The 57671-nt window shown below is 38.0% G+C and carries 45 protein-coding genes, 6 tRNA genes, 1 other RNA gene and 1 pseudogene (1 of these 53 running past the window's edge); 16 read left to right on the top strand and 37 right to left on the bottom strand.

Going from position 1 to position 57671, the window contains the following annotated elements; genetic code table 11:
- The 6 genes from gltA to G7Y56_RS00235 form a co-directional block, all read right to left on the bottom strand.
- Positions 1-1468, bottom strand: the 5' portion of a protein-coding gene (gltA, locus tag G7Y56_RS00260) for an NADPH-dependent glutamate synthase (protein ID WP_165040143.1). Its footprint begins 5 nt before the window's first position; only the first 1468 of its 1473 coding nucleotides appear in the window; the start codon lies at positions 1466-1468; the stop codon falls past the left edge of the window.
- 163 nt (positions 1469-1631) lie between these two features.
- Positions 1632-2414 (bottom strand): sulfide/dihydroorotate dehydrogenase-like FAD/NAD-binding protein, encoded by a 783-nt coding sequence (locus tag G7Y56_RS00255; RefSeq protein WP_165040141.1) that lies wholly within the window; start codon positions 2412-2414, stop codon positions 1632-1634.
- Entirely contained in the window at positions 2415-3338 is a 924-nt protein-coding gene (locus G7Y56_RS00250; protein ID WP_165020318.1) for a YeiH family protein, read from the bottom strand.
- A gap of 7 nt (positions 3339-3345) precedes the next feature.
- Positions 3346-3765 carry an rRNA maturation RNase YbeY gene (ybeY, locus tag G7Y56_RS00245; RefSeq protein WP_165040139.1) on the bottom strand — a complete coding sequence of 140 codons (420 nt, stop codon included), beginning with the start codon at positions 3763-3765 and terminating at the stop codon, positions 3346-3348.
- A 140-nt stretch (positions 3766-3905) separates the two neighbouring features.
- A complete protein-coding gene (locus G7Y56_RS00240; RefSeq protein WP_165040136.1) occupies positions 3906-5129 on the bottom strand; it encodes an isocitrate dehydrogenase (NADP(+)) in 1224 nt (407 codons plus the stop codon).
- A 30-nt stretch (positions 5130-5159) separates the two neighbouring features.
- The gene (locus G7Y56_RS00235; protein ID WP_165040134.1) at positions 5160-6026 is read right to left on the bottom strand and encodes an alpha/beta hydrolase; all 867 of its coding nucleotides are present in this window, start codon (positions 6024-6026) and stop codon (positions 5160-5162) included.
- A gap of 159 nt (positions 6027-6185) precedes the next feature.
- Between G7Y56_RS00235 and trpS the strand changes: the two genes are divergently transcribed.
- Positions 6186-7175, top strand: coding sequence for a tryptophan--tRNA ligase (gene trpS / locus G7Y56_RS00230; RefSeq protein WP_165040132.1), 990 nt, complete (start codon positions 6186-6188; stop codon positions 7173-7175).
- A gap of 55 nt (positions 7176-7230) precedes the next feature.
- On the opposite strand, the gene G7Y56_RS00225 is transcribed toward trpS, so the two are convergent.
- From G7Y56_RS00225 to G7Y56_RS00145, 17 genes are all read right to left on the bottom strand, one after another.
- Positions 7231-7584, bottom strand: a complete 354-nt coding sequence (locus G7Y56_RS00225; RefSeq protein WP_221412100.1) for a TM2 domain-containing protein — start codon at positions 7582-7584, stop codon at positions 7231-7233.
- Positions 7585-7704: 120 nt separating this feature from the next.
- A complete protein-coding gene (rpoC, locus tag G7Y56_RS00220; RefSeq protein WP_165040130.1) occupies positions 7705-11988 on the bottom strand; it encodes a DNA-directed RNA polymerase subunit beta' in 4284 nt (1427 codons plus the stop codon).
- A 114-nt stretch (positions 11989-12102) separates the two neighbouring features.
- Positions 12103-15915, bottom strand: a complete 3813-nt coding sequence (gene rpoB, locus G7Y56_RS00215; RefSeq protein WP_165020311.1) for a DNA-directed RNA polymerase subunit beta — start codon at positions 15913-15915, stop codon at positions 12103-12105.
- Positions 15916-16017: 102 nt separating this feature from the next.
- Positions 16018-16389, bottom strand: coding sequence for a 50S ribosomal protein L7/L12 (rplL, locus tag G7Y56_RS00210; RefSeq protein ID WP_165040127.1), 372 nt, complete (start codon positions 16387-16389; stop codon positions 16018-16020).
- 41 nt (positions 16390-16430) lie between these two features.
- Positions 16431-16943, bottom strand: a complete 513-nt coding sequence (rplJ, locus tag G7Y56_RS00205; RefSeq protein ID WP_165040125.1) for a 50S ribosomal protein L10 — start codon at positions 16941-16943, stop codon at positions 16431-16433.
- A 19-nt stretch (positions 16944-16962) separates the two neighbouring features.
- Positions 16963-17658 carry a 50S ribosomal protein L1 gene (gene rplA / locus G7Y56_RS00200; RefSeq protein ID WP_165020308.1) on the bottom strand — a complete coding sequence of 232 codons (696 nt, stop codon included), beginning with the start codon at positions 17656-17658 and terminating at the stop codon, positions 16963-16965.
- A gap of 18 nt (positions 17659-17676) precedes the next feature.
- Positions 17677-18120 carry a 50S ribosomal protein L11 gene (gene rplK, locus G7Y56_RS00195; protein WP_165020307.1) on the bottom strand — a complete coding sequence of 148 codons (444 nt, stop codon included), beginning with the start codon at positions 18118-18120 and terminating at the stop codon, positions 17677-17679.
- Between the two features lie 61 nt (positions 18121-18181).
- Complete coding sequence (gene nusG, locus G7Y56_RS00190) at positions 18182-18727, bottom strand: transcription termination/antitermination protein NusG (RefSeq protein WP_165020306.1); 546 nt, start codon at positions 18725-18727, stop codon at positions 18182-18184.
- A gap of 14 nt (positions 18728-18741) precedes the next feature.
- Positions 18742-18930: a preprotein translocase subunit SecE gene (secE, locus tag G7Y56_RS00185; RefSeq protein WP_165020305.1), complete on the bottom strand. Its 189-nt coding sequence runs from the start codon at positions 18928-18930 to the stop codon at positions 18742-18744.
- A gap of 22 nt (positions 18931-18952) precedes the next feature.
- Positions 18953-19025 (bottom strand) — tRNA-Trp (locus G7Y56_RS00180).
- A 51-nt stretch (positions 19026-19076) separates the two neighbouring features.
- The gene (gene tuf, locus G7Y56_RS00175; protein ID WP_165020304.1) at positions 19077-20264 is read right to left on the bottom strand and encodes an elongation factor Tu; all 1188 of its coding nucleotides are present in this window, start codon (positions 20262-20264) and stop codon (positions 19077-19079) included.
- Between the two features lie 60 nt (positions 20265-20324).
- Positions 20325-20397 (bottom strand) — tRNA-Thr (locus tag G7Y56_RS00170).
- Between the two features lie 142 nt (positions 20398-20539).
- Positions 20540-20613: transfer RNA gene (locus G7Y56_RS00165), tRNA-Thr, on the bottom strand.
- A gap of 170 nt (positions 20614-20783) precedes the next feature.
- Entirely contained in the window at positions 20784-21083 is a 300-nt protein-coding gene (hpf, locus tag G7Y56_RS00160; protein ID WP_165040122.1) for a ribosome hibernation-promoting factor, HPF/YfiA family, read from the bottom strand.
- Between the two features lie 20 nt (positions 21084-21103).
- Positions 21104-21991 carry a tyrosine-type recombinase/integrase gene (locus tag G7Y56_RS00155; RefSeq protein ID WP_165040120.1) on the bottom strand — a complete coding sequence of 296 codons (888 nt, stop codon included), beginning with the start codon at positions 21989-21991 and terminating at the stop codon, positions 21104-21106.
- 63 nt (positions 21992-22054) lie between these two features.
- Positions 22055-22246, bottom strand: a complete 192-nt coding sequence (gene rpsU, locus G7Y56_RS00150) for a 30S ribosomal protein S21 (RefSeq protein ID WP_165020301.1) — start codon at positions 22244-22246, stop codon at positions 22055-22057.
- 257 nt (positions 22247-22503) lie between these two features.
- Positions 22504-22959 carry a GNAT family N-acetyltransferase gene (locus G7Y56_RS00145; RefSeq protein ID WP_255498591.1) on the bottom strand — a complete coding sequence of 152 codons (456 nt, stop codon included), beginning with the start codon at positions 22957-22959 and terminating at the stop codon, positions 22504-22506.
- 125 nt (positions 22960-23084) lie between these two features.
- On the opposite strand from G7Y56_RS00145, the gene prfB reads away from it, so the two are divergent.
- The 3 genes from prfB to G7Y56_RS00130 all read left to right on the top strand — a co-directional run bounded on the left by prfB (position 23085) and on the right by G7Y56_RS00130 (position 25254).
- A protein-coding gene (gene prfB / locus G7Y56_RS00140; RefSeq protein ID WP_165040118.1) for a peptide chain release factor 2 occupies positions 23085-24198 on the top strand; the annotation gives its coding sequence in 2 pieces (ribosomal slippage) (positions 23085-23147 and positions 23149-24198; 1113 coding nt in all).
- Between the two features lie 120 nt (positions 24199-24318).
- Positions 24319-24783: a hypothetical protein gene (locus G7Y56_RS00135; protein WP_165040116.1), complete on the top strand. Its 465-nt coding sequence runs from the start codon at positions 24319-24321 to the stop codon at positions 24781-24783.
- Between the two features lie 18 nt (positions 24784-24801).
- A complete protein-coding gene (locus G7Y56_RS00130) occupies positions 24802-25254 on the top strand; it encodes an FkbM family methyltransferase (protein WP_221412531.1) in 453 nt (150 codons plus the stop codon).
- A 13-nt stretch (positions 25255-25267) separates the two neighbouring features.
- Here G7Y56_RS00130 and G7Y56_RS00125 read toward each other — a convergent pair whose 3' ends face one another.
- The 11 genes from G7Y56_RS00125 to G7Y56_RS00075 all read right to left on the bottom strand — a co-directional run bounded on the left by G7Y56_RS00125 (position 25268) and on the right by G7Y56_RS00075 (position 44642).
- Positions 25268-26116, bottom strand: coding sequence for a hypothetical protein (locus G7Y56_RS00125; protein WP_165040114.1), 849 nt, complete (start codon positions 26114-26116; stop codon positions 25268-25270).
- Positions 26117-26279: 163 nt separating this feature from the next.
- Positions 26280-28037 carry a discoidin domain-containing protein gene (locus G7Y56_RS00120; RefSeq protein ID WP_165040112.1) on the bottom strand — a complete coding sequence of 586 codons (1758 nt, stop codon included), beginning with the start codon at positions 28035-28037 and terminating at the stop codon, positions 26280-26282.
- A 17-nt stretch (positions 28038-28054) separates the two neighbouring features.
- Positions 28055-29368 (bottom strand): glucoamylase family protein, encoded by a 1314-nt coding sequence (locus G7Y56_RS00115; RefSeq protein ID WP_370457667.1) that lies wholly within the window; start codon positions 29366-29368, stop codon positions 28055-28057.
- Between the two features lie 259 nt (positions 29369-29627).
- Positions 29628-31886, bottom strand: a complete 2259-nt coding sequence (gene bglX / locus G7Y56_RS00110) for a beta-glucosidase BglX (protein ID WP_255491326.1) — start codon at positions 31884-31886, stop codon at positions 29628-29630.
- A 91-nt stretch (positions 31887-31977) separates the two neighbouring features.
- The gene (locus G7Y56_RS00105) at positions 31978-34218 is read right to left on the bottom strand and encodes a glycoside hydrolase family 3 N-terminal domain-containing protein (protein WP_165040106.1); all 2241 of its coding nucleotides are present in this window, start codon (positions 34216-34218) and stop codon (positions 31978-31980) included.
- Between the two features lie 10 nt (positions 34219-34228).
- Entirely contained in the window at positions 34229-36391 is a 2163-nt protein-coding gene (locus G7Y56_RS00100; RefSeq protein WP_165040104.1) for a glucoamylase family protein, read from the bottom strand.
- A gap of 81 nt (positions 36392-36472) precedes the next feature.
- Positions 36473-37936: a RagB/SusD family nutrient uptake outer membrane protein gene (locus G7Y56_RS00095; RefSeq protein ID WP_165040102.1), complete on the bottom strand. Its 1464-nt coding sequence runs from the start codon at positions 37934-37936 to the stop codon at positions 36473-36475.
- Positions 37937-37956: 20 nt separating this feature from the next.
- Entirely contained in the window at positions 37957-41037 is a 3081-nt protein-coding gene (locus G7Y56_RS00090) for a TonB-dependent receptor (protein ID WP_165040100.1), read from the bottom strand.
- A 293-nt stretch (positions 41038-41330) separates the two neighbouring features.
- Positions 41331-44168: a triple tyrosine motif-containing protein gene (locus G7Y56_RS00085; protein WP_255498590.1), complete on the bottom strand. Its 2838-nt coding sequence runs from the start codon at positions 44166-44168 to the stop codon at positions 41331-41333.
- A 296-nt stretch (positions 44169-44464) separates the two neighbouring features.
- Positions 44465-44538 (bottom strand) — tRNA-Asn (locus G7Y56_RS00080).
- Between the two features lie 30 nt (positions 44539-44568).
- A tRNA-Asn gene (locus G7Y56_RS00075) sits at positions 44569-44642 on the bottom strand.
- An 85-nt stretch (positions 44643-44727) separates the two neighbouring features.
- Between G7Y56_RS00075 and G7Y56_RS00070 the strand changes: the two genes are divergently transcribed.
- Both G7Y56_RS00070 and lpdA read left to right on the top strand, forming a co-directional pair.
- The gene (locus G7Y56_RS00070) at positions 44728-45702 is read left to right on the top strand and encodes an adenosine kinase (RefSeq protein ID WP_165040098.1); all 975 of its coding nucleotides are present in this window, start codon (positions 44728-44730) and stop codon (positions 45700-45702) included.
- Between the two features lie 128 nt (positions 45703-45830).
- The gene (gene lpdA / locus G7Y56_RS00065) at positions 45831-47183 is read left to right on the top strand and encodes a dihydrolipoyl dehydrogenase (RefSeq protein ID WP_165040096.1); all 1353 of its coding nucleotides are present in this window, start codon (positions 45831-45833) and stop codon (positions 47181-47183) included.
- An 80-nt stretch (positions 47184-47263) separates the two neighbouring features.
- On the opposite strand, the gene G7Y56_RS00060 is transcribed toward lpdA, so the two are convergent.
- Entirely contained in the window at positions 47264-48130 is an 867-nt protein-coding gene (locus tag G7Y56_RS00060) for an NAD kinase (RefSeq protein WP_165020288.1), read from the bottom strand.
- Between the two features lie 216 nt (positions 48131-48346).
- Here G7Y56_RS00060 and G7Y56_RS00055 point away from each other — a divergent pair, with 216 nt between their 5' ends.
- The 8 genes from G7Y56_RS00055 (at position 48347) to G7Y56_RS00020 (ending at position 55875) form a co-directional block, all read left to right on the top strand.
- Positions 48347-49078: a pyridoxine 5'-phosphate synthase gene (locus tag G7Y56_RS00055; protein WP_165040094.1), complete on the top strand. Its 732-nt coding sequence runs from the start codon at positions 48347-48349 to the stop codon at positions 49076-49078.
- 16 nt (positions 49079-49094) lie between these two features.
- Positions 49095-49958 carry an energy transducer TonB gene (locus tag G7Y56_RS00050; RefSeq protein WP_165040092.1) on the top strand — a complete coding sequence of 288 codons (864 nt, stop codon included), beginning with the start codon at positions 49095-49097 and terminating at the stop codon, positions 49956-49958.
- Between the two features lie 6 nt (positions 49959-49964).
- Positions 49965-50504 (top strand): DJ-1 family glyoxalase III, encoded by a 540-nt coding sequence (locus G7Y56_RS00045; RefSeq protein WP_165040090.1) that lies wholly within the window; start codon positions 49965-49967, stop codon positions 50502-50504.
- A gap of 71 nt (positions 50505-50575) precedes the next feature.
- Positions 50576-51250 (top strand): DedA family protein, encoded by a 675-nt coding sequence (locus G7Y56_RS00040; RefSeq protein WP_165040087.1) that lies wholly within the window; start codon positions 50576-50578, stop codon positions 51248-51250.
- A gap of 78 nt (positions 51251-51328) precedes the next feature.
- Entirely contained in the window at positions 51329-52627 is a 1299-nt protein-coding gene (locus tag G7Y56_RS00035; protein WP_165040084.1) for an NAD(P)/FAD-dependent oxidoreductase, read from the top strand.
- Positions 52628-52730: 103 nt separating this feature from the next.
- Positions 52731-53092, top strand: an RNA gene (gene rnpB / locus G7Y56_RS00030) — RNase P RNA component class A.
- A gap of 55 nt (positions 53093-53147) precedes the next feature.
- The gene (locus G7Y56_RS00025; RefSeq protein ID WP_165020282.1) at positions 53148-54473 is read left to right on the top strand and encodes a YihY/virulence factor BrkB family protein; all 1326 of its coding nucleotides are present in this window, start codon (positions 53148-53150) and stop codon (positions 54471-54473) included.
- 28 nt (positions 54474-54501) lie between these two features.
- A complete protein-coding gene (locus tag G7Y56_RS00020) occupies positions 54502-55875 on the top strand; it encodes an MATE family efflux transporter (RefSeq protein WP_165040082.1) in 1374 nt (457 codons plus the stop codon).
- A 15-nt stretch (positions 55876-55890) separates the two neighbouring features.
- Here the strand turns inward: G7Y56_RS00020 and queF are convergent, their stop codons facing one another.
- Together queF and queC are read right to left on the bottom strand one after the other, a co-directional pair.
- Positions 55891-56358 (bottom strand): preQ(1) synthase, encoded by a 468-nt coding sequence (gene queF, locus G7Y56_RS00015; RefSeq protein ID WP_165040080.1) that lies wholly within the window; start codon positions 56356-56358, stop codon positions 55891-55893.
- Position 56359: 1 nt separating this feature from the next.
- Entirely contained in the window at positions 56360-57016 is a 657-nt protein-coding gene (queC, locus tag G7Y56_RS00010) for a 7-cyano-7-deazaguanine synthase QueC (RefSeq protein WP_165040078.1), read from the bottom strand.
- A 145-nt stretch (positions 57017-57161) separates the two neighbouring features.
- Between queC and G7Y56_RS00005 the strand changes: the two genes are divergently transcribed.
- A tRNA-Lys gene (locus G7Y56_RS00005) sits at positions 57162-57234 on the top strand.
- 241 nt (positions 57235-57475) lie between these two features.
- Positions 57476-57671 (top strand): annotated as a pseudogene (locus G7Y56_RS18475) (site-specific integrase); the annotation flags it as partial.

Below are 57671 nucleotides of genomic sequence, written 5' to 3'. Positions count from 1 at the left end.
TTTTCAATGCAGCATCCATTGCAGCAGCAGCTTTACGGCCGTCACCCATAGCAAGGATAACAGTTGCACCACCACGAACGATATCTCCACCCGCATAAACATCGGGAAGATCGGATTGCATCGTATCCTGATTCACTACAATTGTACCCCATTTAGTTACTTCAAGTCCTTTAAACGATGATGGAATAAGCGGATTAGGTGAAACACCTACACTTACAATTACCTCATCTACATCGATCCATTCCACAGCACCTTCGATAGGCACAGGTTTACGGCGACCCGATGCATCAGGCTCTCCAAGTTCCATTTTCTGTAGCTGCATGCGTTGCACACGTCCATTTGCATCCCCTTCGTATTGAAGCGGATTATGAAGTGTCATAAATTCAATTCCTTCTTCTTTGGCATGCTTCACCTCTTCGAGTCGAGCCGGCATTTCTTCTTCCGAACGACGATAAACGACCATAGCGCGCTCAGCACCCAGACGGCGAGCTGTACGCACCGCATCCATTGCTGTATTACCCGCACCGATGATAGCAACTTTCTTACCCATTTGAACAGGGGTATCGCTTTCGGGATTAGAAGCGTCCATCAAATTGACTCGAGTCAAAAACTCATTTGATGACATAACACCAATCAGGTTTTCACCCGGAATATTCATAAAGTTAGGTAGTCCCGCTCCACTTGCAGCGAAAATACCTTTAAATCCTTCTTCTTTCAGATCTTCGTGTGAGATTGTTTTTCCAACAATACAGTTTTTCACAAACTTAACTCCCATTTTACGAAGAACATCAATCTCGACATCCACAATCTCATTCGGTAAACGAAATTCAGGAATACCGTATTTCAATACGCCACCAATTTCGTGGAGTGCCTCGAATACCGTCACATCATAACCTCTCTTCGCCATATCTCCGGCAAAAGAAAGACCTGCCGGACCTGAACCCACCGCAGCGATTTTTATTCCGTTAGCAGGAGCTAATTCGGGTAAAGACACCTTTCCGCTTATGCGCTCATAGTCGGCAGCAAAACGTTCAAGGTTACCGATAGCAACCGCCTCTTTTTTCATCTTCTGAACGTAGATACATTTGCTTTCGCATTGCTTCTCTTGCGGGCAAACACGTCCACAAACAGCGGGAAGAGCGCTTGTTTCTTTGAGAACTTTAGCAGCTTCGAGGAACTCGCCTCTTTCTATATTTTTTATAAAGGTAGGGATATTGATACTTACCGGACAACCTTCCATACAGGTTGGGTTAGCACAATCCAGACAGCGTGCAGCTTCGAATAAAGCTTGCTCCTCTGACAGCCCTAAATTTACTTCTTCTTTCAACGAATAGCTTCTATATTCAGCATCCAGTTCGGGCATATGTACACGAGTTCTATCCGAACGTTCTTTTGCCTTCATATTTCTACGGAGTTCGTCTCTCCAAGGTTCGCTACGACGAGCCTGTATATATTCTTGTTCTGTCATAATTTTAGTTACTAGTTACGGGTTACAAGTTACAAGTAGATAGATAATTTTAGTTACTAGTTATGGGTTACAAGTAGATAAATAATTATGGGTTATATGCGATGAGTTGGAGTTTGACCTTAGTCTTTGACTTCTAACTCGTAACATATAACTCGTAACTATATCAATTGTATGCTTTTAATCTCATTAGCATTTCATCGAAATCTACTTCGTGTGCATCAAATTCAGGACCGTCTACACAAACAAATTTAGTTTTGCCCCCTACCGACACACGGCATGCACCACACATTCCTGTACCATCTACCATTATCGTGTTAAGTGAAGCCATTGTAGGAATATTATATTTCTTAGTGAGAAGGGATACGAATTTCATCATAATAGCAGGGCCGATAGTCACACACAGATCGACTTGCTCCCTATTGATAACCGATTCGATACCGTTAGTAACAAGTCCTTGCTGACCATACGAACCATCATCTGTCATCACTATCACTTCATCTGAAAATTCAGCTACTTGCTTTTCGAGAATAACTAAATCTTTTGTTCGTGCCGCTAATACAGAAACAACCCTGTTGCCTGCTTTTTTCATTGCTTCCATGATAGGTAACATCGGCGCAACACCTACTCCACCTCCGGCACAGATAACAGTACCGTACTTTTCGATATGGGTAGCTTGTCCCAACGGACCAACCATGTCGGTAATATAATCACCAGCATTCAAGGCACATATTTTCTTAGAAGATTCCCCTACCGCTTGTATAACAATAGTGATCGTCCCTCTTTCGTTGTTAGACGAAGCTATTGTAAGAGGAATACGTTCCCCCTTATCTCCGACCTTCAAGATTACAAAGTGACCAGCCTTGCGACTACGCGCAATCAAAGGAGCCTCGACCTCAAATTTGACTACATTCTCAGAGAAATACTCTTTATCTACAATTTTATTCATTTAAAACATCAATTTAATCCAGTACAATGATGATATACTTATAATTATCCACAGAATAATACCTAACAGAAATGCTCTCAACCCGACCTTTTTGACCTCCTCTATTTTAATAGAAGTACCAATAAAAAAGAGGGATACAGTCATTCCTTTCTTTCCCAACCAACTAAGATGCGCATTTGTATCCTCCATTCCCGGCAAGTAACTACCGATAAAGATAGCTGCAACAAAAAGAAGGATAAACCAGGGAATACTTATTTTAGAAGTCGATTGTTTATTATAAAATGCCAGACACAGTGCCAATGGAATAATCCAGAGTGTTCGTGTCAGCTTTACTGTTGTTCCTACCTGTAATGCTGTTTCGCCGTAAGCAGCACAAGCTCCTACAACCGAACTTGTATCGTGAATTGCAATAGCCGCCCAATATCCAAAAGCTGTCTGATCCATTGACAAATAATGTCCTACTATAGGAAACACAAACAAAGCAACTGCATTCAGCACAAAAATAACAGCTAAAGAAAAACTTATCTCATTATTTTTAGCATTCAATACCGGAGCTACCGCTGCAATAGCGCTTCCTCCACAGATGGCTGTTCCGCTGGCAATGAGTAATGTCGTATTCTTCTCGACCTTAAGCAATTTGCCAACCACAACCCCCAATATAATTACTGTTATAACAGAGATTATCGTTATCAAAAACCCTGTCTTTCCTGTATGAATAACTTCACTAACGGACATTGCAAAGCCCATACACACTACAGAAGCTTGCAAAAGATACTTTGTCAATTTTCCTGTTTTTACAACTTCCTCTCCTTTATACAAAAAGGCTAGCAGAATACCTGCAAACAAAGCCAATGGCGGCGAAAAGAAAGGAAACAAGCAACAGACAGGAATAATATAAAAGAGTTTACTCAGTACTTTTTGCATGACTTATTTAGTTTTTCAGCATCTCCAAAGCTTTATTTTCGCATTCGGTCATATGCTCTCTAGCACCGGGAGCTTTATCGTCTATTCCGCAAAGATGCAAGATCCCGTGGATAATAATGCGATGAAGTTCTTCCGTATAATCAGTTTTGAATTCTTCCGAATTACTTTTTACTGTATCCAAGCTAACGAAAATATCTCCTGAAATAATATCACCTTCGGTATAATCGAAAGTAATGATATCGGTATAATAATTATGCTGTAAATATTGATTGTTTATCTCAAGTATCTTGTCGTCAGAACAAAACATATAAGCAACATCGCCTACTTTTTTTCCATAGTGAGCGGCAACAGATTTTATCCAGTTAGATATTTCTCTCTTTTTTATAGAAGGCAGTTTGACACCTTCGGCTTGATACAGGATTGCCATGATAGTTTTAGCGTTGTTCTTAGGGTTCGATATTGAAATATTACAAAGATAATTTATTCTGCTTTTAGGGCAAGCATAAAAAACAAAATAAAAGGAGATAGAACGCTCATTCCTCTCCTTTTATCATATAATATGTATTTTTAAGCTAATTTTGCTCGCAAACCCTGCTCAATAGCTTCCAAAAAGTTTTCGGTATTTAGATAATCCGAAGACTGCATTTTATCACCATGCACTAGCAGAGCCAAGTCTTTTGTCATCTTGCCTTGCTCTACTGTTTCGATACAGGTTTCTTCCAGCTTATTAGCAAAATCGACCAATGCTTCATTATTATCCAATTTGCCACGATGAGCTAAACCTCTCGTCCATGCAAAGATAGAAGCAATAGGGTTAGTCGAAGTCTCTTTTCCTTGCTGATGCATTCTGTAATGGCGCGTCACTGTACCATGAGCAGCCTCAGCCTCCATTGTCTTACCATCGGGTGTCAACAAGACTGATGTCATTAAACCTAATGAGCCAAAACCTTGCGCTACCGTATCAGATTGCACATCGCCATCATAATTCTTACATGCCCAAACAAAACCGCCATCCCATTTAAGGGCAGAAGCAACCATGTCATCAATTAAGCGATGTTCGTAAGTGATTTTTGCTTGCTCGAAAGATGTTTTATAATCTTTCTCGTATACCTCTTGAAATATATCTTTGAAACGACCATCGTAGGCTTTCAGAATAGTATTTTTAGTAGAAAGATAGAGCGGATATTTTTTCTCTAGTGCCAGTTTAAAACATGAATTAGCAAAGCCATAAATAGATTCGTCTGTATTATACATTCCCATTGCTACGCCGTCTCCATCAAAATCGTAGATAGTACGAATTTCAGGCTCTCCACCTTCGGGGGTGAAGGTGATTGTTAGTTTCCCTTTTCCTTTTGTAACAAAATCAGTCGCTTTATACTGATCGGCATTCGCATGACGACCTATCACAATCGGCTTAGTCCATGTAGTCACCAAACGAGGGATATTGCTTATGATAATCGGTTCGCGAAATACAGTACCTCCGATTATATTACGAATTGTACCATTTGGCGATTTCCACATTTTTTTCAACCCGAATTCCTCTACACGAGCTTCATCGGGAGTGATGGTAGCACATTTCACCGCTACATTATATTTTTTAGTAGCCTCGGCACTATCGATTGTGACCTGATCATTTGTAAGATCTCTATTCTCTACACTTAAGTCAAAATATTTGAGTTCTACATCTACATAAGGAAGGATTAATTTTTCTTTTATATATTTCCAAATGATTCTCGTCATTTCATCGCCATCCATCTCAACTACAGGATTCGCTACTTTTATTTTCTGCATATATCTCTTATTGTGTTTAAATTATTTATTCTATATATCTTTCAACCACATAGCCAGCAGATCCAGCATTTGACTGTGGTATTTAAAATCTTTATTCATTCCCCAACCATGACGCCCCTCAGGGAAGATATACATAGTTGCCGGGATATTTTTATTTTTCAATGCTTCGTAATACTGAGTACTATTAATTGGGGGAACACCATCATCATCGTCACTAAGCAATAATATAGCTGGAGGTGTTGCATCTGTTACCTGCTTCTCGTTTGAGTATTTCAACACATCCTCTGGAGACGGATTATCTCCCAACAGATTCGTCCTCGAGCCTCCATGTGTTACGGTTCCCATTGTGATAACGGGATAAAACAAGATTGAAAAATCGGGACGTGTATTTATTTCCGAAGAAATAATATGAGTAGATAATGTAGAGGCCAAATGTCCTCCGGCAGAGAATCCTGCAATTCCAACTTTGTTTGGATTGACTTCTAATTTTCCGGCATTAAGTCTGATATATTTAATAGCTTCCCTTGCATCGGCAAGAGGTATATCTGTATGTTCATTAGGCATTCTATATTTTAAAATGGCAGCTGTAATTCCCTGTTTATTGAGCCATTCTGCAAACTGTATACCTTCATGATTGAACGCCAACCCTGAGTAACCACCTCCGGGACAAATAATAACAGCCATACCGTTTGCTTTATTCTTTTCTGCCTGATATATCCATAACTCGGCTTCAGATACATTTAATATCCAACTATAATTATCACCTACCTGCTCAGCATCTTTTAGCTCATTACTCGAAGGTGCTCCCTCGGGCCATAGCTTAATTATTGTTTGCGAATTAACTTTCATCATAGTAAATAAGAGAAAGAGACTGATTATGTAAATTCTTTTATTCATACAAAGTGGTTATAATTACATGATACATCTAGAGATTTACCGATATAAAGACAGACTGATTTGGTGTAAATAATCCCGTAATTCAAAGATATGAATTTTAGAATTGAAAAAGAATTTACATTTTGATTATCTTTGTTAGATAATTGATTTTTAAAATATATGGAAACAGTAGTAAGCGGTATACGCTCGACAGGAAATTTACACTTAGGAAATTATTTCGGGGCACTGAGAAATTTCATAAAAATGCAGGAAGAGAACAAATGCTTTTTCTTCATTGCTGATTATCATTCTCTGACAACACATCCCGACCCGAAAATATTACATGGCAATGTAAAAAATGTACTAACAGAATATCTTGCCGCAGGAATTGATCCCGATATATCGACTATATATATACAAAGCGATGTACCTGAAGTATGCGAACTCTATCTTTTGCTAAACATGCATGCTTATATGGGTGAATTGGCAAAGACTGTTTCATTTAAGGAGAAAGCCCGCAAGCAACCCGAAAATGTAAATGCAGGCCTGCTTACTTACCCAACTCTGATGGCTGCCGATATATTGATGCACAATGCCAACAAAGTGCCGGTAGGTAAAGATCAGGAGCAGCATTTGGAAATGACACGCAAGTTTGCACGCCGATTCAATAACTTCTATAATGTTGAATACTTTAAAGAGCCTGTTGCTTACAACTTCGGCGGAGAGCTTATCAAAATTCCGGGACTAGATGGTAGTGGAAAGATGGGTAAATCAGAAGGCAATTGTATCTATCTGGCTGAAGATGCTAAAAGCATAGAGAAGAAAGTGAAACGTGCACTTACCGACGAAGGGCCGAAAGAACCAAACTCAGTAAAACCGGAGTGTATAGAAAATTTATTTACCATACTAAAAGTTGTTTCTACAGATGAAGTAGTAAAATACTTCGACGAGAAATGGAACACATGCGAAATTCGCTATGGTGATTTGAAGAAACAATTGGCAGAAGATATTATCGCTGTAACATCCCCTATTCGTGAGCGAATTCTAGAAATACAGAATGATGATGCATACTTGCATAAGGTTGTTACGGAAGGAACCGCCAGAGCCCGTGAGAGCGCTTCTAAAACACTTAAAGAAGTACGCGAGATAATGGGATTTAAAAACTTCTAAGAAGTGAGTATTCTATATAAAAAAAGCCTAAACAATTGAGTTTAGGCTTTTTTCTTTATTTATTCTTTACATATCGTCCGTCTCCGTCTTTGAAGCTACCGAGAGCTAAGAGAATTATATCTACCAACATCCAGATACCACAGCCTCCTAATGTTATTAGTTGAATAATACCAATCATCGTATTATTGGTATAGAAACGATGTATACCAAAACAGCCCAAGAAGGCACACAAAACAATTGTTGTTAACCAATCTTTATCGGATATGGTCGGATCATCATTTACCGTAGAAGAGTTATATCTATTGTAGGGAGAAGTAAATTGCCTTACTCCGCATTTGGGGCATATCTCCGCATTGATATCTATAACTTGCCCACAATTAGAGCAATACTTTTCATACTCAGTTTTCATGATAATTTCATTTAGATTATTGATATGAAACAAATGTAGAAAAAAAGTAGATTCAAATATCATTAAAATAAGAAAGGAGTGAAAATTTTCACTCCTTTCTTAACTATATAATAGAAATAATTATTCTACAGTATCAAAATCAACAACAGTCTTTCTGTTTGCTGTAATTCTGTCGAAATCTTCTTTCGTACCAACTACAAGCTTTTCGAATTCGCGTTGTCCTGTACCTGCCGGTAACAAGTGACCACAGATTACATTCTCTTTCAATCCTTCCAGTCTGTCAACCTTAGCATGGATAGCAGCGTCGTTCAATACTTTTGTAGTTTCCTGGAACGATGCAGCCGACATAAAGCTTTGAGTTTGAAGGGCAGCACGTGTAATACCTTGAAGTATTTGGTTAGCCGTTGCAGGGATAGCATCACGTACTATTACCGGACTCATGTCTTTACGCTTAAGCATAGAGTTTTCGTCTCTCAGCTTACGTGCAGTAACAATTTGTCCCGGTTCGAACGTTTCAGAATCACCCGATTCAAGAACAACTTTCTTACCCCAAATTCTGTCATTTTCTTCCATGACATCATATTTGTCGATAACTTGTTGTTCAAGGAAGCGTGTATCACCCGGATCGATCACTTCTACCTTGCGCATCATTTGACGAACAATAACCTCGAAGTGTTTATCGTTGATTTTCACACCTTGCAAACGGTATACATCCTGTACCTCATTTACGATATATTCCTGAACAGCGGTTGGTCCCATGATAGCCAAGATATCTGAAGGAGTTGTAGCTCCGTCCGACAATGGCATACCTGCTCTGATAAAGTCATTTTCTTGTACAAGAATTTGTCTTGATAGAGGCACAAGGTATTTCTTCACTTCGCCCAACTTAGAAGTAACAATAACTTCTCTGTTACCACGTTTGATCTTACCAAATGAAATTTCGCCATCGATTTCAGATACAACAGCAGGATTAGATGGATTACGTGCTTCGAATAACTCGGTTACACGAGGAAGACCTCCGGTGATATCACCAGCCTTACCTACTGCACGAGGAATCTTAACAAGAACATCTCCGGTCTTAATCGTATCGCTATCATCTTTTACAATGTGAGCTCCAAGAGGTAAACTGTATGTTTTGATTGTCTTACCTTTCTCATCCAAGATGTGAGCTTCAGGAGCCTTAGTCTTATCACGAGATTCGATAATGATTTTCTCCTTCAATCCAGTTTGCTCATCCGATTCAACTTTGTATGTTACATTTTCAATAACATTTTCAAACTTGATTCGACCTGTAGCTTCAGAGATAATAACCGCATTAAATGGATCCCACTCACAAATAAGCTCATCTTTCTTAACTTTCGCTCCATCTTTGAAGTAAAGTTTAGAACCATAAGGAATATTGTGTGTAAGGAGAACAATTTTGGTATTAGGATCAACAAGTCGAAGTTCAACCAATCGGCTAACAACGATTTGAGTTTTCTTACCAGCCTCGTCTACAGCATCAACAACACGCAGGTCGTCGATCTCCAGAACTCCATCATATTTTGCGTTGATTTTATTTTCAGTAGCAATGTTAGAAGCAATACCCCCAACGTGGAACGTACGAAGTGTAAGCTGTGTACCCGGCTCACCAATAGACTGAGCAGCAATAACACCTACAGCTTCACCACGTTGAACCATACGTCCGGTAGCAAGGTTACGTCCGTAACATTTACCGCAAACACCTTTCTTAGACTCACAAGTTAATACCGAACGTATTTCAACATGTTCGATAGGTGAATCCTGAATAATGCGAGCAGCTTCTTCTTTAATTTCTTCTCCCGACTCTACGATAACATCGCCAGTCAACGGATGTTGAATATCATGAACTGAAACACGTCCTAAGATACGTTCGTAAAGTGAAGCAACAACTTCTTCGTTGTTCTTCAATTCTGTACAAACAAGTCCACGAAGTGTACCACAGTCTTCTTCATTAATAATTACATCTTGAGAAACGTCAACCAGACGACGAGTAAGATATCCGGCATCGGCTGTTTTCAATGCTGTATCGGCTAGACCTTTACGAGCACCATGGGTAGAGATAAAGTACTCTAACACCGACAGACCTTCTTTAAAGTTAGACAAGATCGGATTCTCAATAATTTGAGCTCCTTCTGCCCCACTCTTTTGTGGTTTCGCCATCAATCCACGCATACCTGATAACTGACGGATCTGTTCTTTCGAACCACGGGCTCCCGAATCCAACATCATATATACAGAGTTGAATCCTTGATCATCTTCCGAAAGTTGTTTCATTAAGATATTCGACAACTTAGAGTTGATATGTGTCCATGTATCAATTATCTGATTGTAACGCTCGTTATATGTGATGAATCCCATATTATAGTTCGACAGAATAGTTTCTACTTCGTCATAACCTTGTTTCACCAGCGTTTCTTTTTCTTCAGGGATAATTACATCTTCGAGATTAAACGACAATCCTCCACGGAATGCCATCATATAACCAAGATCTTTAATATCATCAAGGAACTGAGCTGTTTTAGCAACTCCGGCTATCTTAATAATATTACCAATAATATCACGAAGAGATTTTTTGGAAAGAACCTCATTTATGAAACCTACTTCGATAGGTGTGTTTTGATTAACCAATACACGACCTACTGTAGTTTCACGCATAAGTTTAGCTACATTGCCATTCTCATCAAGATCACTAACATACACTTTGATAAGTGCATGAATATCTACTTTCCCTTCGTTATACGCTATAATAGCTTCTTCGGGACCGTAGAATATCAGACCTTCTCCTTTTGCACCCGGACGAATTTTCGTAATATAGTACAATCCTAATACCATGTCCTGAGAAGGAACAGTAATCGGCGCACCATTGGCAGGGTTAAGGATATTGTGAGAAGCAAGCATCAACATTTGTGCTTCCAAAACAGCTTCGTTACCTAACGGTAAGTGAACAGCCATCTGGTCACCGTCGAAGTCGGCATTGAACGCCGTACACGATAGTGGATGCAGTTGAATAGCTTTACCTTCTATCATTTTTGGTTGGAACGCCTGAATACCCAAACGGTGAAGAGTTGGGGCACGGTTAAGCAACACTGGGTGTCCTTTCATTACGTGCTCAAGAATATCCCAAACAACAGGTTCTTTACGATCTACAATTTTCTTCGCAGATTTTACCGTTTTAACGATACCGCGCTCAATAAGCTTACGGATAACAAACGGTTTATATAGTTCGGCTGCCATATCTTTCGGCAAACCGCACTCATGCATTTTCAATTCAGGTCCAACGACAATTACCGAACGAGCTGAGTAGTCAACACGCTTACCCAACAAGTTTTGACGGAAACGCCCTTGTTTCCCTTTCAAACTATCAGATAGCGATTTAAGAGGACGGTTAGCATCAGTCTTAACAGCACTTGATTTACGTGAGTTATCGAACAATGAATCAACTGCTTCTTGAAGCATACGTTTTTCGTTACGTAAAATTACTTCAGGAGCTTTGATATCAATTAATCGTTTTAAACGATTGTTACGAATAATAACACGACGGTACAAGTCATTTAAGTCAGACGTAGCAAAACGACCACCATCCAATGGAACAAGCGGACGAAGTTCTGGTGGAATTACAGGAACGATTTTCACAATCATCCATTCAGGACGATTCTTACCTTTCGATCCACGGAATGCCTCCACAACTTGAAGTTGTTTCAATGCTTCGTTCTTACGTTGTTGAGAAGTATCTGTACTTGCTTTATGACGAAGTGTATTTGCCAACGAATCAAGATTGATACGTGCCAATAGGTCATAAACAGCTTCAGCTCCCATTTTAGCAATAAACTTGTTAGGATCTGAATCATCTAACAGTTGATTTTCTTTAGGAAGTGAATCTATTATATTCAAGTATTCTTCTTCTGTCAATAGATCTCTATCTGCAACACCTTCTTCTGCTTGAATACCGGCTTGTATTACAACATAACGTTCGTAATAAATGATAGTATCTAATTTTTTTGTGGGGATACCTAGAAGGTAACCCATTTTGTTAGGTAGAGAACGGAAGTACCAGATGTGAGCAACCGGAACCACAAGATGAATGTGGCCAGTACGCTCGCGACGTACTTTTTTCTCTGTAACTTCAACACCGCATCGGTCACAAACAATACCTTTGTAACGGATTCTCTTATATTTTCCGCAATGACATTCGTAATCCTTTACAGGTCCGAATATACGTTCGCAGAAAAGACCATCACGTTCAGGTTTGTAAGTACGGTAGTTGATTGTTTCGGGTTTCAAAACTTCACCGCTCGATGCTTCCAGAATTTCTTCGGGAGAAGCAAGGCTTACGGTTATTTTCGAGAAACTACTCTTTACTTTATTTTCTTTTCTAAAAGCCATATACTTTTTGTCTTTAAAAGCTGTTAGCCATTAGCCATTAGCCGATAGCTGTTTATTAGAGTATTTAATCCGTTAGCTAATAACTATGAGCTAAAAGCTAACGGCTTTAATAATTTAATCAAGAGATACACTTAATCCCAATCCTCTCATTTCGTGAAGCAAAACGTTCAACGATTCAGGAATACCGGATTGTGGCATTGGTTCGCCTTTTACGATAGCTTCATAAGCTTTCGAACGTCCCATTACGTCATCCGATTTGATAGTCAATATCTCACGTAGAATGTGTGCAGCACCGAACGCCTCAAGCGCCCATACCTCCATCTCTCCGAAACGTTGACCCCCGAATTGAGCTTTACCTCCCAGAGGTTGTTGAGTAATAAGTGAATATGGTCCTATAGAACGAGCATGCATCTTATCTTCGACCATGTGACCCAGTTTCAACATATAGATAATACCTACTGTTGCATGTTGGTCGAAACGATCACCTGTACCTCCATCAAACAAACGTACTTTACCATAACGAGGTACATTGGCTTTATCAGTCCAAGTATTCAAATCGTCCAGGCTAGCTCCGTCGAAAATTGGAGTCGCAAACTTCATACCTAATTCTTTTCCTGCCCAACCAAGAACTGTTTCGAATATCTGACCAAGGTTCATACGTGAAGGCACCCCTAGTGGGTTCAACACGATATCAACAGGAGTACCATCAGGAAGGAAAGGCATATCTTCTTGACGAACGATACGAGACACGATACCTTTGTTACCGTGACGTCCTGCCATTTTATCCCCTACTTGTACTTTACGTTTCTTAGCTACATAAACTTTCGCAATTTGAATAATACCTGAAGGAAGTTCATCCCCAATAGTCAAATCGAATCGTTTACGCTTCAATTCTGCATCTAGTTCTTTATATTTACGCAGGTAGTTTACAACTACGTCTCTGATCAATTCATTTTTGTGAGCATCTGTTGTCCAGCCACTCAATTGAATAGATTCGTAATCGATATTGTCTAATGCACTTTTAGTAAACTTAGAGCCTTTGGCAATGATATCAACATTCAGATAATCTTTAACACCTTGCGATGTTTTACCTTCAGTCAATACCAATAGTTTATCTACCAGTACACCTTTCACTTTAGCAATCTTCATTTCATACTCTTCATCAAGCTTAGGTAATAAAGCTTTCGCCGAAAGTTTTGTTTTACCTTTTTTAGAAGCTTTAGAGAAAAGATTTGTATTTACTACAACTCCCTTAAGAGACGGAGAAGCTTTCAATGATGCATCTTTCACATCACCTGCTTTATCACCGAAGATAGCACGAAGTAGTTTCTCCTCAGGAGAAGGATCAGATTCTCCCTTAGGAGTAATCTTACCTATCAGGATATCGCCCGGTCCAACACGTGCACCAACGCGGATAATACCTTTTTCGTCCAAATCTTTTGTAGCTTCTTCACTTACGTTCGGAATATCCGATGTAAGTTCTTCTACTCCTCGTTTAGTATCACGAACTTCAAGAGAAAACTCTTCTACGTGTACCGATGTAAAAACGTCTTCGCGTACAATGCGCTCGCTTAATACGATAGCATCCTCGAAGTTATAACCTTTCCAAGGCATGAATGCCACTTTAAGGTTCTTACCGATTGCCAATTCTCCTTGTTCAGTAGAATAACCTTCGGTTAAGATTTCATTTTTAACTACTCTGTCGCCTTTTTTACAAATAGGACGAAGGTCGATAGTTGTATTCTGATTCGTTTTTCTAAACTTAGGAATAACATATGTTTTAACAGCACTGTCGAAATTTACAAATTCTTCATCCGCTGTTCTGTCATATTTTATTTTAATAGTACTTGCATCTACATAAACAATTTCTCCACTTCCCTCTGCTACTATTTGAGTACGAGAGTCACGAATCAATTGTCCTTCGATACCGGTTCCTACAATTGGAGCCTCAGTACGTAATAAAGGAACTGCCTGGCGCATCATGTTCGATCCCATCAGCGCACGGTTGGCATCATCATGCTCCAAAAATGGAATAAGCGATGCTGCAATCGAAGCAATCTGAGTCGGTGATACGTCCATCAATTCGATTTCTTCAGGACCTACTACCGGATAGTCTGCATCCTGACGAGCTTTTACACGTGTATTGATAAAAGCACCATCATCGTTCAACGGAGCATTTCCCTGTGCAATGATTTTATCTTCTTCCTCTTCTGCTGCTAAGTAAATGATACCATCTTCACTTAAGTCAACTTTCTTATCCGCAACTTTACGGTAAGGAGTTTCGATAAAGCCCAGATCATTAATTTTCGCATATACACAAAGTGAAGAGATCAGACCAATGTTTGGTCCCTCCGGCGTTTCGATCGGACAAAGACGACCATAATGGGTAAAATGAACGTCACGCACCTCGAAACCTGCTCTTTCACGAGAAAGACCGCCTGGTCCTAGGGCCGACATACGACGCTTATGTGTAATCTCGGCCAATGGATTCGTTTGATCCATAAACTGAGACAATGCATTTGTGCCGAAGAAAGTATTCACAACTGATGAAATCGTCTTAGCGTTGATCAAATCAATCGGAGTAAATACTTCATTGTCGCGAACGTTCATTCTTTCACGAATGATACGTGCCATACGATTAAGACCAACTCCAAATTGATTGAAAAGTTGTTCACCAACTGTACGTACACGACGGTTACTTAAATGGTCAATATCATCAACGATAGCTTTAGAGTTAATCAACTCTATAAGGTATTTGATGATCTCGATCATATCTTCTTTCGTCAACACTCTGATATCGGTGCTTGTCGAAAGACCTAATTTTTTATTTAGTCTGTAGCGTCCTACTTCTCCCAGATCGTAACGTTTTTCCGAGAAGAACAAGTTGTTGATTACCTCACGTGCACTTGTATCATCTGCAGGTTCTGCACTACGAAGTTGACGGTAGATATGACGTACAGCATCTATTTCGGAGTTACTCGGGTCTTTTTGCAATGTATTATAAATAATTGCAAAGTCAGATAAGTTCTGAGTTTCTTTATGTAATAGAATAGATGCAACACCCGAATCAACGATCAGGTCTACGTGATCTTTTTCCAATACAGTTTCGCGTTCAATAATAACTTCGTTACGTTCAATAGATGTTACCTCGCCTGTATCTTCATCAACAAAATCTTCCATCCAAGATCTTAATATCCTGGCAGCAAGTTTACGCCCTACAACTTTTTTAATATTTTGCTTTGTAACTTTTATTTCTTCAGCTAAGTCGAATATCTCAAGAATGTCCTTATCACTCTCGAAACCGATAGCTCTTAGTAAAGTTGTTACAGGTAATTTTTTCTTACGGTCGATGTATGCGTACATGACATTGTTAATGTCTGTCGCAAACTCAATCCATGATCCTCTGAACGGAATAATACGTGCTGAGTACAATTTTGTACCATTAGCATGCATTGTTTGTCCAAAGAATACACCCGGCGAACGGTGAAGTTGTGATACAACAACACGCTCTGCTCCATTGATGACAAATGTACCTTTCTCTGTCATGTACGGAATTAATCCTAGATACACATCTTGGATAACTGTATCGAAATCTTCGTGATCTGGATCTGTACAATAAAGCTTAAGTTTTGCTTTAAGAGGCACACTGTATGTCAAACCTCTTTCGATACATTCTTCGATTGTATAACGAGGTGGATCAATAAAATAATCCAAGAACTCTAACACAAAGTTATTGCGTGTATCTGCAATAGGAAAGTTTTCAGCGAAAACCTTATATAAGCCTTCCTTCTTCCTCTTTTCGGGTGGGGTATCAAGTTGTAAAAAGTCTTGAAACGACTTTAGCTGCACTTCAAGAAAATCCGGATAAGGTAATGGATTCTTAATTGAAGCGAAATTGACTCTTTGATTGTTATTTATTGAAGACATGGGATACCAATTTTATTGAACTTATTATTTTTGACGCAAAAAGGTTAAGAACCTTCCTCAACGAAGGTTCCTAACCAAATATCCTATTTTACGGGATTATTTTTACTTAAGTTCAATTTCAGCTCCTGCCTCTTCTAGTTGTTTTTTCAATGCATCTGCTTCATCTTTCGATACTCCTTTTTTCAATTCACTAGGAGCAGCGTCAACTAGATCTTTAGCTTCTTTCAAACCAAGTCCTGTTAGTTCTTTAACAGCTTTAACAACTGCAAGTTTGTTAGCACCAGCTGCTTTCAATACAACATCAAATGCTGTTTTTTCTTCAGCTACTTCAGCTGCAGCCGCAGGTCCTGCTACTGCAACAGCCGCAGCTGCTGGTTCAATACCATATTCAGATTTAAGAATTTCAGCTAATTCGCTAACTTCTTTTACTGTCAAATTTACTAGTTGTTCTGCAATAGCTTTGATATCTGCCATTTTTGTATAATTTAAAATTGTTATTATTCTTTATTTTAGTATTATCTCTTTGATAGAGTTTCTAGAACTCCATGGATAGTATTTCCACCCGATTGTAGGGCCGAAATAACATTCTTCGCTGGTGATTGAAGAGCTGCAATAACATCTCCGATAAGCTCGTTTTTGCTCTTGATATTCTCCAATGCTTTCAAGTTTTCTTTACCTACATAGAAGCTTTCTTGTACGTAAGCTGCTTTTAGGCTAGGAACACCTTCTTTTACATATTTAGCTATCAATTTAGCCGGAGCGTTCGCTACATTAGAAAACATGATAGCTGTATTACCCTTCAAAGCCGGAGCTAGTTCTGAGTAATCACCTTCAAGAGTATCTAATGCTTTTTGTAATAAAGTATTCTTTACTACTAACAGTTTTATATCCTGTTTTGAACATTCTCTTCTTAAATTGGTAGTCTTAGCTGCATTGAGTGTTGCAATATCAGTCAAATAGAAGTTATCGTATTCTTTGATAGTTGTTGCAATAGTCTCTATGATAGCGCTTTTATCTTCCTTTCTCATAATTTCAATCAATTTTTAATTAGCTTTCTACTGATTTAGGGTCGATTTTCACGCCCGGACTCATAGTACTTGAAAGAGAGACGCTTTTCACATAAGTTCCTTTAGCTGACGATGGTTTCAACTTGATAAGTGTAGCGATAAATTCTTTCGCATTATCTTTGATTTGATCGGCAGTAAATGACACTTTACCAACAGACGCATGAACGATACCAGCTTTGTCAACTTTAAAGTCGATTTTACCTGATTTCACTTCCGTTACAGCTTTAGCAACATCCGGAGTAACTGTTCCACTCTTAGGGTTAGGCATAAGACCACGAGGTCCTAATACACGTCCCAGAGCACCAACTTTACCCATGATAGCAGGCTGAGTGATGATAACATCAATATCAGTCCAACCACCTTTGATTTTTTCTATATATTCGTCCAACCCTACGTAGTCAGCACCAGCTTCTTTAGCTGCAGCCTCTGCGTCTGGAGAACATAATACCAAAACTCGTACATCTTTACCTGTTCCATGAGGAAGAGATACTACACCTCTTACCATCTGGTTAGCTTTACGTGGATCTACACCAAGACGAACATCTAAATCTACCGAAGCATCAAACTTCGATACTGTAATCTCTTTTACAAGAGCAGATGCATCTGTCAAAGTATATAATTTCCCTGCTTCAATTTTGCTGAAAGCTAACTTTTGATTTTTTGTAAGTTTACCCATTTCTCAATTGAAGTTTAATTATTTAACATCAGGGAAAGCCCCTTTTACGGTAATACCCATACTTCTTGCTGTACCAGCAACCATTTTCATGGCTGACTCCATTGTAAAACAGTTTAGATCTGTCATCTTATCTTCAGCAATAGCTTGCACTTGATCCCAAGTAATTTCAGCTATTTTTTTACGATTAGGCTCAGCAGAACCACCTTTAGCTTTAGCAGCTTCTAGCAATTGGATTGCTACAGGAGGTTGTTTTACAATAAAATCAAAAGACTTATCAGCATAGTAAGTTATTACCACCGGCAATATCTTTCCTGCTTTGTCTTGAGTTCTGGCATTAAATTGCTTACAGAAATCCATGATATTAATACCTTTCGAACCTAAAGCAGGTCCTACGGGAGGAGATGGATTTGCTGCACCGCCTTTAATCTGTAATTTTAATTGTCCAGCAATTTCTTTAGCCATTTTTGTTTCTAATTTTTAGTTATTTAAAACCTGGATAGAACATTAAACTGCGTAACCAATTTTATTGTTCTTTTTCGACTTGCATGTAATTCAATTCGAGCGGGGTTTTCCTTCCGAATATCTTTACCATTACTTTTAGTTTCTTTTTCTCAGCATTCACTTCTTCAATAATTGCAGAAAATCCCGAAAAAGGTCCACTTGTAACCTTTACATTTTCTCCTACTATATATTGAACATCCATTTCAACCTGTTGCTCATCCAGTTCATCCATCGTACCTAGTATTCTATTTACTTCGGCTTGACGCAATGGTTGTGGATTTTGAGTATCAGGGAGGAAACCTGCAACATAATTAATATTGCGAAGCTCATGGATAACTTCTCCCACTAAGGCAGCCTCTATTAATATATAACCGGGAAGATAAGCTTTTTCTTTCAAAACCTTCTTTCCGTTACGCATAATATAAGTCTTCTCGGTTGGGATAAGAACTTGAGATATGTATTTCCCTAAGTCAGATTTTTTTATCTCAGCGTCAAGATATTCTTTGACTTTATTTTCCTTACCGCTAACAGCACGCAAAACGTACCATTTCTTTTCGATTTCAGTCATTTGCTTTTGATAAATTATAGACTATAGAAAAACTTAACGACCCACTCGAATACGCTATCAACACCCCAGACGATTAGTGCCATTATTATGGAAGCAATCATAACAATAACCGCGCTGCTAGTTAACTCCGTACGACTAGGCCAAGAAACCTTGTAAACAAGTTCGTTATAGGAATCCTTAATATAATTAATTACTTTTTTCATTTACTCTTTTGAGTTTTTTTAGCACGGGTTGAGAGACTCGAACTCCCGACACCTGGTTTTGGAGACCAGTGCTCTACCAACTGAGCTAAACCCGTATTAAAAAGTCGGGTATGTCGCAAACCGACTTTTATATTCTTGTCTAATTCTTACTGAGTAATTTCAGTAATCTGACCAGCACCTACTGTACGACCACCTTCGCGGATAGCGAAACGAAGACCTACGTTGATAGCAACTGGGTAGATCAACTCTACTTGAATAGTTACGTTATCACCAGGCATAACCATATCTGTTCCTTCAGGAAGAGTGATTTCGCCAGTAATATCTAACGTACGTAGATAGAATTGAGGACGGTATTTGTTATGGAATGGAGTGTGACGTCCACCTTCTTCTTTTTTCAGGATATAAACCTCTGCTTTGAAGTCAGTATGAGGAGTAATCTTACCTGGATGGCAAATAACCATACCACGTTTGATTTCTTCTTTATCGATACCACGAAGCAATAGACCTACGTTATCACCAGCTTGACCTTCGTCAAGAATTTTACGGAACATTTCTACTCCTGTAACAACTGATTTTCTTCCTTCTGCACCAAGACCGATAATTTGAACTTCTTCACTTGTTCTGATGATACCAGTTTCGATACGACCTGTTGCAACTGTACCACGACCTGTGATCGAGAATACATCTTCAACTGGCATCAAGAATGGTTTGTCAACATCACGTGGAGGTAGTGGAATCCAAGTATCAACAGCATTCATAAGCTCCATTACTTGGCTAACCCAAGGCTCAACACCGTTCAATGCACCAAGTGCAGATCCACGGATAACCGGAGTATTATCACCGTCGAAATCATAGAATGAAAGAAGTTCTCTCATTTCTAGTTCAACTAGTTCTAACATTTCTTCATCATCAACAATATCACATTTATTCATGAAAACAACTAGCTTAGGTACATTTACCTGACGAGCTAGAAGGATATGTTCACGAGTTTGAGGCATAGGACCATCAGTAGCAGCAACAACGATAATAGCACCGTCCATTTGAGCTGCACCAGTAACCATGTTCTTTACGTAATCGGCATGACCCGGACAGTCAACGTGAGCGTAATGACGGTTAGCTGTTTGATATTCAACGTGTGATGTATTAATAGTAATACCACGTTCTTTTTCTTCAGGAGCATTATCAATTTGATCGAATGATCTAGCTTCAGAGAATCCTTTGTCAGCTAATACTTTAGTAATAGCAGCAGTCAAAGTAGTTTTACCGTGGTCAACGTGACCAATTGTACCGATATTTACGTGTGGTTTCGACCGGTTAAAATGTTCTTTTGCCATAATGAATATTATTTAGTTAATGTATATATTTATATCTATTTGATCAGTATCTTAAAATAGAGCCTATGACGGGACTTGAACCCGTGACCTCTTCCTTACCAAGGAAGTGCTCTACCAACTGAGCTACATTGGCGTTATATTTTATCTTTCTTTTCTCGTCAACAAATATACGCCTTTATTTGTTATTTATCTGCTTAAAGAGAAAATATAGAATTTAAGTCGTAACCTTCTCACAAAAAGCCATTAGGCTATCGACTTTCACTCTTTTTATTTCGAGCCTCTTGTCGGATTCGAACCAACGACCCCGAGATTACAAATCACGTGCTCTGGCCAACTGAGCTAAAGAGGCATAATACTCTAATTTCGCCGCTATTACGCACTTTAAATAGCGAAACGGCGACAAAATTAGAAATTATTTTTTACAATCACAACACTTTGTGGATTTATTTTTCGAGAGTCCTTCTTTTAATAACATTTACTCTACAATTGCGAGCAAAAAGCAAAATCGGGACCGAAATATTATTTCGCCTGCGCTTTTTCCTTTGCCTTAAGAACTTGCTTCTCCAGAGCTTCAACTGATAACACAATTGCTTCTTCAAACGTATCTGCTATTTTATTAGCAAAAAGCTCTCCGCTTTTAATATTCAGCTTTATTGAAGCCTCTTTATTATTAGCTACTTCAGGTTTTACAACCTTAAGAATAATCTCTGCATCGACTATAAAGTCGGCTATTTTTTCTAATTTCGATACTTTTTTTTCAGCAAACGCTTTTAGTTCTGCTGTTGCATCAAAATGCACTGATTGAACTGAAATATTCATAATTAATTCTCCTTTTCAATTTATGCCCGAGGATGGGCTTTGTTATATATTTTCTTTAGCTCTTCAAACGAAGTATGTGTATATATCTCTGTTGCTGCCAAGCTCGAATGCCCCAGCAACTCTTTCACCGCATTAATATCCGCCCCATTATTCAGCATCCCGGTCGCAAATGAATGCCTCAACACATGCGGACTGGTTTTCGCCAAAGTCGGAATACATCGAAGATTCTCTACCACGATACGGTGCACCAACATCTCATAGAGAGGCTCTCCATCTTCTTTAACAAAGAAATAACCGGAAAGGTTGTCAATTTCGGCATTACGAACATCCATGTACTGACTTAACAGCAATTTCATACTACCACTAACAGGGATGAGACGTTGTTTATTACGCTTACCTGTCACCAGTATAGACCCGGCAAAAAAATCGACATCCACATCTTTCAGCCCTATTAATTCAGCCCGACGAATACCTGTCACATAAAACAGCTCCAAGATTATCCTATTTCGCAACGAATGAAACGAGTTATCAAAATTATGCTCATCGAGCACTCTCTCCATATCCGAATCATTAACAAAAGAAGGAATAGGTTTTGCCATTTTAGGGCCGACTATTTTTTTCACTGGATTGAATGTCACAATCTCTATCCGTAATAAAAACTTATAAAAAGACTTCAAAGTACTCAGTTTCCGATTCACCGATCGGGGAGACATTTTCTCCTCCATCAACCAAACCATCCATAAACGAATCACGTCTGCATCTGCAGATTGGACTTCTACTTCAGGATGATACATCTTAAGGAAATCGGAAAATTGGTGTAGATCTATAGAATAAGAAATCTCCGTATGTGAAGAATAGTTCTTCTCATAACGGAGATAATCCAAATATTTTTCTATCAACTTTGTCATTCTTTCTATCTACGTATCACGAACAACGAAGTTAATAATATTATCGAGAAAGACAATATTTCATTAATCTTCGATACGGTGCAGTTTCTCTACGTAAACGGCGTGTATTCTTTGTTTTCTTTTTGTAATCGACGGTTTTTCAAACGCTTGACGTCTTCTTAGTTCTTTTACAACACCTGTTTTCTCGTATTTTCTTTTGAATTTTTTAAGAGCTTTTTCAATATTTTCGCCCTCCTTTAGTGGAACAATGATCATAGTTCTTTAATTTTATTTGTTTTGTTATACTTTCTTAATTTAAATCTTTCAAGATAAAAACACCGTTTTATCTTATTCGAAAACTCATATGGATTATCATTCAATAATCTCCTGAACATTACTTTATCGTAATATTAAACATCTGTTTTGATTATGTTTAGTTCAAAAGACCATGAAACCTCCCTTCTATTTTCGGGGTGCAAATTTATGGTTTAATATCTTAATCTCCAAGACTTTTTTCGTCTTTATGATATCTCTTATCGTTTTTTCATCTGAACATGGGGTATACCATCTTCAAGATACACATCGCTGGTACACTCAAAACCGTGACTCTCGTAAAATTTCTGCAAATATAATTGCCCTGAAATAGTCAACTCTGTTTCGTTTAACGTAGAGGCGGCTAAATCTATAGCTTTCTCCATTAATTGATGTCCATAGCCAAACGAACGACATTCTTCGGCAACAATAACCCGTCCTATGCTAGCTTCGTCAAAATAGTCTCCACGCTTAAATAAGCGACAATAAGCAACAAGCTTACCATCAGTATAACCATGTAAATGTAAAGCTTTCTGATCCTTATAATCCAAATCAAGATACGGAGCGTTTTGTTCTACAACGAATATTTTACATCGTAAATGCAGAATATCGTAAAATTCTTCTTTTGTAAGATCCTCATAACGACTGATTTCCCAGTCAACTGTATTTTTCACCATAAATAATATATCTACTAAAGTAGGCAAAGATACTTATCTTTCATATTACCATAACCTCCTATCTATTTTTTTTTCTACCTTTGCAACTCAATTTAAATTACATCATAACATAAAACGATAATCTTATGATTACATTAGACCAACTAAAAGAAGTGTTGGAGCGCGAGTCCGCGTTGAGGGGGTACCTTTGACGTCGATGCGAAAATAATACAACTCGAAGAAGAAGAACTAAGAACACAAGTTCCGGGTTTCTGGGATGATTCTAAAGCCGCCGAAGTACAGATGAAAATCATTCGTGGTTTAAAAAGCTGGATAGAGGGCTATAATAAGGTTAAAAATGCTGCTGAAGAATTACAGCTGGCATTCGATTTCCAAAAAGAAGGGATTACTACTGAAGAAGAGGTAGACGAAGCATATAGCAATGCTATAACTTTACTCGAAGACCTCGAGCTCCGCAACATGTTACGCCGCGAAGAAGATAAGCTTGGTGCTGTACTGAAAATAAACAGTGGCGCAGGTGGCACTGAAGGACAAGACTGGGCCTCAATGCTATTTCGCATGTATCAACGCTGGTGCGAAGACAAAGGTTACAAAACAACTATTACTAACTGGCAGGATGGTGACGAAGCCGGGATCAAAACAGCTACTCTACAAGTAGAGGGCGAATTTGCTTATGGTTATCTGAAATCTGAGAATGGGGTTCATCGCCTTGTACGCGTATCACCATATAATGCTCAGGGTAAACGTATGACCTCGTTCGCATCCGTATTTGTAGTTCCATTGGTTGATGATACAATAGAAATTGAAATCAATCAGGCTGATGTTACTTGGGATACGTTCCGTTCGAGTGGCGCAGGTGGACAAAATGTCAACAAGGTAGAAACAGGGGTGCGACTACATTACAAATATAAAGACCCTGAAACCGGTGAAGCTAAGGAAATAGTTATTGAAAATACTGAGAGCCGTTCTCAATTTGGCAACAAAGATAATGCGATCCGTTTATTGAAATCGCAACTCTATGAGTTGGAACTCGAAAGACGCAGCCGCGAAACATCTTTAATCGAGGCCGGAAAGAAAAGAATAGAATGGGGATCACAAATCCGAAGCTATGTATTTGATGACCGCCGTGTAAAAGATCATCGAACCAATTATCAATCATCAAATGTAAATGCGGTGATGGATGGGGATATTGATGATTTCATTAAAGCATATTTGATGGAATTCGGTGAAAACGCCTGAATTACTCAATATTTATACTGTGCCAATTTTCAATATGAATCCTTGTTATAATATCCATTACAATTTGGTTATATAGCAAGGATTAGTCTCAGCTTCTAATAGCCTTATATCTAAATCATAATGAAACTCAAACATTTCAAAAGATTAGCCTCAATCACTGATTATTATTTTTACAAAAGAATAAAACAAAAAAGGAAACTCAATATAGGACGGTTTGAGGCCCCCTGCTGGGAATTACGAAAAGAAATATTGAGATATTATAAATCTCATAAAGATAGTGACGGATCCTTCAAAGAAGCTATAGAATATATAAAGAAAGAAGGTATGTCTGTCTTTCCTTATATGTTTAGAAATAAATATGATTATCGTAATATTCGTGTCTTCAGAGATATTGAGTCTGATCTTAAATATGTAAAATATGATGCACACAACCTCTTTTTCCCATCAGAGATGAGTGATAAAGATGTTCAAATATGTTATTCAAATCTCCAGATAGAACAAGATTTATTATCTCCACATCGTTATTTATCTAACACATTCAATGTTAGCGCTAATGACATTTTTTTAGATGTAGGGGCAGCATAAGGAATATTATCTTTATCTGTGATTGATAAAGTATATAAAGTTTTATTATTTGAAGTCGATGAACGATGGATAAAAGCACTGAAAAAAACCTTTGAGCCATGGGGAGACAAAGTACAAATTATAAATAAATATGTATCGGATGAAAACAGTGACACAACTGTAACCATAGATTCTTTAATTAACACTTTTGACACAAATTCGATATTCATAAAATTAGATGTCGAAGGTGCAGAAAAAAAGGCGCTGGAAGGCGCTAAAAAAACACTGACATCCAGCGAATATAAATGTAAAGCTGCGATATGTACTTATCATAAGCATAATGATTACGAAGATTTATCACAACTGATGAAAGATATTAGCTATGAAATAGAAACAACTGACAGATATATGCTATTCATACATGATCTGGACATAAAACCACCCTATTTTCGGAAAGCTTTGATCCGTTGTCAAAAGGGCCTAAATTATTAGATGAAAAGACAGTCTATTGTGCTAAAATATAATCAATTGTGATTGTCTCGTACAAAACTCTTTCTTCCGAGCCGGAAGTGAGTTGATAGACCTCAATAACAACAGGATATCCACAATTATCATACTCATAAACAGCCTCATAAATCAGATTGGTCTCATCCTCCATGGTTATTTTCAAACCATTATTTACAAAAGGATTAAATGTTGTAGCGTACATATCTCCATAAGTAAAGAGAAACCATTGCGGAATACGTACATATTTAAAGATACCTACTTTCTCATCATATATATAATTATAGGAGGCAGCTTTAGGATTCTGTCCTGTCGTTTCTATAACTAATTCCGATATATTACCCTTTTCGTCATACAGATAAGATGTAATATCTTCTCCGAATCCGATAGAAGAACTAGTTGTATGTTTCTGGATATAGCCGGCATCGTTAACCTGCATCGTTGCAACGATATCACCACCCTCCTTCTTTATATATACCAACGAATTATTGCCGTATGAATAGTTTGTTTTATAGGTAGCTTTAGGGTCATTTTCTTTATACGAAGTTACCGATATGATCTTGCTTTCTATCTGATCTTTATCATAATCAAACATATTTCTATACAATGTCCCATACTCTACATCCTTGGGTGTTACCAGAACATCTTGCTTAACAATACGGTTATAGACATCATAAGTATATGACTCAACCAAATCTGAACTAAACTCATTTACGAATTTAATTGTTATTTTAGATGGAAGATGCTTTGCTTCGCTTGTATCAGAAAGTCCGTCATCATCACTACACGCAGCAAATACCCCTATAAAAAGTGGGATTAGTAGTAGTAAAAAAAAATTCCTGCGTTTCATGGCAAATACAAATAAATGTAAATAAATACCAAAGTATAATAATATTATAACGTCAATGGTATCATATTTGTTGCAATATACTAAAAAAATAACAATTCTAATAAAATTAACACAAGCATCTGATAAAAATCAGATGCTTGTATCTTATATTAAAACCAGAGCTTTACAATGCCTCGGCTGTTACCCAAGTAGAAGTCCCATTCTCATTAATTGCTTCGATAGCAAAATAATAAGGTTTTGTTTTATCCATACCACTGTAATAGTACTCATTTACATCGTGAACCATTACACAATTATATAGTTTGTCCGGTTCAAGACCAATATAGATATTATAAGCATAAGCTTCATCTACGGGTTGCCATTTGAGCCACACATTACGCCGATCGGTTTGATCTCCCCTTAAAGCCATAAACTGTTTTACCGGAGATGGCTTTTCTTTCGCTCCAAACCCAAATACACGAAAACCGGAGATTGCAAATTTACCGGTTGGCATATGAAGATTCTCCATTTTCAGATAACGTGCTTTCACTGGTTTATCCAACTCTATATAATCGTGAGGCACATCTTTCTTGTTCTTACTCTTATCGATAAGGGTGTTCCATTTCTTTCCATCATTAGAATAATATACCATGTATTGGTGATACTTATCGAAAGTTTTACCCAAGAACTCTGCATCTTGATCGGCATAATTAATTTGCACAGCATAGACAGTAGATTCCTCTCCCAGATCAGTGATCAGCCATTCCCCTTTTTCGGCAGTCTTGGCGCTCCAATATGTTTTCATATCTTCGTCAACAATATTGTTAGCATAGAAAGCACCTAAAGTAGAAGACACTTGTACGGGTTTATTATAATTTAAAATCATCCATCCTGTAAATCGACTCTTAAGATGATCTGTTTCGCCATTCGGAACATAATGAGGATAGTCACCAAAAGCAGTATTACAATACATATTATCTTCTGCATCAAATCCGGCAGGCCAGATACCTATGCGACGCTCAAAATTGTTTTTGACATTCACAACCATTGACGATGTATGCCAGTAATTGTTCCAGTTATCCTGAAATGTAGCCCCATGTCCTGCTCCACGAATAAAGCCTCCGGCTTTCATACTAAGCGGAAGAGAAACATGCTCGAAAGGTCCCAGAGGAGAATCTCCGATTGCAACACCATCACCATAGTGGCTAAATTCAGTTCCGGGTCCACCCCATTGAAGGTAATACTTATTGTTATGTTTTGTCATCCACGCACCTTCCATAAAAGGTTTAAGGAAAGTATTGTCCATATGTTCACCAAAGCGATGCCAACCGATTTTATCATCGTCAAGCAAAAGTAATTCCTTGCGGGTTCCTTGCGGTTGAAATGTGTTACGGTCGAGTTCTATACCGTATAACGGATACACATTGCTGCTACCGTTGTACATATAAAAACGATTATCATCGTCTGTAAAGAATGCCGGATCCCAGCCACCTATATCGAAATGCTCCACAGCTTTACTCCACTCATTTCCTTTAGGATCAGTACTCATCCAAATAGGAAATATACGTGAATAAGTAGAACCAAACACTATAAGTGTATCACCCTTCACCCATGCAGCAGGCGCACACAAGTCATCCCATTTATTAGGTGTTGTATCTATAGCTTCCTGAGTTAAGAATGAACGGGATACAAAATTCCATTCTGATAAATCGCTGCTCCACCAATAGCCTTGCTGATTAGTAGAGAATAAATAAAAATCGCCCTTGTAATTCACAATCACAGGATCAGCCGTAGCTCTGTGTTTACCCCATGTTGTAAAATTGGGTATCGGGCAATATGCATAATCTAAATTCACCGGATTGCAATATGTTTTTTGCTGGGCAGATAATTGCCCAACAAATACATATAGTAATATCAATAATATAACTTTTAATTTTTTCATGGTCTAAGGTTAAATTCTTATTTTAATTGAGGACTTTCAAATCCTAGTTTCTTCAATCCACTCTGAACATCGGGATGGCTCATAAACAAATTCCATAATAGTTGTGTACGATAATTTTCTATCATCACAATAATAGGTCCTTGATCAATTGCCAAATAGCGTTGTGGATACCAGTCTTCTGTTTCACTAAAAGCATCATAAAAACCGTATGGCCCCCAAAGTTTGTCGCCCATATTATATAGGCTTCTCATTACCTTCATAGATTCTTCAGGCGTATAAACGATAGATGACAAAGCCGCTGTAGGTGCAATAACACCATGATCGCCTTCTTCCGAAGGTTCGTGCGCAGCATACCCCACCGTTGAATAACTTGCCGAGAGTCCCCAAAGATCTTCACCAAATCCTTTAAATTGTTTTGGGTTTCGGATACTATATGCTCTGTTGATCAATGTATAATTTCTCATTTCTTGGAAGTAATCAGCATATCGATCTTTCAATCCGGTAGGATTTAATCCTAAGAAAGAATAATGAGCCCAGAACAATGGACCTGCTCCTGAATTACTTTGATAGCGCATATTCAATTTATAGCCTTCCACCTCGTGAGGTTCTATAATTTTACCATTCTCAGCCCACCCTTCGTGATATACTTCGGCTGGAACACCATGTGTAGGTGAAGAGGCTGCAAGAACATATGTGATAAGGCATTCGTTGTATCCTCTGATAGCAAAATTCATCTCCCATGAGTGACTAGGACTCCAATGCCAGTATAGAACATTTTTTCCGTTTCGATGCCAATTCCAGTCTACTGCCTTCCATAGTTTATCAATACGTGCGGCTAATGCTTTCTCCGCTTCCGTACCATTTATATAATACTGATGAGTAGCCAATAAGCCTTGTAATAAGAATGATGTTTCAACCAAGTCTCCACCATTGTCTTTATCACTGAAACCTTTTACTTTACCTGTTTCACCATCCCACCAATGAGGAAAAACCCCTTTGAATGAATCTGCTTTTTCTAAGAAACTTACAATCTTAGTCATATGGGTAAGACCCTCTTCTCTGGTTACATACCCTCTCTCTATACCAACGATAATAGCCATGATACCAAAGCCGCTACCACCCGAAGTTACAACATTTCTATCGTTTTGAGGATATATCCCATCAACATGAAAACGCTCGCGAGCCATTCCGCTCGTCGGCTCCGATTCGTTCCAGAAATAACCGAATGTTCTTCTCTGAACAGAATCTAAAAGAGCCTCGTCCGATATTTCGGAAACAGCTGTAGTATTCGAACCTTTATTGGCTGTATTACAGCTAATAAAGTTGAGCATAGACAATACTACAAATAAACTGATATATATTTTCTTCATATTATTCTAAATAATATCAATCAGGAATCAAACCTGATTTTCATGATTTTACAAAAGCTATAAAATAGCCAACCTAAATCAGAGAATGTTAAAAGGTAACAAAAGTGACACTTTGTATGTTGTTTTCGATTGTTACCTTTTCTCTCTACTTAACCTAATAACCAAACACCTTATTCTATATAGATAAACTTAAAACCACTTTTCTTCTGAAAAGAAGTAATTAGTTCAATGCAAATCTAGCTGTTTTGACATCGCGGCTGTTTCCTCCGATCATCACATCGAAATCACCCGGTTCAAACACATAATCCAAATCGTAATTGTAGAATTTCAACATTTCGGGAGTAATCTTAAAGCTAATTGTTTTAGATTCACCTGCTTTTACAAATACTTTCTCGAAACCTTTAAGTTCTTTAACCGGACGTGTTACACTACCTACTATGTCGCGGATATATAATTGTACTACTTCGGCTCCGTCAACTTTACCTTTGTTGGTCAATGTTACTTCAGCAGTCAATTCACCTTTTGCATCAATAGCTGCAGAGCTTAGCTTAACAGGGCTATACTCGAATTGAGAGTAACTAAGACCATACCCAAATGGATATAGAGGTTCGTTATCTACATCTAAGTAATTGCTACGGAATTTTTCGAACCATTTTCCTTCGGCCAATGGACGTCCTGTATTTTTGTGATTATAAAATAGTGGAATTTGTCCTACATTCTTAGGGAAAGTAGTCGTTAGTTTTCCACTTGGATTTACATCGCCAAACAATACATCACCAATAGCATAAGCAGCTTCTGTTCCACCAAACCATACATTAAGAATGGCAGGAACATTTTCGTCTTCCCATGTCAATGTCAATGGGCGACCTGTAAACAATACCAAAACAACAGGCTTTCCTGTTTTCAACAATTCTTTCAATAGTCGTTGTTGAACATCAGGGATATTCAGGTCTGTACGGCTACTACTTTCGCCACTCATTTCAGATGATTCACCAAGAGCCGCTACAATTACATCAGCACCTCTGGCAATTTGTAATGCTTCGTTACGGATAGCTTCTTCCGAACGGGCATCTCTACCTAAATCGCGACCAAACATTGTTGATCTTGCTTCTAATTCAGGATCACTTGTAAGATTGCTACCTTTAGCATATACGATTTTAGCATTGCCGCCAACTACAGATTCTAAACCTTCTATTAATGTAGCAGCTTTATTGAAATCTGCTGCAACACTCCATGTGCCTGGCATATTAGAGCGTGTATTTCCAAGAGGACCTACAACCGCAATTGTTCCTTTTTTAGTTAAAGGCAATACATTATCTTTATTTTTAAGAAGAACAAAACTTTCAGATGCAATCTTACGCGCAGCATCACGGTGTTCTTTAGCATATATTTCAGTCTTAGCACGCTCTACATCACAATATTTGTATGGATCGGCAAATAAACCAAGTTTATATTTTGCTTCAAGAATACGACGGCATGCTTTATCTATTTGTTTCTCTGTAATCTTTCCTTCATTTACCGATTCTTTAAGTGTAGTTAAGAATCCGGCAGCAACCATATCCATATCAACACCTGCATCCAAAGAGCGAGCAGATACTGTTTTAAGATCACCGATACCATGTTCTACCATTTCGGCAATTCCAGTATAATCAGTCACTACAAAACCATCGAATTTCCATTGATCGCGAAGCACATCAGTCATCAGCCACTTGCTAGCTGTTGCAGGCACACCGTCAACCTCGTTGAATGATGCCATAACACTACCTACACCCGCTTCAACAGCAGCTTCGTAAGGTCTGAAATATTCATTATACATACGTTGATGACTCATATCAACTGTATTGTAGTCGCGACCGGCTTCACCTGCACCATATAGGGCAAAATGTTTCACACAAGCCATTATATTTTTATTCGAAGCAAAAGTATTACCTTCTCCCTGATAACCTCTAACCATTGCTTTGGCAATCTCTCCGCCTAGATAAGGGTCTTCGCCACTACCTTCGGAAACACGTCCCCAACGAGGATCTCTGCTAATATCTACCATTGGGCTGAAAGTCCAGCAAATGCCATCGGCACTGGCTTCTACCGCTGCAATCTGAGCCGATTGCTCTATTGCAGCCATATCCCATGTACAAGCTATGCCTAAAGGAATAGGGAATACAGTTTCGTAACCATGGATTACGTCCATTCCAAATAGTAACGGAATTTTCAGACGACTTTCTTCTACAGCTACACGTTGCACTTCTCTGATTTTTTCTACTCCTTTGATATTGAATAGTCCGCCAACCGAACCTTCTTTAATTTTTTCACCTATGTCGCTACTCTTAGCCTGACCTGTAGTTATATCTCCTGCCCCAGGTAAGTTGAGCTGTCCGATTTTCTCATCCAAAGTCATTTTACTCATGAGATCGTCTATGAAACGATTCATTTCTGCATCTTGCTTTTTATTATCTTTATCTTGTGAGCACGAATATAACATGCAAACACAACACAATAACGTCACAATTTTTTTCATCTTATTTACTTTAGTATTTTATATATAGTCTGTCTATCCAAAATCAATAATAGCATTACTCCAAAACAAATTCTGCTTTTAATACAGCATTAGAATCACCGCCAACGAAAAGATGGAAGTCCCCTGTTTCGTATACAAATTTCAAATCAGGATTATAAAATCGAAGATCATCTACCGATAGTGTAAATTCAACATCTTTTGTTTCTCCTGCTTTCAAAAATACTTTTTTAAAACCCTTCAATTCCTTAACAGGTCGCGTTACACTACCCACTATATCGCGAGTATATAATTGCACAACTTCTTCTCCATCATATTTGCCTGTATTGGCTAACTTCACATTTACCCTTAGCGGTTTATCCTTACTAATAGAAGCAGAAGAAAGTGATAAGTCGGAATAAGTAAATGTTGTGTAACTCAATCCATATCCAAAAGGGAAAAGCGGTTCGTTGGTTACATCCCAGTAATGAGATCCATAAGCTAGCTCAGGATCATTTTTATCATAAGGACGTCCTGTATTTTTATGATTATAGAATATTGGAATCTGCCCGACATTTTGAGGAAAAGTAACTGTTAACTTTCCAGCAGGATTGTATTTACCAACCAAAACATCAGCAATAGCCGCGCCACCCATTGTTCCTGGAAACCAAGCTTCGAGTATGGCATCTATATTATCATTCTCCCAATTTATTGTCAATGGGCGTCCGTTCATTAAAACCAGAACTACAGGTTTACCTGTTTTCTTTATTGCTTTCAGCAAATCGAGTTGGAGACCGGGCAGTGATATATCTGTGCGACTATTATTTTCGCCCGACATATTATGAAATTCGCCCATCACCATAACTACAACATCTGCTGCCGAAGCAACTCTTAAAGCTTCAGTGAAACCGCTTCTATCCTCACTTTGAATATCACAACCTTTTGTATAAGTTATTTTATCACTACCCAAAGCCTCAGTCAGCCCTTCATAGACACTAACCGGGACACTATCTCTGTTACCCATTGCCGACCAACAACCTAGGATTTCGTATTTATCTTTAGCTAAAGGCCCAATTAATGCAATGCGCTTATTCGCTTCTAACGGTAATAATTGGTTTTTATTCTTTAGTAATACCATCGATTTACGAGCAATATCACGAGCCGCTTCTTTATTTTCAACCGTAAGAAGATCTGTTTTTTCTCTCTCTGCGTCACAATATCTATATGGGTCTTCAAATAATCCCAATTGATATTTAATTTTCAATATTCTTCGGGCTGCATCAGTCACATCCTTTTCAGAAACTTTACCCTCTGCTATCAACTCTTTGAGGTACTTCATATATACACCACCTTGCATATCCATATCCACACCTGCATTCATAGCTATTTCTGCTGAGTGTTTTTCGTCGCGGGCATAACCATGTTGTATCATTTCATTGATCGAAGTATAATCCGTTACAACAAAACCATCGAAATTCCATTTATCGCGTAATATATTTTTCAGAAGATATGAATTCCCTGTAGCAGGGATACCATTCAGATCGTTGAAAGATGTCATTATTGTAGCACAACCAGCATCAAGCGCCGCTTTAAATGGAGGGAGATATGTATTCCAAAGTTCATTTTCTCCTACATCGACTGTATTGTAATCCCTACCGGCCATCGATGCCCCATAAGCAGCATAATGCTTTACACAAGCGACCACTGTACTTTTATCACTTAAACTATTACCTTGTATGCCTTTTACTCTGGCAGCTGCGATTAACGAACCCAGATACACATCCTCTCCGGCACCTTCGGCGATACGACCCCAACGAGGATCACGTGCGATATCGACCATAGGAGCATATATCCAATTGACACCTTCGGCAGACGCTTCTTTTGCTGCAATCTGACCAGATCGTTCTATTGCTTCCAAATCCCAGCTACATGATTCCGCAAGAGGGATAGGAAATATAGTCCGCTGCCCATGGATGACATCATATCCGAAAATAAGGGGAATACCTAAACGAGTTTCCTCAACCGCTATCTTTTGCAAGCTTCGGGTATAGTCAGCACCTACTGCATTGAATATGCCACCAACCATGCCTGTACGTAAATATTCTTTATAATTAGGATCAACTGTCGGCCCTGTGATAATATCATATCCACTGGTGTACAAGACTGTTTGTCCTATTTTTTCGTCGAGGGTCATTTTATCTAGTAAATCCTCCACAAACTTATCCATATCTGCATCTTTTGACGATGAATTGGATGAGCAGGAATTTAATACTAATCCCAGCAAAAATAAAACTGCTATATGTCTGAATAATTTATCCATCAATTCTACTTTATTTAATGAATACCTTATCTGTCATTTTCTTAACGTCCGGATCTTTCATGAAAAGATTCCAAAGTAATCCTGTTCTGTAATTTTCTATCATAACAGTCACCGGAGCCTGATTAAGCCCCATGTAAATACTAGCACACCAATTCTCATTCAGGTTAAATGCATCTCTGAAACCGTATTCACCCCAAAGGAAAGAACCATAATTTCGGTAATAATTCTTGAAGGCAGCCATTGATTCTTCGGGCAAATAAGGAAAAGAAGCCAATGCTCCTGTCGGAGCCATTGTTCCATCATCCTGATGAAGAGCTGCTTCTGCGGCATGATATCCCCAAGGACCATCACTTGCTGTCAGCCCCCAATTGTCTGCTCCGTATCCTTGTTGACCTTTAGGATTCTCTATACAATATCGATGATTGATCAAAGCGATATTTCGGAAATTATCGAAATAATCTTTACTCACATATTTATCTTTAATACCTCGCGGATCAAAACCTAAGTAAGAGTAATGAAGAAAGAACAAAGGTCCCCCCGTAGATACGCCCACATCTAGTTTCACACCTTGGTAAGTATTCCCGTTCGAATACATAGAACCATCTCTAGTTTGTCCCCAATTGGCACGATAGTCTTGTGCATATTGATCCTGACTAGCCCAACCTGTGTAATATATATCTTTACTCACACCATGAGTAGGCGAAGCTATTGCCAATAAATAGGTAATCATTGTTTCGTTCCACCCGATGAGCCGATGATTAATAACCCATGCCTGATCAGGCGACCAATGCCAGTATAAGTATTTACTATCTTTTGTTTGTTTATACCAATCCCATTCGATGTTTTCCCATAGCTTAGTTATCATTTTTCTGATATGAGTTTCATCTTCCGAATCTTTGTCGAAGTATTGGCGTGCGGTCAGTAATCCTTGGAACAAGAATGATGTTTCGACCATATCAGCACCATTGTCCTTATTACCAAAGAATGGAATAACTTTGCCATCTTCTCCATTTATAAAATGAGAATAACCACCATGGAAAGTTTCTGTTTTATCCAGAAATGCAACTATTTTTTTAAATCTTTCGACCGCCTCTTCTCTTGTTATAAATCCACGTTCAACAGCAGTTATTATAGCTAAGATACCAAATCCGGAAGCTCCCGATGCAATCATATTTTTGCGTCCGGGTATATTTTCCAATGCCAGACCAGAATGTTCTTCTGCCCCATCCCAATAATAACGGAAAGACGCTTCTTGCAACATAGTCAGTAATTGCTCGTCCGTCATTGTATAAGTTTTCGCTACCACTTCATTTGATGCTGGTGTTTCGTTATAATCATAATCAAGACAAGTAATTTTGTAATTATATATCTTATCTGTATCTCCAGTAAAATCGGCAAAACGTCCTCTTGAAGGATCTTGGATACCTACCGGCTGATAACTTCCATTTTCTGAAGCTCTATAAATTTTTATGTATTTTATATTTTCTAATCCTACTTTATTCCAAGCAATATCAACATGCCTTTCATAACCGTTAGCTGTAATTGAAGGAGCTTTTGCGATATTTGGTTTTTCTATTTTAGCAGGACTTAATTCTATTTGATCGATATATATTGTATGCTCTTTTCCATCTTGTGATGATTGTTTGAAAAGAACATTTTTAATTTCTTTGCTATGTGTATATTTTATATTTTGGAAATCACTAAGTGGAATTCTTACGTGACACCAATTATTACTAATATTAGTAATATATTTTCCAAGATTAAGATAAGACGAAATTTGTTTTTCATCTTCTGTAGCAATAGCTATAGACGGTAATTCTTCTTTATTGGTTTTCGAAGTTATTTTCATCCTAAAATCGAGAGAAGTGCTTTCTTTAACAAAGTCTTTTCCTCTCCAGTCTGTATATAAGACCGCAGCAGACCAATTTCCGTTTGGTGCTGAGACATATTTGAGAAGCAGTGAATTTTTTGCAGTAAAAAACTCCTGTTCCGAAACAGGTAATTTTTTCTGTATATTTTCTATATAGCTAGGAGATGCATAGTCAGCTTTGCTATTATAGTAACTACCCGACATAAGGCTATTATCGAAAAAGACATGGTCATATTCAGGCTCTTGAGCCATAAGTGATATACAACCAAAAGATAGTAAGGTCAGTATAAATATTTTTTTCATGGAAAAAAGATTATTAACCTGGTGCCGACAACTGTTTGTCGACACCAGGATAAATTAACTAAACATCTTTATCGGAATAATTTACCTTAAATTAGGATTTAAGTCTATTTGAGCTTGCGGCACCGGATAAAATTCAGATTTACCTGCCACGAATCCATTGAGAGTACCTTCTGCTTTACCTGTACGAACAAGGTCGTAGAAGCGCTCACCCCACTCACCTGCTAACTCAATCGATCTTTCTTCAAGAATCTGATCTAGTGTCACATTAGTTAAATTTGTCATTTTAGCTCTTGTTCTCACTTCATTGAAAGGTGTATCTCCGTTTTGGCCTTTACGAACTTTCGCTTCAGCGTTCAACAATAATACATCTGCATACCTAAGCATTCTGATATTGTTTCCAAGACCATAAGTTGTTTTTCCCACAGGTAACTGTGTGCTCGGTAAATAAGTTTTACCATTAAATACACGGTCATATCCTTCTGGAGCAATACTAGGTTTCAACTCATCACCCTCACGCGTAATCGTCCCTGCAAACAAAAATGTTGTTTCGAAACGATCAGATTCTCCTCTTGACTTAAAGAGAGCCTCAAATTTTGGAGATGGAGTAAGGAAGCCCCATCCTCCGCCAATTTTGTCTCCTACGAATCCATTACGAGGGCCTTGGAATTCAAACCATGCATCAGATGCGAATACTGTTCCATCTATTACTGCATATTGTAACTCAAACAAATTCTCATTAGACAAACATCCTGGTAGTTTGAAATAATCATAGAAACTGGAATAAAGGGAAAATTTCCCACTATTTATTATTTCATTTGTAGCACTTAGTACTGCATCCCAATCGTTAATGTCGGAATTTGCTTTTGCTTTCAGTGCTAGTGCTGTATACATTGTTACCTGACCTTTGTACGGCATTTCATTAGGACGTAAAGCCGGTAAATTTGCCACACAAAACGTTATTTCGTCATTAATAAATTTATAAATATCAGCGCGAGACGTTTTTAACGAATTAGTCAAAACTGTTTCATTATCTACCACTAATGGGATATCACCAAATAGTCTTACAAGATAAAAATAAGCATATGCTCTCATAAAACGTACTTCAGCATGGTATTGAGCGTTTAGCTTCTTCTCCGCATCTGTAGTTGTGTATTTATTATACTCATCAAGAGCTATCAAAGCTGCATTCGAATTAAGGACTAAATTATATAGACCTTGCCATGTTCCGTTTAAAGCCCAATATCCACCAAGTTGAGAATAGTTAAAGTTTTCAGCATTTGTCAAGTCTCCCTGATCGGCTGGCGATGAACCTTTATCAATATCATCTCCCCTTACAGCTATCAAGCCATAAGCAGACCATGAACCAAATCCATTATTACTACGTACCCTAGCATAGATTCCAGCAGCAGGTTTAAACATATCCTCTGTCTTCGTATAATCAACTTCTTGTATATCAACAGTATTCTCAGGGTATTTATCCAGAAAATCGTTACAACTGCTAAATAATAGCAGTGCGGATATAATAGTATAAATATATAGTTTCATATTTCAATCTTATTATTTTATTAATATACTAATTTAACTCCAAAACTGTAAACAGATGCGTTCGGATAAACCTGATTATCTATACCATCCGACACATCTGTGGTAAAGCCGTTATATGAGAAGAAGCTAAATGGTCGCTCAGCTGTAAAGCTTAATCGCAAACTAGTTTTGCTATTGCTATTTGGAAAAACATCAAAGAATGTATATCCGAACTGAATATTCTGGATAGTGAAAGTAGCAGCATCTTCTACAAAGAAAGAGTTAAATTTGCTATAAGTCCATGAACTTGCCAAACCTGCAGCTGAAGGATATTTGTTTGTAGAACCTTCGCCTGTCCATCTATTGTCGATTAAATCCTGTTCAAAATTGATCTCACTTTGTTTTTGTCTAAGGAATCTCTTTTGGTTAAATATTTTATGACCGAATTGACCTTGAAAAACAGTACTGAAATCAAATTGCTTATAACTGAATCCTAAATTACCTCCTATAAATAATTTAGGTAGTGGGGATCCTAGTTCGGTTCTATCTGCATCTGTAATCTGTCCATCACCATCAAGATCTTTAAAGCGTATATCTCCAGGTTTAGGTTTATCTTTAGCCTCCAAATTAGAAAGAGTAGGATCAGCATTTATTTCTGCTTGATTTTGATAAATACCTTCCATTACATATCCATAATAAGAATCTACAGTTTTCCCTATCTGTCTTATCATTCCATGGTCTCCTGTTACTACAATTTTCTCTAGACCATCTAATTCTGTTACTCTATTTCTCAATGTAGACATATTAAAGCCAACATTGTAGTTGAAATCTTTACCTACTTTATCATTCCAGTTTAGAGTAAGCTCCATTCCCGAGTTTTCAACTGCACCATTATTCATTAACAATGAACCTGCACCAAAAGGCAGAGGCCTTGAGAAAACCGCATTTTTAGTAGTTCTCTTGAAATAATCAACCTCTCCTGACAAGCGATTGTTCAGTGTAGCAAAATCTATTCCGACATTAAATTCTTCTACCCTTTCCCATTTAAGACGGCTAAAGAAAGATACACTTGATGTACCCGGAATTACTGAATTATCGAATACTGCATTCTCTAAAGTAAGGGAGCCAAAGCCATCGTTAGGCTGTATTTTATCGTTACCTAATTGTCCCCAGCTTGTTCTTAATTTCAAGAAATCGAAAGCGCTTTGATTCTTCATAAAACCTTCTTCTGTCAATACCCATCCAAGACCAATAGATGGAAAATAGCCCCATTTTTCTTGATATTTAGAACTACCATCAGCACGGAATGTAGCTGACAATAAATATTTACCATCATAATCATACATTGCACGTCCAAAGAAAGAAGCACTTCTCTCTTCTACAGCGTGATCAATCCAAAGGGTATTATCGTTACCTACAGAAGGCTTCTGCAATTCACCTTGATGGATATACCAATATTCATCTCTTCCTTCCGGCACATTTTTAGCTGTCAATCGTATATATTCCACTCTATCTCTTCTTACAGAGTTACCAGCCATCAATGTCAAATTGTGTTTGTCAGCAAAAGTATCTTGAAATGTCAAAATATTATCTACTAACCAATTGTTCTTATATGTCTGATTTTTGTTAAGAAGTGACTCTTGATTTTGCTGAGAAGCGGATACAAAATAAGTTGGAAGGAATTTTTGATAGCGTGTAATTGCGATATCTTGATTGAATGAACTTCTGAAGGACAATTTATTGTCCAACATCGAGAACTGAACATAGAATGAAGGCAACACCTGCGTAATACGCGATGTTTCATTATAATAATCAGCCAAAGCAACCGGATTCCAAAAATAAGTTGTTAAACCAACATCCTGAGCTGAAGCGTATTTACGAGGGAATGCGCCTGTATTATTTTCATCAAAAACAGGATAAATTGATGGTGATGTATATGCATTTCCAAAAGCACTCATGTTTGCAAGTTTCTGAGTACTATTTATTAAAACTACATTTCCTCCTACTTTCATCCACTTAGTTATATCTGCATCAACTCTGGTTCTTACATTGAGACGTTCAAAGCCATTATCGCTATCCTGAATACCATCTTGATTTAAATAACTAACTCCCAGTGCATAAGAAGTATTATCTCCACCACCATTAACGCTTACCGAGTGGCTATGCATCAATGCTGTTCTCAATACCTCATCATACCAATCTGTATTTGTTGAAGGAACTCCATTGGCTCCGCCAAAACGATTAATCGATTGATTAATAGCTGTAGTATTACCGATCTCGCCCATCATTGTAGCATACTGACTCGAATTTGCCATTTTCAAAACATTAGATGCTGTTTGAAAACCCATATATCCATCGTAAACAACTTGAGGCTTGCTATTTTTATAACCTTTCTTCGTTGAGACAATAATAACTCCATTTGCTGCACGAACACCATAGATAGCTGAAGATGAAGCATCTTTCAGAACACTAATGTTATCGATATCATTATTACTCAAGAAGTCGATATTGTCGAAGAACATACCATCTACAACATAGAGTGGTCCTTGCTTATTTGCATCATAACTACCAATACCACGTATACGAACTTTAGGTGAGCTACCTGGTTGCCCACTTTGCACAATTTGCAATCCCGGTACCTTTCCTTGTAATGCTTGCATTGGAGAGGCTGTAAGATGCTTACTAATATCCTCACCTTTGATTACAGCTATGGGAGATGTCAAGTCTTTAGCTTTTGCACTACCATAACCAATCACAATAGTTTCACCCAATAAAGTTGCATTGTCAGCTAGTACAATATTGACAACGCTTTGAGAACCTACTGTAATCTCTTGGGAATTCATCCCAACAAACGAGTATTCTAAGACATCACCCGAATTTGCAGAAATCGTGTACTTTCCATCAAAATCAGTCACTGTACCTACAGTAGTCCCTTTAACGCGTACGGTCACCCCAATAAGAGGCTCTTTTGTTTCATCGGTAATAGTACCGGATATGCTTTTTGTCTGAGCATACATGCTAAATGTGCTTACCAGCAAGAGGCAAACCAACAGCATAAGACTCTTTGAGAGCAAAGAATCATTCTTTTTCTGTGAAAAGAAGGTTTTTAGTTTAAATCTCATAGTTCAACTTTTTTAATTTAAGTTACGTGTAAAAGAAAGCGCCTATGAACAACGTTGAAAAGAAAAGTAGATAGACTTATGGTCAGTGCTAAGTCTTGTTTAAAGTAAGATTATATCACTTCAATATTCTCGTTGCAGGGCATCAGATTTTCTACAAATATGAGAGGGAAAGTAAAAAAAACATAAAAAAACACATCACCACCAACACTCTGCTAAAACATTTAACAAATAGACCACCTCATCATTACCTCTCAATAAATACTAAATAACTAATAATAAGATTATTAAAACTATCAATCTATTGAAAATAAAAAGTCACTAAGGTGCATCGAAGTAGGTATATTAAGTTTTTTTCGTAACCGCGACCTGCTATTTTCAACAGCACGGACGGACAAATTCATAAAAGATGCTATTTCTTTCGAGTCCAAATTGAGCTTAAGACAAGCACAAAGTTTGAGATCATTTGTAGTCAATTCAGGATATAAAGTTTTTAATTGCTTGAAGAAATTAGGGTGTTTTTGCTCAAATTTTATCAAAAACATTTTCCAATCATCTTCTCTATTGAGATTGTTGCTAAGAAGAGAACCTATCCTCTGATACAATGGGTCCAGCATTTTGTTTTTGCTACTGTGATAAAATTCGTCTACAATTTCTTTTGTTTTGAGAATCAACTCATTCTTCTGAATAATGAAAGAAGTTTGAGTAAACAATTCGGCATTCTTTTTTTCAATCTCAAATTGCAATTTTTCATTCATCGCTCTCAACCGCTTTGTTTCACGAAGCCTAACTTTTTGAAGGTGAATATTCCGGTATCGCTTCAACATTATTTGCCATACAATAAAGAAGAGGATAACAGAAAGAATAAAATACCCAAAATAAGCCCAGATAGTCTGATACCATGGCGATAGTACCTGAAACTCGTAAGACAGCGTATCTGAATAGTTACCTAAATTATCAATAGTTCTTATCATCAAGACATAGTGACCTTTAGGTAAACGATCATACGTGATTTTATTTATTTCCTGAGCACTCGACCAATCTTGGTCAACACCGTCGAGCATATATTGAAACGACAGGTTCTTACTGAATACATCATTTACGGTAAAGCTGACAGTAACGGAATTATAGTTATATGGCACCTTCGCTTTTTCTGAAAGATTTAAATAAACAGCATCACCCTTCATATTATTAATCTGAAAAGATTCTAAATGTGGAATATTTTGGATAGATCCCAAATTTGCTTTTGCTGTCATTTTATCATAAAGAAGAAATCCATTATCTAAACAGATTAAACTAAGCGAATCATCTAGTATAGATATATTCTCATAACCATCGACCAGAGAAAGGTTATGAATCCCGATATCATATCGTTCGATAATATAGGCACTATACCCATCATAATAAAATTTGAATACACAATCACCACTAATAGCCCAAAAAAGGCTCTCGCCTATATAAACAACCTTTTTCAGATTCGAAATAGACTTAAAACATTCATTCAACTTATCATTGGGCTTCACTTTATTTTCAATATCATCGTATGTGAAAAACTCATCATTTCCTAAAAGAATAATACGACCTCCAATCTTAAACATACTCAACCGATATGGCAGGCCATCATTAGAATCCCCTCCATAATAAGCATAATTTTTAACTTCAGTCAAGCTATCATTCAGCATATAACGATAAACACCTTTGTAAGGATGCTGCATCCAAACATTACCCAAATGATCAATCTCAGTTGCCCGCACCGGGTCATTCGGTCGTCCGATATCATAAAGTTTATTGGTAGATTTATGTATTATTCTCAGACGGTCATAACTAGAGAGCAGGAGTACCTCCTGATCTTTTAACCTACCCTCCTCAACCCCATACAAGCCCGAATTCAAATATGGGTAATCAGTTATCGTCATGTTTTCATTTACAATCTTCAAACCTCTATTGTGAGAGCAATAAAGCTTGTCATCAATAACCTGCAAAGACCAAACTTGTCCCTGCGTATTATTTATCAGTTTTAGTTTAGACAATGAATTAGATGATCTCAGTTCATCTTTAGATATATAGAACAATCCCTGATTGGTAGCCAAAAAAAGTTTGTCTTTCCAGAATACAGCATCGTAAACAGCTCCTATATTACCACTGGGATCGGTAAAATAACTCATATTATCCAAATATTGAACATAAGCTATACCCCTATCCAACGCAACCCAAAGATTACCCAGCTTATCTTCATGCAAGGCTAAAATTGTGTTATTCTGCAATCGGCTTTCCGTCGAAAAATGGTTCAATATCTGCCCCGATTTATCGACTTCGTAAATACCATTTAAGATTGAACCTAAAAAATACGTACCACGATGAGATAATAACCCGCAATTCAATTCATTTTGCTGAAACACGTCAGACAGCTTAGAATTCCACTCAGTAAAACGTTCTCCATCGTAAAGATATAAGCCATTCGTAGCTGTACCTATCAGATATTTATCAGAATCATATGGAAGAATCACACGAACATCTTTACCTACAAAAACATCGCTGCCCTCAACTTTATCAGGCTTATTATTATTTAAGCGATACAAAGGCCCCTTCATTTCTTGCATCCAAAGATCATCTCCCACTTTCAGCAGAAATAAAATATTAAAATTTGTAGGTATCTGTGTAACTGTTTTATAATCGTAAACAAATAGCGAACTGAAAGATTGAAAATAAACATATCCATCAACAATCCACACTTTCCAAAAATCATTATCTTTCAAGAGTTGGCTATCAACCTGATCGCTCAAGGATGTATAAACAAGGCGACCTGAAACATCCCGATCCCAACGACCAAACTCCTCATAACCTACAGTAAATACAGTTTCATGATTCAATACAGATATACTCCTTACTTGAGACGCATTTGGCATCTTTGACAAATTCCATTCAATACCATCGAACTCCAGCAAGCCAATATCATTTCCAAAATAGACAATACCTCTTTCATCTTCAGCTATAGACCAGTTTTTATTAGCAGCCTGATAACTTTTCTTATCAAAATTTACGATATAGGGATTATTTGCGAATAAATTAGCAGTATATATTATAAAGAAGAATAGCATGCAGAATAACTTTATTCTTCGAGAAATCATTTCCATACAATCAATCTGTTTTGTTTATTAAGGTCTAACATGCAGAAAGCGCAGTTGTTCAATTTACTTATAATGAATAACAAGAACGAATCTTTATATTAATATTTTCTTTGATAATTTGGTAATTCCATTGCATTATTTATACTTATCAACAAGGCGAAGTTATCAAAATTTTCTATTTTATCAACTAGCCGAATACTAAAACTGTATATCACAGCCTCTCAAAAAGCATTCAAAAGAAGAGTGTCTAGGCAATACACAACAAAAAAAGGCAGATGAAACATCTACCTTTTTTAATTTTGCTCTTCAGGCTGGGCTCGAACCAGCGACCCTCTGATTAACAGTCAGATGCTCTAACCAACTGAGCTACTGAAGAATACTATTTGAGAAGAGTTTTTTTATTTCGCTCTTCAGGCTGGGCTCGAACCAGCGACCCTCTGATTAACAGTCAGATGCTCTAACCAACTGAGCTACTGAAGAGTGTTTTACTTTCTCAAAAGTGAGGCAAAAGTAGGGTATATTTCTGAATTATGCAATATCTTTATACAAAATTTTAAAAGAGTTTATGAAAGTACTAGGAATGGGCAACGCCCTTGTTGATGTTTTAGCCATTATAGAAAGTGACAAAACCCTTGAGGTTCTACAACTTCCGAAAGGAAGCATGCAGTTAATCGACGAAATAAGATTGCAGGCTGTTTCTGAAGAAATAAATAAATTAAATAAGTCGATTGTATCAGGAGGCTCAGCATCCAATACAATTGCAGGACTTGCATCCCTCGGAATAGGTACAGGTTTTATAGGGCGAATAGGATCTGATTCGTACGGACAACATTATAAAAGCGATCTCGAAAAGTATAATATCAAATCGCATTTAACCGAAGTCGATGAAGCATCCGGCGTCGCCACAACATTTATTTCGAAAAACGGCGAACGCACTTTTGGCACTTATCTGGGAGCAGCAGCTCTTCTGAATGCGGAGGAATTGAACAGTGAGGATTTTAAAAGCTATAAATATTTTTATATTGAAGGATATCTTGTTCAAAGCCACGATTTGATACGAAAAGCCATACTACTTGCCAAAGAAGCCGGAGCAAAAGTTATTTTAGATTTGGCCAGCTATAATATTGTTGAAGAAAACCGAGATTTCCTTCTTAACATTATACCTCAACATGTAGATATTGTCTTTGCGAACGAGGAAGAAGCGAAGTCTCTATTTAACACAACTCCCGAAAAAGCGGTTTCATTACTTGCTGCAAACACAGAGATAGCTATCGTGAAAACAGGAGAGAAAGGTTCATGGATACAAAAAGGCAACGAAAAAGTATTTGTAGAAGCCAACAAAGTAGATTGTGTAGACACAACAGGTGCAGGCGATCTATACGCAGCAGGATTTATCTACGGCCTCATCCACAATTGCACACTTAGTGTTTCGGGACAAATAGGAACACTCTTGGCTGGGCATGTTATCGAAGCTATCGGAGCAAAGATAACCGACGACAAATGGGATGGCATCAGAGAGAGAATAAAGGGTTTTATGTAATCCGATTAGACTTAAGTTCTTGTAAATATTTATTGATATATTTTTACTGGTTTATTATCTGATAAGCACTCTTGTAACTCGTAACTAATTACTTGTAACTACTTAATAACTGAAAAACACATTATATTATGAAATACGACATTGCTATTATCGGCGGAGGCCCTGCCGGATACACTGCTGCCGAAAAAGCTGCTGCAAATGGAATGAAAACAATTCTCTTTGAAAAAAGCGCTTTAGGAGGCATTTGCCTTAACGAAGGATGTATTCCGACCAAAACCCTCTTATATTCGGCTAAAACATTAGACAATATTAAAAGCGCCGCTAAATACGGTGTATTGGTCGAAGGTGAAGTATCTTTCGACCTTAGCCGCATTATCGGACGTAAACAAAAGACTGTACGCAAACTGACAGCAGGTATAAAACAAAAATTAGCTGCACACGATGTTGTAATTGTAAATGGCAGTGCATCTATTCTTAGTGAAGATTCAGATAAAAACATTCAGATAATTTGCAATGACGAAACATATACTGCAACGAAACTATTATTATGCACAGGCTCCGAAACTATTATTCCTCCCATAAAAGGATTGAAAGAAAGCAGTTTTTGGACATCAAAAGAAGCGCTTGATAATAAAGAACTACCACAATCTTTAGCTATCATCGGAGGTGGAGTTATCGGAATAGAATTTGCATCGTTCTTCAATAGCTTGGGTGTGAAAGTCAATGTAATCGAAATGGTTCCCGAAATACTTGGAGCCATGGACAAAGAACTTTCGGCAATGCTTCGAACAGACTATGCCAAAAGAGGAATTAGTTTTCATCTTGACACGAAAGTAGTAGAGATCAATGAAAAGGAAGTTATTGTTGAAAAGGATGGCGAACAACATGCTATCGAAGCACAACAAATACTATTAAGCACAGGTCGTCAACCAATCATCAGCAACTTAGGGTTGGAAACTTTAAATATCGAATTATTTCGCAAAGGAATTAAGGTAAATGAATATATGCAAACCTCCCACCCCAGCATCTACGCTTGTGGAGATATCACAGGCTACTCGCTGCTAGCACACACGGCCGTACGCGAAGGAGAGGTTGCAATCAATCACATACTAGGAATAGAAGATAAGATGAGCTACAAAGCCATACCCGGTGTTGTATATACTAATCCTGAAATAGCAGGAGTGGGCAAAACAGAAGAAGAACTTATTGCTCAAAACGTAAAGCATAAGATTTTAAAACTACCGATGGCATATTCAGGACGTTTTGTTGCTGAGAATGAGTTAGGAAACGGCGTATGCAAATTAATTATAGATAGCGACGAAAAAATTGTAGGATGCCACATGCTAGGCAATCCTGCCTCAGAGTTGATCGTTATAGCAGGAATCGCAATTGAAAAAGAATACACTGTAGAAGAATTCCAAAAGATAGTATTCCCTCATCCTACTGTGGGAGAGATAATACACGAAACACTCTTCGCGTGAGCTCAATATAAAGTTTATTGATGTTTGTCTTGCGAGGAACTAAGCCCCTCTTCTGGAGGGGTTGGGGAGGCTAAAAGATATTATTGGCGTGGATCGACACCCCACATCAGCTTGTCGCGAAGCGTACCATAGAAAGTATGACCTAAGCGTTTTACAACCTTAAGTGTAAAGTCTGCTTTCTTTATGTGTAGTTTTGTGCCGGTAGAAAATACATTAGAACGCCCATCGAGCGAAATAAGGAAGCTATCGCTGCGACTTTCTACTTCGAGGGTAATCACACAATGATTATCTACGACCAACGGTCTTGCACTCAGGCTATGCGGTGCAACAGGTGCAATTATAAAACTCGAAGAAGTAGGTGTCATTATAGGACCACCCACACTTAGCGAGTAAGCAGTAGAACCGGTTGGTGTCGCAATTATCAATCCATCAGCCTCATAAGACGTAAGATACTCGTCATTAATATAAGCATGCAGCGTTATCATAGATGCCGTATCCTGTTTCAATATTGCGATTTCATTCAACGCATAGTTAAAACCATGAAAAGCTTTCTCGTTAGTAGAAAGTTGAAGCTGATTACGATTTTCGATCCTATACTTCCCTGCCAGAATATCAGCTAATGCACAATCTAATTCTTCGTCAGTGACATCTGCCAAAAAACCCAACCGTCCCGTATTGATACCGAATATGGGAATATCTTTCTTTCCTATAGCCGAAGCCGTACGCAAGAAAGTTCCATCCCCTCCGATACTGATTGCCATATCGGCAGAAAAGTCCTCACCATTGAAGATTCCCGCAACATCGTATTGCAAGCCAAATCCGGTGGATAGATATTCATAAAAGCGATCCTGCACATAGATTTCGACACGGTTTTCGAGCAAGATGTTGAATATACGTTCTATCTGCTCTAACTTCTGATGTCTGCTACCGAATATTGCTATCTTCATTATCGTTGGTTTAAGACTAATTATATTAATTCATAAAACAAATAGGAGGTCAAATCGTTATATTTATGCGTGAAATAAGAAGTCAGATTCGTATATTTCATCAATTCGTATTACATTTGTATCTCTTTTTGTAGCACAAAGTTGCTAAAAAAGTTTTGACTTATAAGAATTGTTTCTTTAGTATTTATTTTGTCGGGATATTTTTAATGTTTTTTTATGACCAAACTGAGTGTTAACATTAACAAAATTGCGACCCTTCGCAATTCGCGCGGAGGTAATGTTCCGGATCTTTTAAAAGTAGCTCGTGATTGTGAAACTTTCGGCGCAGATGGTATTACCGTACATCCTCGGCCTGATGAGCGCCACATACGATATAAAGATGTATTCGATCTTCAAGGAAGAATACGTACCGAATTTAATATAGAAGGCTATCCATCTACTAAGTTTATGGATTTAGTAACAACTATCAAACCGACTCAAGTAACGCTTGTGCCGGACGGACCTGATGCAATAACATCGAATGCAGGATGGGATACTGTGAAGAATCTGGATTTTCTTCGCGATATAATAGACAAACTAACCTCGGCAGGTATCCGCACATCTATATTTGTAGATGCTGACATAAAAATGGTAGAGTATGCGGCTAAAGCCGGAACTGATCGTATCGAATTATATACTGAGCCTTACGCTCTTAATTATCCGAAGAATAAAGAAGCGGCTGTTGCACCATTTGTAGAAGCAGCTAAAGCAGCTAAAAAACTGGGTCTTGGCGTAAATGCGGGGCACGATCTCAGCCTTGAGAATCTACATTTTCTATATAAGAACATACCATGGCTAGACGAAGTATCTATCGGCCATGCTCTTATCAGTGACGCTCTTTACATCGGACTTGAGAAGACAATAATAGGATATAAAAACTGTTTAAAGAATACGGAAGAGATTCTTTAATAAAAAACACCTAAATATGGAAGACGGAAAAGAAAAAATGATAAGTATAGCAGGAACGGCAGCGTTTCATATTATAATTATCCTGTCTCTCCTTTTCATCTATTTAAAACCTTCTATCGACACACGTTTTTCTGAAGATTTAGGAGGTGTACCCGTTATGTTCGGCAATGTGCCCGATGCTTTCGGCGACGATGAACCTTTTGGTCGTGGCAATGGTAATGTGGGGGCAGAAGAAGCTTCCTCACCAAATGTCAGCGAAGACCCTATCCCAATGGTAGAACCTACCAGTGCTAAAACCAAGCCAACAACAACCAATACCGAAAAGTCTGCTGTTACGCAGGATTTTGAGGAAACTGTCGCAATAAAAGAAGCTAAGAAAAAAGCCGAAGAAAAGAAAGAACAAGAAGCCGCCGAACAACGTAAAAAAGCGGAAGCAGATCGTATAGCCAAACAAGAAGCTGAAAAGAAAGGTCAGATCAACAATCAAATGGCTGGACTTTTTGGTAACGGAACAGGCAGCGGTAGTCGTGGAAACACCGAGGGCACAGGTACGCAAGGTGTACCGACCGGAAATGCCAGCTATGGTAAAACATCGGGCATCGGAGGCTGGGGGTCGTTCGATCTTGGAGGACGTAGCCTTGGTAGTGGCGGATTAGCCAAACCGACTTATTCGGTAGACGACTATGGCACTGTAGTTGTGGATATTGTTGTCGATCCTAAGGGAAATGTAACAGAAGCTACAATAGGTAAGGGAACAAACACACCGAGCGCCACACTGAAAAATGAAGCACTGAAAGCGGCTCGGAAAACTAAATTCAACATAGTAGAAAAAGCAGCGAATCAAAAAGGAACCATTACATATAAATTCAATCTAAACTAAGTTATTATGAAGACTATATTTGTTTTTTTGACTACAGGTTTTGAAGAAATAGAAGCACTCGGAACAATCGACATTTTACGTCGTGCCGAACTGAATGTGAAGTCTGTTTCACTAACTGACAGCAAACAAGTGACAAGTAGCCGCCAAGTGACTGTTGTTGCAGATATAATGTTCGATGAAATTGATCTTTCGAATGCAGAAATGCTAGTATTGCCTGGTGGAACACCTGCATACAACGATCATGATGGTCTGAAAAAAGCTGTACTTGCTTTCGCTCAAAAAGGAGAAAAAGTAGCAGCGATATGCGCTTCGCCGATGGTATTGGGTGGGCTCGACCTACTTGATGGCAAAAACGCAACTTGTTATCCGGGTTTCGAAAAATACCTGAAAGGCGCAACATTGCAAACAGAAAAAGCGGTTGTAGTAGATGGTAATATAACAACAGGCAGAGGTCCCGGACTTACAATCGATTTCGCTCTCAAGCTGGTAGAACTTATTGCCGGAAAAGAGAAACGTGATGCTGTTGCTGCGGGGCTATTAGTATAAAAAAAATAATGTAGGGATAAAAGAACGAATCTTATTAGCTCCTGCACTACAATTATAATACAAAACTTAAAATGGATTTTTTACACGAAGCGTGGACATTCTTTCTTAACCTGCTAAGAGATACAGGTGGCACATTAGATATGCTAGTAACAGACTATGGTGTATGGGTTTACGCCATACTATTTTTAATAATATTCTGTGAGACAGGATTAGTTGTGACTCCTTTTCTTCCGGGTGATTCATTATTATTTCTTGCGGGAGCAATTGCCGTACGACCCGATAATCCTCTTCACATATACTTTTTGATTATTATACTGATAATCGCTGCAATAATAGGTGATGCAGTAAATTATACAATTGGCCGTTATTTCGGACAGAAATTATTTAGTAACCCCAATTCGAGGATATTCAAACAAAGCTATCTGGAGAAAACAAATAAGTTCTACGAGAAACATGGCGGCAAAACTATCATTTTAGCACGTTTCGTTCCTATCGTAAGAACATTTGCACCATTTGTTGCCGGTATGGGAAGGATGAGCTATAAACATTTCTTCTCATATAATGTAATCGGAGGCATAGCTTGGGTTGTTATTTTCTGTACATTAGGTGCATTAATAGGACGATTGGAATGGGTAGAAAAAAATCTTGATAAAGTAGTTCTTATTATAGTCGTAGTGTCTATACTCCCTGCAATATACGAAGTTGTAAAGGCAAAACTCACAGCAAAAAAGGATATAGCCGATTAAAATAAGCTAAATTTAAAACTTATAAATAGCCAATATTGTTTAATTAGATGCAATATTGGCTTTTAATATTTTAATAAAATGAATTATAATGTAAACATCCCCGATGCCGGAGATAAGAAACGCGTGGTCATTGTTGGTGGCGGATTTGCAGGACTAGAACTGGCTAAAAGGTTAGACAAGAAATATTATCAAATAGTATTAATCGATAAGAATAATTATTATCAGTTTCAACCCCTGTTTTATCAGGTAGCTACAGGAGGCTTAGAACCCAGTTCGATATCTTACCCACATCGAAAAACATTCAACAAGAGTAAGAATGTACACTTCCGTATGTGCGAAGCAAAGCAAATAATTACTGAAGACAAAAAAGTCGAAACAAATATCGGCGATATTACTTACGATTATGTAGTAATAGCTACAGGCTGCGACACGAATTACTTCGGCAATGACAACCTGAAAGAAAGCACCTTTGCTTTAAAATCTGTATCTGAATCTCTACTACTTCGCAACAGGATACTCCTTAGTTTCGAAGAAGCACTAAGCGCAAAAGACGATGATGAATTGAGAGAGATACTATCATTTGTTATTGTTGGCGGAGGAGCTACGGGTGTAGAACTTGCCGGAGCACTAGCCGATATGAAGAAAAGTATATTGCCAAAAGACTATCCTGAAGTAGATTTTAGTAAAATGGAAATACATCTAGTAGATGCGTCTCCTCGCCTATTATTTGCCATGTCGGAAAATGCATCGGAAGGTGCGGCAAAAACACTTACCAAAAGAGGTGTAATAATACATCAGGATATATCTGTAAAAGCATACGATAAACCCACTGTCGAACTAAGCGATAATACTACCCTTCGTACCAGAAACGTATTCTGGGTAGCAGGAGTAAAACCGAATGGATTGAAAGGTTTAGATGGATCTGCATACAATAGAGGTCGGCTTGTGGTGAATCAATATAATCAAGTAAATGGATATGAAAATGTATTTGCTATAGGCGACACATCTCTCCAAATGTCGGATGTAACACCTAAAGGTCATCCACAGGTAGCACAGGTAGCGCTGCAAATGGCAAGATGCCTTGCTAAAAACTTAAATAATAAGATAACAGGAAAAGCTCCTGAGAAATTTAAATATAGTGATAGAGGATCGCTTGCAACAATAGGGCGCCATGCAGCCGTTGCCGATCTGGGGAAATTCAGATTTGGAGGTTTCGTTGCATGGTGGCTATGGCTGCTGGTGCATATACTATCTATTGTGGGAATACGAAACAGATTAGCGGTATTTATAGACTGGGTATGGAGTTATCTCAACTATGACGTATCCTTACGTCTGTTCATACGTCCGAAATTCAATGAGATGTACGATAAAGAATAATCAGTGAGATATACGGAGAAACAGGTCAATTCGGCAATGAGAAAACTTATAATTCATCATTTGTAACTCATAACTGAAAAAACCCCTATCTTTGCACCCTCATACAGTAGGTCGGTTTGTCGCTGGCTACCTTCGGGTAGAAAGAGGAAAGTCCGGGCAACATAGAGCATCGCACTTCTTAATGGGAAGCTGTTTGTGAAAGCAGAGTTAAGGTAACAGAGAATAACCGCTTCGCTTCGGTGGAGTAAGGGTGAAAAGGTGAGGTAAGAGCTCACCGGTCTGTGCAGCAATGTACAGAGCCGTACCACTTGCGAGTTGTAAGACCATGTATACCGACGCATGTAGGGCTGCTCGCCCGATGTCGGGGGGTAGGTCGCTAGAGTTTGCTGGTGACAGCATCCGTAGATAAATGACAGACATCTTGCTTGCAAGATACAGGACCCGGCTTATAGACTTACTGTATTTTTATTATTCTGCCTTATTCTTTATCTGCTATATTTTGAACGAAATATAAAGTTATATGATCGAGAAAATAAAAACGTTTGTACAACGAGTTATTCGTTTTCTGACTTACGGAATCTGGAGAGTAAGCAAATCAACCAGCCACTCTTCACACAAGATAGGTCTGTATAATATTATTAAAACATTTATCCTTGCTATCCGTAATATAGATGGCGCTCAACTCTTTACACGCGCATCAGCTCTCACATACAGCACCTTATTATCCATCGTTCCTCTATTGGCGGTACTATTTGCCATAGCCCGTGGATTTGGATTTCAGAATATAGTTAAGACGCAATTGTTCAGCTACTTCACAGGACAAGAGGAAGTGCTTAATAAAGCGACAGCTTTTATTGACAAATCGATAGAATACGCCCAAGGGGGTGTCTTTTTAGGAATTGGTATCATCATGCTACTATATACAGTGATTAATCTTTTATCGAATATAGAAGAGAATTTCAATATGATATGGCAGATAAAAAAGGGGAGGACATACTTCCGTATGTTCACTGATTATCTGGCATTGATTATTATTGCACCTGTATTTCTGGTATGTAATGCGGGGTTGACGGTTATACTTAATTCTACTGCCGACCAACAATATTTTCTAGGTCTGGTTCTCAATCCATTAGTCAAGACTATACCGTTTCTTATCACGATCTTATTATTTACTATCCTCTACATATATATCCCGAATACGAAAGTGAAATTCAGCAGTGCTTTATTAGGTGGAGTTTTCACGGGTATTTGCTTTCAGGTCTTCCAATTACTATATATCAGCGGACAAATCTGGATTTCGAAATACAATGCCATATATGGTAGTTTCGCCGCTTTGCCGTTACTATTATTATGGTTGCAATTAACGTGGTTCTTCGTTCTATTTGGAGTGCAGCTTTCATTCGCATATCAGAATGTAAATAAGTTCAGTTTTGAACATGAAACATCGAATATTAGCCGTCGGTACAAAGATTTCATTACATTACTTATAATGACTCTTATCGTAAAACGTTTCGAAAAAGGATATACTCCATTTACTGCCGATGAATTATCTGAACGCTATAAGATACCAACAAAACTGACAAGTGATACACTTTTCTATTTGCAGGAAATAAGATTGATAGTCGAAACACCATCCGAAGGCAGCACAATGGTACCGGCTTATATTCCGGCGATAGACATTAATCATATCAGTGTTGCTTATTTCTTTGATAAAATTAATTTACATGGTTCGGAAGATTTCATGATAGATACTGACATCGAATTTAGAAGTGAATGGGAAGTAATTCTTGAGATAAGAGAGGTGATACACCTCAAAGAGAAGGACAAATTGCTGAAAGACCTATAAAACTTTCACTTGAACACTAAAACTATAAATGAAATCCGGAATACAGAATCTAACAGAGGGTAAGATATTCTCCAGCCTCATTCGCCTTGCTTTACCTTTAATGGGCACAAGTTTCCTGCAAATGGCATATACCTTAATGGCTATGTCGTGGGTAGGTCGATTGGGTGCAAGTGCGACTTCGGGCAATGTAACTAAAGCTGAAGCTGCAATTGGAGCAATCGGGATGCTATTGTGGCTAAGTGCATCCGTTGCATATCTGGCGATGATCGGAGCCGAGGTTTCGGTTGGGCAATCCATCGGTGCTAGAAAACTGAAACGGGCTGCCGTTTATGCTTCACATACAACAACAATAGCTACTATTCTCGGCTGTATATGGACTGCAATACTATTCGTTTTTGCACCACAAATCCTATCTTTCTTCAAACTGGAGAGCGATATTATTGAAGCCGCTACATTATACCTGAGAATACTCGCCATCTGCCTTCCTTTTCAATTTGTGTCCTACAATATTACGGGTATATACAACGGTGCAGGACGCAGTATTATTCCATTCAGAAACAATGCAGCAGGACTTGTATTGAATATGATTCTCGACCCGATTCTGATGTTTACGTTTAATATGGGATTGCACGGTGCTGCAATAGGTACTGTTGTTTCGCAACTATTTGTATTCGGCTTATTCTTCTATCAGATCAAATATGGTAGCAGGATACTGGGAAACTTCTCATTTTTGATAAAACCACGATTGGTATTTCTGAAAAGAATTTGTTTTCTAGGTGCACCTGTTTCTATAATGAATTCGCTGTATGCCATCATAAATATGAATCTTGCACGTGTAGCTTCTATACATGGCGGACATATCGGATTGATGACACAGACAACAGGCGGACAAATAGAAGCTGTTACGTGGAACACTTCGCAAGGATTTTCGACTGCACTGAGCGCTTTTGTTGCGCAAAATTATGCAGCTAATAAATTGGACAGAGGAAAAAAGGCATATGTCTATACGATACGTGTAATGCTTGTACTCGGGATATTCGTGAGTATTGCATTTATCTTATTCGGAGCACAAATATTCGGGATTATTGTACCCGAAGAAAATGCGATGAAAGCCGGAGCACAATACCTTATGATTATGGGACTGGTGCAGATCTTTATGATGTTTGAACTCACAACTCAAGGTATGTTTAACGGTATCGGACGTACGATCGAGCCGGCTATTATAAGTATATCATTCAATGCTTTGCGTATTCCGTTAGCTTATTATCTTGCCTCACAGATGGGAATTGTAGGTGTATGGTGGGCAATTGCTATATCCTCTGTATGCAAGGGAATTATATTGCCAACATGGTTCTCGGTAGTTTACAGGAGAGTAAATAAAAAAAGACCTCAAATTAGTTGAAGTCTTTTATATCTGTTATTTATAGATTTGCTGGGGATTGTGTCTTAGCAATCGCTCTTTTGCCAACTGTTCGTATTCAGTACTCGGGCGACCATAATTGCAATATGGATAAATACTAATTCCTCCACGCGGTGTAAAGATACCCACTACTTCTATATACTTTGGATTCATCAATTTGATCAAATCCTTCATCATAATATTTACACAATCCTCGTGAAAAGCTCCATGATTGCGGAAGCTGAAAAGATATAATTTTAGTGCTTTGCTTTCTACCATTTTTACATCGGGCAGATAGTTAATATGTATTGTCGCAAAGTCAGGCTGTCCGGTAATAGGACATAGACTTGTAAACTCCGGGCAATTGAAAGTTACCCAATAATCGTTTCCTTGATGCTTATTTTCGAATGCCTCCAATACCTCTGGTGCATAATCATCTTTATATTCTGTTTTACCACCTAAATGGCTAAGTCCCTCTATGCTCATTTTATTTCCTTATTTTCAAATAATTATCCAAACCTTGTCGACGTAATTTACATGACGGGCATTCACCACAGCCATCTGCGACAATACCATTATAGCAAGTAAGCGTCTGGTAACGTACGACATCAAATGCACCCAGTTCGTCAGCCAATTGCCATACCGATGTTTTATCTCTCCACATCAAAGGGGTATGAATATGAAAATGCTCATCCATTGCCAAATTGATAGATGTATTAGCCGACATGATAAAGGTATCTCTACAATCGGGATAACCACTATAGTCAGCCTCCGATACACCTGTTATGATATGACGGATACCATGCGAACGTGCAATTACTCCGGCAAAGGTTAAAAACAAAAGATTTCGACCAGGTACAAATGTATTAGGGTACGAATCACTCGGTTTTTCCTGATCCATCTCTATATCACTTGTCAGAGAATTAACTGAAAGATGGCTGATAATAGATGCATCCATTAGCTGGAATGATACTCCGGCTTGTTCAGCAATAGCTCTAGCGACTTCTATTTCCTGAGAATGACGTTGTCCGTATGTGAAGCACAAGGTGCGTACGGATGAAAAATGTTTGATTGCCCAATAAAGGCATGTAGTTGAGTCTTGACCTCCTGAGAACAAGACTAATGCAGGTTCTTTATATTCCATATTTACTCTGTTTTTTACGTGGTTAGTCCTAAGTTACACGGAAGAGGTGAATTCCTTTTCGGGTACAAAAGTAATGATTTTTAGATATTGTTCCTCAAAAATTTCACTGAAAAGAATAATTGTTTTACTTTTACACCCGTTAAAAGACTTCGTAGCTCAGTTGGTAGAGCAACTGACTCTTAATCAGTGGGTCGAGGGTTCGAGCCCCTCCGAGGTCACTTTAGAATTTTCATAAAGCGTTGTAATCAAATTGATTGCAGCGTTTTTTATTTTATATGGGTAGAACATAGGTAGATTACTTTATAAACACAAAGATATAAAAACCTATTAATCAAATAGTTAAATTTGGAAATTAAATTTATTTTTTGTAACTTCGCAGCAACTTCATTGCGTTAGCAATGCGTGTAACGCATGAATTAACGTCTATAAATAGACATTCAGTTGCTAAGATGGTAAAAAATGGATTTAATTAATTTAAAAGAGTTATTACAATTGAAAACGAATGTTTTCAATTGCCGAGACATCGAAGAAAACACTCGTAAAGAATACTTATCCAGAATAAAGCACTTCATTCATTTTGTAAAATTGCACGGAATAAACTTCAATACGTATTTAGAATATAAGCGTTATTTAAGTTCTATCGACACGTTAAGTG

Source organism: Dysgonomonas sp. ZJ709, from assembly GCF_011039195.1.
In the GTDB taxonomy this organism is placed as follows: Bacteria; Bacteroidota; Bacteroidia; order Bacteroidales; family Dysgonomonadaceae; genus Dysgonomonas.
The sequence above is the reverse complement of the archived record's forward strand: the minus strand, read 5'-3'. Positions and strand labels throughout refer to the sequence as shown.

Excerpts from the sequence above, each read along its gene's own strand:
- G7Y56_RS00255 (WP_165040141.1), bottom strand. The coding sequence starts at position 2,414 with ATGAATAAAATTGTAGATAAAGAGTATTTCTCTGAGAATGTAGTCAAA.
- G7Y56_RS00250 (WP_165020318.1), bottom strand. The coding sequence starts at position 3,338 with ATGCAAAAAGTACTGAGTAAACTCTTTTATATTATTCCTGTCTGTTGC.
- ybeY (WP_165040139.1), bottom strand. The coding sequence starts at position 3,765 with ATGGCAATCCTGTATCAAGCCGAAGGTGTCAAACTGCCTTCTATAAAA.
- G7Y56_RS00240 (WP_165040136.1), bottom strand. The coding sequence starts at position 5,129 with ATGCAGAAAATAAAAGTAGCGAATCCTGTAGTTGAGATGGATGGCGAT.
- G7Y56_RS00235 (WP_165040134.1), bottom strand. The coding sequence starts at position 6,026 with ATGAATAAAAGAATTTACATAATCAGTCTCTTTCTCTTATTTACTATG.
- trpS (WP_165040132.1), top strand. The coding sequence starts at position 6,186 with ATGGAAACAGTAGTAAGCGGTATACGCTCGACAGGAAATTTACACTTA.
- G7Y56_RS00225 (WP_221412100.1), bottom strand. The coding sequence starts at position 7,584 with ATGAAAACTGAGTATGAAAAGTATTGCTCTAATTGTGGGCAAGTTATA.
- rpoC (WP_165040130.1), bottom strand. The coding sequence starts at position 11,988 with ATGGCTTTTAGAAAAGAAAATAAAGTAAAGAGTAGTTTCTCGAAAATA.
- rpoB (WP_165020311.1), bottom strand. The coding sequence starts at position 15,915 with ATGTCTTCAATAAATAACAATCAAAGAGTCAATTTCGCTTCAATTAAG.
- rplL (WP_165040127.1), bottom strand. The coding sequence starts at position 16,389 with ATGGCAGATATCAAAGCTATTGCAGAACAACTAGTAAATTTGACAGTA.
- rplJ (WP_165040125.1), bottom strand. The coding sequence starts at position 16,943 with ATGAGAAAGGAAGATAAAAGCGCTATCATAGAGACTATTGCAACAACT.
- rplA (WP_165020308.1), bottom strand. The coding sequence starts at position 17,658 with ATGGGTAAACTTACAAAAAATCAAAAGTTAGCTTTCAGCAAAATTGAA.
- rplK (WP_165020307.1), bottom strand. The coding sequence starts at position 18,120 with ATGGCTAAAGAAATTGCTGGACAATTAAAATTACAGATTAAAGGCGGT.
- nusG (WP_165020306.1), bottom strand. The coding sequence starts at position 18,727 with ATGACTGAAATCGAAAAGAAATGGTACGTTTTGCGTGCTGTTAGCGGT.
- secE (WP_165020305.1), bottom strand. The coding sequence starts at position 18,930 with ATGAAAAAAGTAATTAATTATATTAAGGATTCCTATAACGAACTTGTT.
- tuf (WP_165020304.1), bottom strand. The coding sequence starts at position 20,264 with ATGGCAAAAGAACATTTTAACCGGTCGAAACCACACGTAAATATCGGT.
- hpf (WP_165040122.1), bottom strand. The coding sequence starts at position 21,083 with ATGAATATTTCAGTTCAATCAGTGCATTTTGATGCAACAGCAGAACTA.
- G7Y56_RS00155 (WP_165040120.1), bottom strand. The coding sequence starts at position 21,991 with ATGACAAAGTTGATAGAAAAATATTTGGATTATCTCCGTTATGAGAAG.
- rpsU (WP_165020301.1), bottom strand. The coding sequence starts at position 22,246 with ATGATCATTGTTCCACTAAAGGAGGGCGAAAATATTGAAAAAGCTCTT.
- G7Y56_RS00145 (WP_255498591.1), bottom strand. The coding sequence starts at position 22,959 with ATGGTGAAAAATACAGTTGACTGGGAAATCAGTCGTTATGAGGATCTT.
- G7Y56_RS00135 (WP_165040116.1), top strand. The coding sequence starts at position 24,319 with ATGAAACTCAAACATTTCAAAAGATTAGCCTCAATCACTGATTATTAT.
- G7Y56_RS00125 (WP_165040114.1), bottom strand. The coding sequence starts at position 26,116 with ATGAAACGCAGGAATTTTTTTTTACTACTACTAATCCCACTTTTTATA.
- G7Y56_RS00120 (WP_165040112.1), bottom strand. The coding sequence starts at position 28,037 with ATGAAAAAATTAAAAGTTATATTATTGATATTACTATATGTATTTGTT.
- G7Y56_RS00115 (WP_370457667.1), bottom strand. The coding sequence starts at position 29,368 with ATGCTCAACTTTATTAGCTGTAATACAGCCAATAAAGGTTCGAATACT.
- bglX (WP_255491326.1), bottom strand. The coding sequence starts at position 31,886 with ATGTTATATTCGTGCTCACAAGATAAAGATAATAAAAAGCAAGATGCA.
- G7Y56_RS00105 (WP_165040106.1), bottom strand. The coding sequence starts at position 34,218 with ATGGATAAATTATTCAGACATATAGCAGTTTTATTTTTGCTGGGATTA.
- G7Y56_RS00100 (WP_165040104.1), bottom strand. The coding sequence starts at position 36,391 with ATGAAAAAAATATTTATACTGACCTTACTATCTTTTGGTTGTATATCA.
- G7Y56_RS00095 (WP_165040102.1), bottom strand. The coding sequence starts at position 37,936 with ATGAAACTATATATTTATACTATTATATCCGCACTGCTATTATTTAGC.
- G7Y56_RS00090 (WP_165040100.1), bottom strand. The coding sequence starts at position 41,037 with ATGAGATTTAAACTAAAAACCTTCTTTTCACAGAAAAAGAATGATTCT.
- G7Y56_RS00085 (WP_255498590.1), bottom strand. The coding sequence starts at position 44,168 with ATGGAAATGATTTCTCGAAGAATAAAGTTATTCTGCATGCTATTCTTC.
- G7Y56_RS00070 (WP_165040098.1), top strand. The coding sequence starts at position 44,728 with ATGAAAGTACTAGGAATGGGCAACGCCCTTGTTGATGTTTTAGCCATT.
- lpdA (WP_165040096.1), top strand. The coding sequence starts at position 45,831 with ATGAAATACGACATTGCTATTATCGGCGGAGGCCCTGCCGGATACACT.
- G7Y56_RS00060 (WP_165020288.1), bottom strand. The coding sequence starts at position 48,130 with ATGAAGATAGCAATATTCGGTAGCAGACATCAGAAGTTAGAGCAGATA.
- G7Y56_RS00055 (WP_165040094.1), top strand. The coding sequence starts at position 48,347 with ATGACCAAACTGAGTGTTAACATTAACAAAATTGCGACCCTTCGCAAT.
- G7Y56_RS00050 (WP_165040092.1), top strand. The coding sequence starts at position 49,095 with ATGGAAGACGGAAAAGAAAAAATGATAAGTATAGCAGGAACGGCAGCG.
- G7Y56_RS00045 (WP_165040090.1), top strand. The coding sequence starts at position 49,965 with ATGAAGACTATATTTGTTTTTTTGACTACAGGTTTTGAAGAAATAGAA.
- G7Y56_RS00040 (WP_165040087.1), top strand. The coding sequence starts at position 50,576 with ATGGATTTTTTACACGAAGCGTGGACATTCTTTCTTAACCTGCTAAGA.
- G7Y56_RS00035 (WP_165040084.1), top strand. The coding sequence starts at position 51,329 with ATGAATTATAATGTAAACATCCCCGATGCCGGAGATAAGAAACGCGTG.
- G7Y56_RS00025 (WP_165020282.1), top strand. The coding sequence starts at position 53,148 with ATGATCGAGAAAATAAAAACGTTTGTACAACGAGTTATTCGTTTTCTG.
- G7Y56_RS00020 (WP_165040082.1), top strand. The coding sequence starts at position 54,502 with ATGAAATCCGGAATACAGAATCTAACAGAGGGTAAGATATTCTCCAGC.
- queF (WP_165040080.1), bottom strand. The coding sequence starts at position 56,358 with ATGAGCATAGAGGGACTTAGCCATTTAGGTGGTAAAACAGAATATAAA.
- queC (WP_165040078.1), bottom strand. The coding sequence starts at position 57,016 with ATGGAATATAAAGAACCTGCATTAGTCTTGTTCTCAGGAGGTCAAGAC.